The following is a 55371-nucleotide window of genomic DNA, read 5'->3' on the forward strand; positions in this document are numbered from 1 at the left end:
GCTTCCTCGGGCTCACGATCGACGAGGAGTACGGCGGCTCGGGCGGCGACCATCTGGCGTACTGCCTGGTCACCAATGCCTTCACCTGCCTTCCGGGGCTACTACTTCGTGGTGCCGATGTTGAGGTAGTCGTACTGACCGCTGAAGGCAGCCGTGGAGACCAGGTTGGTGGCCGTGGGCGAGCGGTACAGAAGGACCTTGAAGTAGGTGAGCGGAACGATGACCGCCTGCTCCATGACCTTCTTGTCCACCTCGGTGTAGGCCGTGTTGCGGGCCGCCTCGTCGGTGTTCGCGATGGCGTCGTCGAGCAGCTTGTTGATCGCCGGGTCGTTCAGCTCGGACAGGTTCGTGTTACCGGACTGGCCGATGGCCTTGCCGTGCACGATCTGCTGGAGGTAGCCGTAGCCGGTCGGCCAGTCGGAACCCCACTGCATCATGATGAGGCCGATGCCCTCCTTCTTCGTGAACGTCGGGACGCCCGCGTAGTCGGAGAAGTACTTGCTCGACGGGTACTGCTTGATGCTCGCGTTGATGCCGACCTTCTTGAGGGACTCGACGATCGCCGTTGCCGAGTCGACCTCGTTCTGCCGGTCGCTGCGGGCGGAGATGACGGTCTTGAAGCCCTTCTCCTGGCCGCAGGCCTTCAGGTGCTCCTTGGCCTTGGCCACGTCACCCTTGTTGCCGGGGGTGGCGTAGGTGTCGGCCTTCACGTAGCCCTTGATGTCGGTCGGCAGCACGGTGCTGGCGAGGTCACCGCGGACCGGGCCGCCCATCGCGGTCTGCACGGAGACCTTGTCGATGGCGTACTGCACGGCCTTGCGGCACTCGACGTTGTTGAACGGCGCGACCTTGGTGTTGATCGCCGTGTAGACGAGACGGCCACCGGCGGTGTTGTCGGTGCTCGCCTTCAGGTCGGGCTTGCCGAGCAGCTGAGCCTGGGTCTGCGTGTCGACGCCGCGGCCCGCCAGGTCGACGTGGGTGGCACCCGACAGCAGGTCCTTGTCGATCGTCGCCTGGTTGACCTTCAGGTTCAGGACGATCTTGTCGGGGTACTGCTTGCGCAGCGGGTCGGTCTTGGCGTCCCAGTTCGGGTTGCGGACCAGGGTGACCTGCTTGCCCTCCTGGTAGCTCTCGAACTTGTACGAGCCCGAGGACACGATGGACTTGGTGTAGTCCACGCCCTTGTCCTTGGCCTTCGGCACCGGGGCGGTCTGCGGGGCGCTGACCAGGTAGTCGAAGTCCGCGAAGGGCTTGTTGAGCTTGAAGACGACCGTGGTGTCGTCCGGGGTCTCGATGGAGGCGAGGCCCTTGTCGCTCTTGTCCTTGTACGGGCCCTTGTACTTGGCCGGGTCGAGCAGCATCTGCTGGAAGTAGTTCGGCCCGAGGGACAGCGTGTCACGCGCGAAGTTGGAGCGCTCGACGGCGTACTTGACGTCCTTCGAGGTCACCACGGTGCCGTCGTCGTACTTGACGCCCGCGCGGATCTTGTACGTCCAGGTCTTGCCGCCGTCGCTCGGCACGCCCTTGGCCGCGGCCAGGTCGGGGACGAGTTCGTTGCCCGCCTCGCCCGGAGCGGGCTTGAACGTCATCAGCGGGCGGGCGTAGAGCCGGCTGAAGTTGTAGATGAAGGCGTAGTACGTGTTGCCCGGGTCGAAGGACTCCGGGGCGTCGGCCATCGCGTAGGTGACCGTGCCGCCCTTCTTGTCGGAGACGTTGACCATCTCCTTGGTGGCGGCATTGGCCCCGGCGGCCTTGCCTCCGCCGCCGTTCTTGTCCTCGGCCTTACTGCAGCCGGCGAGCACTATGCTCGCGCTGCTGATGACCGCGATTGCGGCCACTGCTGACCTTCGCATGATGGTCGGTTCCCCTTCGTTGTCGGAAACTTGGTTGGGACTCAGCCCGCGCGGCCGTCAGCGGCTGCGTGGGTCGAGCGCGTCCCGGAGGCCGTCACCGAGCAGGTTGAACGCCAGCACGGTGACGAAGATGGCAAGGCCGGGCACGACCATGTACTGCGGGTCGACCTCGAAGAAGTCCTTTGCCTGGTCGAGCATTCCGCCCCAGGAGGCCTGGGGCGGCTGGATCCCGACGCCGAGGAAGCTGAGCGACGCCTCGAAGATGATGTTGGTCGGGATGAGCAGCGTCGAGTAGACGATGATTGGCGCGACGAGGTTCGGCAGCAGTTCCCTGAAGAGGATGTACGGGCCACGGGCCCCCATCCCGCGCGCAGCGTCCACGAACTCCCGCTCACGCAGCGCCAGCGCCTGCCCTCGGACGATCCGGCCCATGTACGGCCAGTTGAAGAAGCCGATGACGAAGATCAGCACGAGGATGTGGAGGGGCAGTCCCTCAAGGCCGAAGGCGCCGCCCTGCAGCGTGGCGGAGATGGCGATGGCGAACAGCAGCAGCGGGAACGCGAGGAAGGTGTCCATCAGGCGGCTGATGATCGTGTCGACCCGTCCGCCGTAGTACCCGGCGACGACGCCCAGGATGGTCCCGATGGCGTTGGACAGGATCGTGGCACCGAAGGCCACCACCAGGGACACCCAGGAACCCTCGAGGATGCGGGCGAGGATGTCACGGCCGAACTTCGGCTCGACGCCCAGGGGGTGATCCCAGCTCATTCCGCCGAAATCGCCCTTGGGGAGGCTGGTGTTGGGGTCGATGAGGTCCTGGTGGAACTGGTTCGGGTCGAGCCCTAGCATCGCCTGCAGTGGTCTGGAAAGGGCGGCGATCAGGATGAGCAGCACCACGACAATGCCGCCGACGACGGCCACCTTGTCGCGCTTGAAGCGCGTCCAGGCGATCTGCCCGAGCGAACGGCCCTCGATCTGCTGGGCCTTGACGCCCCGCAGCACAGCCTCGGGCGCAACATCGGTCTGCGATCCAGTGGTCTCTATGGGTGCGGTCATCGTCCCTCGTGCTTGCCCGTGCCGGCGGTTGCCGACGGTGCGTTGGCGGCCCCGCCCCGGGTCGACGGTGCGGTCGGTGGTGCTGCCTGAATTACCGGTGATTCGGGTGGTTTTGACGGGTGGCATTGAGACCATCGACCTCAACTGCACACATGTCCGACGCCCCCACGCTTGCGGGGAGTCTTCAACGCTCTCGCGATCACCTGCCAGACCTGACGGGGAATGGATGCGCAACCGTGATGTGGCCAGCCTCGTTCCGTTATGCGGACAACGGGATCGACTGAGCGGTTCGAACGCCTCGGGCATCGGTTCAACGCCACCCCTGGCGACCGGGAACGGCGGTCGGTTACTCCCGTTCAGCGGCCGTGCGGCGGAGGGTAGCCGTAGCCGCCCCCTGGCTCCGCCGGGGAGAGGCCCACGACCGGTGCGCCGCCGTGGGCGTCACGGTCGTAGAACGGACGGGCGTTGGCCCGCAGCCACATCGTCACCGGGTCGTAGTCGTCGGACATCGCGACGGTGGACACCGGCAGCCCGTCCGGAACCGCGGCGATCGACTGCTGCATCATGGCGCGCACCGCGTCCACGGACTGCCTGCCGGTGTCGTACAGATCGAGCCCGATGGCGAGATACGGAGCGCCGAGCGCGGGCTGCACCCAGGCGCGGCGCAGCGAGCGGACCGCGGCGGTGCGGTGAGCGTTCTGCGAGAGCAGGCCGTAGAAGTGCGGGATCTCGATGGCCGGTTCGGACATCCGCAGGGGTCCGGCAGGCATCCGGTCGAGGCCGGTGGCGATCCGGCGCAGATCGAGCCAGGGGATGCCGACGCCGCCGCCGGGGGCGTGCGGGTTGAGCCAGATCCCCCAGCGGTCGGGGAACAGGGCGCGGGCGACGTCCGGACCGCTGACCACTTCGTGGGCACGGTTCCAGCCGGAGACGGAGAGCTCCTGGGCGGAGGTGACGCAAGGGGCGTAGCCGACGCCGTCGACTTCCATATTCCCGTACTGGGCGTCGGGCGAGCCCGCTTGTCCGTGCCAGAGCAGCATCCAGAGCCGGCCGCTCGCCGGGTCGGCGATCGCCTGCAGCAGCGCCTCGTACGCGTCGTAGCGTCCGGGAGTCACCTGGCGCAGCATGTGCTCGACCTGCCCGGCCGCCGCGGTGCCTGACGCACTCACCCTGGGTTCCGCCCCTCTTCGATCCACCCGGCACGCATGCGGCGGGTCCGACCTGGCCATCAAACCAGCTTAATCGGGAGTTCTGACGCCGACTTGACGACTACACGTGCTGTCGTTGATAGAAGGGCCGCACCCGCTCCAGCATCCACATACCGACGGGGTCCTGCGCCACATCCAGCAGTACGAGATTGACCGGCCAGCCCACCTGGGCCCGGCCCAGCGCCCGGCTGAGCGCATCCATCGGGGCATTGCGCTCGGCGGTCTCCCAGGAGGAGACCTGGACGCCGATGAACAGCGTCGGCGACTCGCCCTCAATGGACGCGAGCGCGCGGCGGGCGGTGAGGACGACACCAGAGCTCTCGAACTCACCGGCCGCGGCGGCGAGGAAGTCCACCGGCTCCTCCTGCCAGTCGGGCTCGAAGAGCCGCACCCGGCCGCCGGTCGCCGGACCCTCGAGGGGCGGGCGTCCCACCCGGCACAGTTCGGCGACGGCGGGCGGCGGCAGCGGGGCGCCGACCGTGCCGCCCGGGTTCACGGCGATGCCGAGCTGCGGGGGCAGTCCGCGGGCGAATTCGCGGGCGGGGGCGACGGTGAAGGACATATGGCTGCCGACGCAGTGCAGGAACTGCTGCTCGGAGCTGAAGACCGGGACGTACGCCGCCCCGTCGACCTCCATGGTGGGCAGATCGAGGTCGGGGCTGTCCGGGCCGCCGCCGTTGGGCAGCGGCACCCAGATCTGGCTGCGGCCGAGCACCTCGACGAGGCGGCCGCCTGCGGAGGGGTTGCCGAGGGATGCGGCGAGCACCTCTTCGAGCTCGTTCGCCGGCCAGCCGCCGTACGGATGCGGATGCGGATGCTCCGGTGTCTGCATGTGCTGTCCTTCTCCCCCTGCGTTCCCACGGTTGCGCGCACGACCCTAACGCCGTGGGGGCCCGCCCGGGCGGCCGGGGGCGGGGCATTCGGCCCCGCTTGTCCTCAATCGCCGGACGAGCTTGATCTCGACTCCTCGAAGCCGACCAGGTCAAGCGCCCCAGCCGAGTCCCGGTCCAGCAGCACCGCCGACGCGCAGCCCGCCGGCACCCGCCCGGCCTCCGCGTCGCCGACCAGACGGCCCACCGCCCGCCGGTGCCGGGCGAATGCGTACCCCGACACTCCGCGGCCGCGCTCGCGCTGGCCCTCCCTGGCCACCGCCGGCGTGACGTCAAGAAGCACCAGATGCAGGCCGCGGCCGCGGCGGCGCGTCTCGCGGGCCAGCCAGCGCCGCACCCAGGCCTGCGTGCCGCAGTCGTGTACGACGACGCTCCCGCCGGAGCGCAAGGCGCGCCGCAGTCCGGCGTAGTGCGCGATCCGGACCAGCGGGCGGTAGACGGCGTACGGCAGGAGCTTCGGCATCCGCGCGTCCCATCGGTCCCGGGCGTCCTGCGAGTCGATGCCGCGGGCGCGCGCCGCGCGCCGGATCAACGTGGACTTTCCGCTGCCGGGCAGGCCGGAGACGACCACTACGTCACCGTCGGCGAAGACCAGACTGCGCGGGCTGCGCCCCGAGCGGTCTCTCAGGTCATGCAGCACGGGCGCGGGCGCCTTGGCCAGTCGCCGAGCAGCCGCGCCCGGCGGGGCGGGCACCCCCGCGGTCGTCGCGTACGCCTCGGACCGCTGCAACGTCATCACCCTCCCCCATGTCGGGTTACGCACCCTTGCCCATGAAGTGTAAAGAAACGGTAATGCGGCACAACCATATTGCAGCCAAGGGCCTGTCGCCCCACTCCGCCACGATGCGTGCAATGATGTCGGCGCAAACTGCATACCGGCCGCTTGAATCCACGCGGGAGAGTCCTGGCCACGGTGTGCGCCGGGCGCCGAAGGAGCAAGTCCCTCCCTTGAATCTCTCAGGCCCCGTACCGCGTGTGATGAGGCAGATCTGAAAAGCGAGCCGCTGTCGAGTGGCTCCACCCAAGGTGCAAGTCACGACCACCAATACGTGCGGTCGCGACGAACCTCTCAGGTTCCGATGACAGATGGGGAGGATCGTCCTCATCGGCCATGCCCTGGGAGCCACATCTATGAGCAACGCCCCCCGTCTGACCGCCCTCGATGCCCTGCACCGTTCGCTGGGCGCGACCATGACCGACTTCGCGGGCTGGGACATGCCGCTGCGGTATGGCAGTGAGCGCGACGAGCACAACGCCGTCCGCACCCGGGCCGGCCTCTTCGACCTCTCCCACATGGGCGAGATCACCGTCACCGGGCCGCAGGCCGCCGATCTCCTCGACTACGCACTGGTCGGCAACATCGGCGGCGTCGCCGTCGGCCGCGCCCGCTACACCATGATCTGCCAGGAGGACGGCGGGATCCTCGACGACCTGATCGTCTACCGCCTCGGCGAGACCGAGGCCCCCGAATACCTCGTCGTCGCCAACGCGGGCAACGCCCAGGTGGTGCTGGACGCGCTGACCTCCCGCGCCGACGGCTTCGCCGCCGAGGTGCGCGACGACCGTGACGCGTATGCCCTGATCGCCGTCCAGGGTCCGAAGTCCCCGGGCATTGTGAAGTCGCTGACCGACGCCGACCTGGACGGGCTGAAGTACTACGCGGGCCTGCCCGGCACGGTCGCCGGCGTCCCGGCGCTGATCGCCCGCACCGGTTACACCGGCGAGGACGGCTTCGAGCTCTTCGTCGAGCCTCAGCACGCCGAGAAGCTCTGGCAGGCGCTGACCGAGGCCGGAGCGCCGGCCGGTCTGATCCCCTGCGGCCTCTCCTGCCGCGACACGCTGCGCCTGGAGGCGGGCATGCCGCTGTACGGGCACGAGCTGACGACCGCGCTGACCCCCTTCGACGCGGGCCTGGGCCGGGTCGTGAAGTTCGAGAAGACGGCCAACGGTGGGCGCTTCGTCGGCCGCGATGCCCTTGAGGCCGCCGCCGAGCGCGCGGCGACCAACCCGCCGCGGCGGCTCGTCGGCCTGATCGCCGAGGGCCGCCGGGTCCCCCGCGCCGGGTACCAGGTGGTCGCAGACGGTCAGGTGATCGGCGAGGTCACCTCGGGCGCCCCGTCGCCGACGCTGGGCAAGCCGATCGCCATCGCCTACGTGGACGCCGCGCACGCCGCTCCCGGCACCGAGGGCGTCGGCGTCGACATCCGCGGCTCCCACGAGCCGTACGAGGTCGTCGCGCTGCCGTTCTACAAGCGCCAGAAGTGATCCTCGGCACCACACCGGGCCCGTTCACCAGCACTCCCCCGCGTACAGGAGAATTCAGGTCATGAGCAACCCCCAGCAGCTGCGCTACAGCAAGGAGCACGAGTGGCTGTCGCCCGCCGATGACGGCGTGTCGACGGTCGGCATCACGGAGCACGCGGCCAACGCGCTCGGCGATGTGGTGTTCGTACAGCTCCCGGAGGTCGGTGACACGGTGACCGCGGGCGAGACCTGCGGCGAGCTGGAGTCGACCAAATCGGTCAGCGACCTGTACTCCCCGGTCAGCGGTGAGGTCGTCGAGGCCAACCAGGATGTCGTCGACGACCCGTCGCTGGTGAACTCCGCTCCCTTCGAGGGCGGCTGGCTCTTCAAGGTGCGCGTCGTGGAGGAGCAGAAGGACCTGCTCTCCGCCGACGAGTACACCGAGTTCTCCGGCTCCTAAGGACGTATGGCATGTCTGTTCTCAACACCCCTCTCCATGAGCTGGACCCCGACGTCGCCGCCGCTGTCGACGCCGAGCTCCACCGTCAGCAGTCCACCCTCGAGATGATCGCGTCGGAGAACTTCGCTCCGGTCGCGGTCATGGAGGCGCAGGGCTCCGTTCTCACCAACAAGTACGCCGAGGGCTACCCGGGCCGCCGCTACTACGGCGGCTGCGAGCACGTCGATGTCATCGAGCAGATCGCCATCGACCGCATCAAGGAGCTCTTCGGCGCCGAGCACGCCAACGTCCAGCCGCACTCGGGCGCCCAGGCGAACGCGGCCGCGATGTTCGCCCTGCTCAAGCCGGGCGACACGATCATGGGTCTGAACCTCGCCCACGGCGGGCACCTGACCCACGGCATGAAGATCAACTTCTCCGGCAAGCTCTACAACGTGGTCGCGTACCACGTCGACGACGCCACCGGTCAGGTCGACATGGCCGAGGTCGAGCGACTCGCCAAGGAGTCGAAGCCGAAGCTGATCGTGGCCGGCTGGTCCGCGTACCCGCGTCACCTGGACTTCGCGGCCTTCCGCCGGATCGCCGACGAGGTCGGCGCGTATCTGATGGTCGACATGGCCCACTTCGCGGGTCTCGTCGCCGCCGGACTGCACCCCAACCCGGTGCCGCACGCCCATGTCGTCACCACCACCACGCACAAGACCCTCGGCGGCCCGCGCGGCGGTGTGATCCTGTCCACACAGGAGCTCGCCAAGAAGATCAACTCGGCGGTCTTCCCGGGCCAGCAGGGCGGTCCGCTGGAGCACGTCATCGCGGCGAAGGCGGTCTCCTTCAAGGTCGCGGCGTCCGAGGAGTTCCAGGAGCGCCAGCAGCGCACCCTCGACGGCGCCCGGATCCTCGCCGCGCGTCTCGTCCGGGACGATGTGACCGAGCACGGCGTCTCCGTCCTTTCGGGCGGCACCGATGTGCACCTGGTCCTGGTCGACCTGCGCAACTCCGAGCTGGACGGCCAGCAGGCCGAGGACCGCCTCCACGAGGTGGGCATCACCGTCAACCGGAACGCAATTCCGAACGACCCGCGGCCGCCGATGGTCACCTCGGGTCTGCGGATCGGCACCCCGGCGCTGGCGACCCGCGGTTTCCAGGACGAGGACTTCCGCGAGGTCGCGGACATCATCGCCGAGGCACTGAAGCCGTCGTACGACGCTCAGGCGCTGAGCGCCCGGGTCTCGGCGCTGGCCGCGAAGCACCCGCTTTACCCCGGCCTGAAGTAGTTCCGTACACTTTTGTACGAAACGCTTTTGTACGGACCCAGGGGGCACCGCGCGCACTGGACAGTGCGCGCGGTGCCCCGCACCGTGTACCAGCTCGCTTCTGCACCACCCCGGCAGACAACGGCGTCTACCAACCCTCTAGGAGTTCTCCGTGGCCATCTCGGTCTTCGACCTGTTCTCGATCGGCATCGGCCCGTCCAGCTCCCACACAGTCGGCCCGATGCGCGCCGCCGCCATGTTCGCCCGGCGGCTCAAGAACGAGGGCATGCTGGCCCACACCGCCGCCATACGCGCAGAGCTCTTCGGCTCCCTGGGCGCGACCGGCCACGGCCACGGCACCCCCAAGGCCGTCCTGCTCGGCCTGGAGGGCAATTCCCCCCGCACTGTCGACGTCGAGACCGCGGACGCGCAGGTCGGGCGCATCCGTACCAGCGGCCGGATCAGTCTGCTCGGCGTCCACGAGATCGGCTTCGACTTCGACAAGGATCTGGTGCTGCACCGCCGCAAGACCCTGCCGTACCACGCCAACGGAATGACGATCTTCGCGTACGACGCCGAGGGTGCGACGGTTCTGGAAAAGACGTACTACTCGGTGGGCGGCGGCTTCGTCGTTGACGAGGACGCCGTCGGCGAGGACCGGATCAAGCTCGACGACACCGTGCTGAAGTACCCCTTCCGCACCGGTGACGAGCTGCTGCGGCTCGCCCAGGAGACCGGCCTGTCCATCTCGGCGCTGATGCTGGAGAACGAGAAGGCATGGCGCTCCGAGGAGGAGATCCGCGAGGGCCTGCTGGAGATCTGGCGGGTCATGCAGGCCTGTGTCTCGCGCGGCATGTCCCGCGAAGGCATCCTGCCCGGCGGTCTCAAGGTCCGCCGCCGCGCGGCCAACTCGGCCCGCCAGCTGCGCGCCGAGGGCGACCCTCTGGCCCGCTCCATGGAGTGGATCACGCTGTACGCGATGGCCGTGAACGAGGAGAACGCCGCGGGCGGCCGCGTTGTCACCGCACCCACCAACGGCGCCGCGGGCATCATCCCGGCCGTGCTGCACTACTACATGAACTTCGTGCCCGGCGCCGACGAGGACGGCGTGGTCCGTTTCCTGCTGGCCGCCGGCGCGATCGGCATGCTCTTCAAGGAGAACGCCTCCATCTCCGGCGCCGAGGTCGGCTGCCAGGGCGAGGTCGGCTCCGCCTGCTCGATGGCCGCGGGCGCACTCGCCGAGGTGCTGGGCGGCACCCCCGAGCAGGTCGAGAACGCCGCGGAGATCGGCATGGAGCACAACCTCGGCCTGACCTGCGACCCGGTCGGCGGCCTGGTCCAGATCCCGTGCATCGAGCGCAACGGCATGGCGGCGGTGAAGGCCGTGACGGCGGCGAGGATGGCGATGCGCGGCGACGGCAGCCACAAGGTCTCGCTGGACAAGGTCATCAAGACGATGAAGGACACCGGCGCGGACATGTCGGTGAAGTACAAGGAGACCGCGCGCGGCGGCCTCGCGGTGAACATCATCGAGTGCTGAGAAACCACGCCTGATCAGCAATTTCTCAGCTTTTCAGCTCTGTCAGGGGCTTACCCGTCCACACGGCGGTCGTCCCTGAAAAGTCCCCCTGACAGAGCTGAAAGTCCCTGAAGAGTCCCTGGGAAAGCGACTCCCCCGGGAAAGCGCACTGCCCGACCACAGAAGACGGCGCGTCATCGGCCTGCGGGGCGAGGAACTCTCGCAATCCTGGTCGGCCGAGCGGATACGCCCCGAACTGGGCTTCCATGTGCGGCGGTCGACGACTGAGCACTCTCGGCGCGGTGCCTACGGGCCTACACGATGGCCTTCACGGCCATGACCGTGGAGACGAAGATCACGACACCGCAGAACACTCGTCTGATGGTGCCGGCAGGCAGTTTCAACGACAGTCTCGACGACAGGAGCGCCGCACCCATCGTCGCCGCCGCGAAGGCCAGTGTGATGGTCCAGTCCAGGTGGGTTCCGGCCAGGTGGCTGGCGAATCCCACTGCCGAGTTGATCGCAATGACGACCAGCGATGTTCCCACAGCCAGCGGCATGGGAAGCTCCAGCGCCATGGTCAGCGCGGGCACGATGAGAAATCCGCCGCCGACACCCAGTATTCCGGTGAGCGTACCCACCGCGGCGCCCATGGACACACCACGGGGAACAGTGCGCCGTAGGTCCGCCCGCTGGAATTCGGACCGATCCGCCGCGGCCTCTCCGCTCTCCGAACCTTTCAGGACGAGCCCGGCCCCAAGCAGCAGTACCGCGGCGAACGTCAGCGTCAGCGCCACGTCACTCAACCGCTGGCCCAGTACGCTTCCCGCCAGCGCGAACGGGATTCCGCTGAGGGCCATCAGCACCGCGGCCGTCCAGTCGACCCCGCCGCGCAGCCGGGGGACGACCGAGGTGACGGACGCGGCGAACACGACGAGGAGGGCGGTGGCCATCGCCTCATGCAGGGGGAGGCCCACTCCGTAGGCGAGAGCAGGCACGGCGAGTATCGATCCGCCCGAGCCGACAGTCCCCAGGATCGCTCCGATGAGGACACCGGCGACGACGGTGATGGCCAGCGACGTCACCGGTCACTGTCCGCGAGAACACGGACGGCGTCACCGGAGGCCGGCCGGCGGGTCGTCGTCTGCCATGCGGCGAATCCGCCCTGCAGGTCCGTGACCTCCCGGTGGCCGTAGGCGCGTAGCAGGCTCGCAGCGACACTCGACCTCCACCCGCCGGCGCAGTACGCCACGACTCCACGGCCGGCCGGCACTTCGGCGTGGCGGCGGGACAACTCCGCCAGAGGAATATGGATGGAACCGGGTATAGCGCCTGCCTCCCGTTCTCCCGCGTTGCGCACGTCCAGCGCCGTCAGGTCGTCGCGGACCTGATCGAAGCTCTGGACCGAGAGACGATCCGCGGCCTGGATCAGGTCCCGCAGCTCGTCGGGGAATCCGTGAGTCGCGTCGACGTGTCCGATCACCGTGTCGTAACCGATCCGGGCCAGCCTCAGGACGGATTCCCGCGCACGCCCGTCGACCGTGATGACGACGATCTGGTCACCGTGCCGGAGCACCGTGCCCGCAGTCTCCGCGAAACGCCCGTCGAGACCGACGTTGACCGCTCCGCGCAGGTGCCCGGCCGCGAACGTCTCCGGATCGCGCGTGTCGAGGAGGCTGGCACCGCTGGCGAGAGCGTCGCGAAGTCGCGGACCGGTCAGTTCGTCGACGCTGATCTGCGGGTCGAGGACAGGGCGCATCCGGCGATTGAGCGTGACATCGACCGCGAAGTAGTCCGGAACCGCCGGTTGGCCGGAGGTGACGCGAGTGACGAACTCCTCTTCGGTCATCCGTTGCACCGACGGATTCGTCAGCCGCTCGTCACCGATCGTGGAGGTGGTCTCGGTGGACAGGTTCTTTCCGCACGAGGACCCGGCGCCGTGCGCGGGCATCACCCTCACCGCGTCGGGCAGCGCCATCAGGACGCGGTGGACCGATCGGTACTGGGCGCGGGCCAACTCGTACGCTTCGGCGCCTGCAACTACCGCGGCGGGGTCGGGGCGCCCGACGTCGCCGACGAACAAGGAGTCGCCGGTGAGCACCGCGTAGGGGTCGTCAGCCGGCGTCTCGCGGACAAGGATGCTGATCGACTCCCAGGTGTGGCCGGGTGTTTCCAGCACTTCCAGATCGACCTCACCGAGACTGATGTGGTCGCCGTGAGAAAGGCGCCGGATCGCGTAGTCGGTCTGCACCCGCGCACCGAAACCGATCCAGGCTCCGGTGGCGTCTGCCAGTTCGAGGTGACCGGAGACGAAATCGGCGTGTAGATGCGTGTTGATGACGCCGACGATCCGCAGGCCTGCTCGCCGGGCATCATCGAGGTAACCGGCGATGTCCCGCTGCGGATCGACGACGACCGCGTCGCCGGAGCGTTCATCTGCGATGAGATAAGAGGCGTGCGAAAGGCATGCGAGGTAGTACTGCTCGAGCAGCATGACAGTCAACTCCCTGTGATGGGCTGTCCGGAACGCGACCAGGCATCCGTGCCGCCCGCGACCGAGACAGCTGTGTATCCCGCGGCGATCAACATGGATGCGGCCCTGAGACTGCGCTTTCCTGACCTGCAGATGACGTAGACGAAATCAGCGGATTCGATGTCGGAGAGTCGTTCACTCAGGACGCTCAACGGGATGGAGACCGCGCCGGGCACATGTCCACCGGCGAACTCGTCGGGCTCACGAACATCAATGATGGTCGCACCACTGCGGTGGGCTTCAACAACGTCTGCCAGATCGGCCTCTGGCGCCGTCCAGGTGCTCATGGTGGATTCTCTCCATTCTTCTCATGGCCCCCGCCGGTGAATTCGATGACGGGCCGGAAGCTCGCAGCAAAGGGATTCTTCAAGAGATCGCCCCCGCTCTGGGTGAAATGGCGCGTGAAACGTCTTTCCCGATCGTCGCGGCGTCGCCGTCACCCGTGACATAAATCAACACATAGCGGACATCGATGGCCGTGACCTGCCGGAGCCTCCGGGACGATCAGGACTCCGCTACGGCTACGCGTTCAGCCCGACCGAGGTCGCAACGTGGTGGCCGGCCCACGGGAGACGGGTGGGCGCGTGGCGGTGGCAAGCACCGTCTTGCCGGCCCGACTGCATCACGCACAGGCCGACCATCAAGGGGTCCTCTCCATGGCCGCTATCGCCCAGTCGTGCATCTTCCCCGAGTGGTACAGCAACGGCTGCGCACCGGAGCGGTGGACGGTGTGCACCCGCGCGAGGAGGATGACGTGGTCGCCACCGTCGTAGATGCGCGCGATGTGGCAGTTCAGCCACGCGGCGACGCCCTCCAGCAGCGGGACGTCTTGGGAGCCGGGCTGCAACTCGACGCCGGCGAACCGATCCTCCTGGCGGCTGGCGAAGCGCTTGGCCAGCCATGCCTGGTCGTTGGCCAGCACGTTGACACCCATCGGTCCGCCGACCCGGAACGCGGGCAGACTGCTGGCGGAACGCGCGACGCACACCAGTAGCAACGGAGGATCGAGCGACACCGAGGCGAACGAACTGATCGTCAGCCCGACCGGCTTGCCGCCCGACGTCGTGGTGATGATGGTCACGCCGCTGGGAAAGGTACCAGCGGTTTTCCGCAGCGAATTCGGGTCGACCGGTTCCCCCCGGGTCCACTCACCGGTGAGGGCGTCGTCGAGTACTTCTGCCGCGGCGAAAACGGTACTGTTCACGAACGGTCGTCCTCTCGGGTAGAACAGGCATGGGTGAGCAGCATTCGGATTCGGGGGTCGGACAGGGGAAGCGATTCTTCGACCTGTGCGCGCAGAATCCGTCGCAGGTCTTGGAGCTGCTCGAGGAAGATTCGGCACGGTGGACATTCCTCGAGATGGCGCACGACCTGAGCGTTCCATCCCTCGTCGTCGATTTCGAGCAGGTCGTCGACGAGGGGAAGGAAGTCGATGCAGTCGATCGCAGCAGCGTTGGCCGCGTCGAAATTCTCACCGATCTTCACAACCAACTCCCTGATTCGTTGTCAGGGCATCCACGCCCGAACTGATAACACTCAATGTGAGCGCGGAGCTTCGCTCGGCCGCGGTGCAGCAGAATGCGCTGATTGCCCGGGTCGAGGTCGAGGAGGTCGCACACCTCCTCGGCACTGAAACCCTCCACATCACGCAGCAGCACCACGCTCCGCTGCCGCTGCGGCAGTTTGTCCAGGGCTTCGAGCACCTTGACCCGAAGCTCCGCGGTGACTGCGCGCTCTTCGGGTATGAAACGGGTGGACGGCGGCAGCGACCAGTGGCCCGCGTCTGGATGACCGGGCGGATGCAGGCGGCCGGCGAGCGGATCGCCCTCGTCCGTCGCCTCCTCGGTCTCGACGGTCCGGCGTCGGATCTCGCTTCCGAGCGCCTGACGCGCCTTGTTCCGCAGCACCGCGTAGATCCAGGTACGCAGAGACGAGCGGGCCTCGAACGTGTGCACCGCTTTGAGGGCGGCGATCCACGTCTCCTGCACCACGTCCTCCGCGAGAGCAGGCGGCACGATGGTCCGGGCGAAGCGGAGCATGCCCGGGTACAGCGACGCGATCTGCTCCGCGAGCAGCAGCCGTTCCCCGGCGAGCTCCGCGTCGTCCGACGACCTCGCAGTCATCTCGGCCTGCTCACCGATCATTGCCCGCATGCGGCCAACTCCCAGCGGAGCTGCGACTCCGAGGGGGACTGCACGGGTATGAAGGCGGCTTCGCGATAGCGACGGCTCGCACCCGAGCTGCTGGCATAGCCCTTGCCTCCGGCGGTCTTCGCCTCGAGAGTCGCTGTACCGGTGGCCACCTCGGCAGCGGCCAGCCGCATGGCCAGGAGCTCCGCACGGGTCGGCGGGACGAGTCCCCCGACACTGTGCGCCGCCTTCATCATCGCGGCGTTGACCAGCGCTATCTTGCCCGCCATGGATTCCACCTCGGTGGTGAACACCGAGTTGACGCCAACCAGGGACGCCCGCGCGTTGGCGAGACAAGTGCGGGCCAGCCCGAGGCACATCGCCGTCTGCAGCACCATGAACGTGGGCCGCACCGAGGTCAGGAAGGCGTCGAAGTCGCTCGTCAGCACCTGCTCGGCGCCGATCCGGACATCGGTCAGGGACAGGAACGACGAGGCGGTGCTGCCCAGCGCCAGGAGGGAGAACGACTTCCCGACCTTGATCCCCTCAGTGGCGAGCGGCAGCGCGAAAATGATCTTGTCGCCCTTGTCGGTGCGCGCTCCGGTGACGAGCAAGGCATCGGCGTAGAGGTTGGACGCCCACCGGATCGGCCCGTTCAGCAGGTAGCCGTCACCGTCTTCGGTCGCGGTGATCTCGAGCGTGCCGCAGCCCGCGAGATCACGGAACGACGATGCCATGCCGGTGATACCGGGTGTCTGACCGGAACGCAGCTGAGGGAGCAGGCTCTCCGCATACGGGGTGGCGGCGACGGTGAGGTACTCAATGGTCATCCGGTGGGCCCAGGTGGTGAACGCCGAGCTCATGCACCGTTCCGAGAGGCTCGAGATGACCGCGGCCATCGCTTCCAGCTCACCGTGGTGGTTGCGGGGGGCGCCCAGGTCCAGCAGCCCCTCTCCGGCCAGAGCGCTGAGCACCGGACGTGCGTCACGTTCACCGCGATCAAGTGCGTCGGCCTGGCCTGCGATCTCCTCGCAGAGCTGCTCGGAAAGCATGCCGAGGGAACGGTTCGCCTGCGCTATGGGCTGCACTTGCTGATCAGTAGTCATCTGGGTTCCTCCGGTCGTGGGTGGGGACTTCGCGTGGCGGACACTCGGCTGACGGCCGCGTTCACCAGTGGTAGTCGAGGAATTTTCCGTCCAGGGTGACGACGACCCGGTCACCCGCGGGGTCGGAGCGTCGCTCGACCTCGAGATTGAAATTGATGGCGCTCATGATTCCGTCACCGAACTTCTCGTGGATCAGTTCCTTGAGCGCCGGCCCGTACACCATCAAAGCTTCGTAAAAGCGGTAGATGGTCGGGTCCGTGGGAATTATCTGTTCGCCTGGTCCACGGTAGGGCTGCATCTGCAGCGCTTCCACGACCTCATTGTCCAAACCAAGCAGAGCCCCAACGGCCACCGCATCGCCCCTGGTCATCGGGTGTTGCCCGAGGAGTGCCGCGGTCGTCCACACGGCAGGCTTGCCGATCTGCTCCGCGATGTGCTCCCAGGTCACTCCCGCGCGGACACGCGCGACGGCAACGATTTTTGCGGCTTCTTCCTTGCTTACCATCGGGTCCATTGTGGTCCTCCCCGGAATATTCAGAGAAAAGATGAATTCGACCGTTCGGTCGGCCAGCGACGTTATACGTTACCGTCGAGTTGTTTCGGGCGTATGAACGCCCATTTCATCCAGGTAGTTGGTCGTTATAGTGGTCGATCCCACATGCTTATGCGGTTTCATTCGGCGACCCGCACGGTATTTCCCATCGCCATGAGAAGATTCCTACGAGAGGATTCAACAGCGTCCAATTTCCTGTATGGGGCCGTCGAATATCGACGGCCCCATACAGAAAGGCAGGGGTGCCCCGGTCAGCCGATGGTCAGTGTCGAACTCATCTGGACGGGGCGAGCGAACGTGTTGACCACCGGAGACCACACCATCGCGTTCTCCTTGATTTCCTGGAGTGTGGCCTCACTGGCGTCGCCCGCGAGCGTGATGGCGCAGCGAACGGCAGTGAATCCCGGCACCTTGCCCTCTGGGGTGTCTCCGACACCCCAGACCGCGGAGATGTCGATGTCGCCCTCCATGGCGACCTCGATCTTGCTCAGCGTGACGCCTCGGGACGTCGCGTTGGCGAGCAGCCCCACGGAGACGCAGGAACCGAGTGCAGCCAGTGCCATCTCGGAGGGGTTGGGTGCGGCGTCGTCACCGAGAAGGTGGCAGGGCTCCGACACGAGGACCGGCTCCAGGGTGCGGATCTGGGTGAAGTTGCGGAAACCCCCCTCGCAAGTCGTCGTGGCCTTGAGTGTCTTGTGTCCCACCGAAGGGTCCGCCTTGGCACTCTCCGACAGCCGCGCCAAGCCCTCCGTGTCGATCCCGGCGAGAGCATTGATGGTGTCAGACATCGTGGGTCCTTCCGTGTGGCCGACGAGCACGTCGGCGCGGGCAGCGCCTGGGGCGCGTTCCCGAATTTGGATGAGCACAGCGGTAGTTCTCGGTACCTGTCCTGCCGTTACACGGATCCGCGAAAAAAGTTTGCAGACTTTCCGATTTACATGCTTGACACATAAGAGGCACTTCAGAGAAACATTTCCGGCACGGATGGCGTCAGCCGGCCGGTGACGGCGGGCCGGCTCCCGGACCAGCCTTGGTGTACGGCGGTGCGGGCGCCGCAAGCCCGACACGGCTCGGCCGGACACCGACAATGCCTTCGGGCGCGGTGGCTCAGGCGTTGCGGGTCGCGGCGACGCCGGTATGCCGTTTTTCCATGGTGGCGATCAGCCAGAACGGACCCGCCACGAAAACCGTGCCGCCGACCAGGTTGCCGAGCGTCGCCCAGAGGAGGTTGCGCAGCAGCCCGTGGTCACCCATACCCCAGGAAAGGCTGGTGGCGACGTCCGGGAGGGCGCCGGACGGGTGGGCGAACTCGAGCAGAAGAGGAAAGCTGATGAACCCCACGTTGGCGATGACGTGCTGGGTCATGCCGATGACGAAGGCGAACGGGCCGTAGAAAGCGAATGACATACGGGCAATGTCCGTCCGCGCTTTGAAGAACATGAACATGGCCGTCTGCAGGAACCAGGTGCAGATTAGCGCGAGCAGGAACGTCGAGAAATTGGACGTCCCGCTCTTGGCCAAACCAACCGTGTATGCATGCGAAAGGAACGGAACCGACGTGTAGGGGCCACCGGCACCGGCAGCGATACCAACGAAGACGAATGCGCCAATGATGTTTCCGGTCCAGCCCAAGCACATGAAGCGAAGATACTGCAGCGGAGTCATGCGGCGTTCCAAGATCGCGACGAGGCCCGCCGCCATATCTGCGGTGATCAGCGACATGGAGGACACCAGGATGAGGACGAACGAGAATCCGAAGGCCAGGCCCATGAGCAAGTTCGCCAGACCCGGTGTCTGGATGCCTGTGCTCACCGACAGTGCGAGAAGCACTCCGAAAGCCACCATGGCACCGCCGACGAGCGATCGCAGAAAATGGGCGACCGGCGCCGGCACCTTCTCCATGGCAACATCCGCGGCACGGTGAAGCGCGACGCTCAAAGGGTGCGGCTCGAACGGGTCGAGGAGCGCCGGAGACCCATCACCCGAGCTGATGAGCCGGGCCTGCTTCTGAGTTGCAGCAACCGTGTTCGTCATGAGTCTCCTTTGGTCGACGCGACGAGCGATGTGGGTACTCGTTCCGCGCACGCGGATGATCTACGAGAAGCGACTAGCCATCGATTCGCACACGTAGTTCGCCCCGAACGGCTCGGCGTTACGCGTCAATCGGCGTCCAGATCGCCCGAGCCCAAGTCTTAACACCAGAGCAATGCCCGGCAATGCAAACGAAATTCGGCGCCCAGTGTCGGAAACAATTCGTTTACACGACGTCTTTCCGCTCCAACCTGAGGCGAGGTCAACGGCGACGAGATCACCACCATGGCTTCGGCGAAGCGAGTAGTACCGGTTAGTACTCCAGCCGTAGATCGTGATCTTCATGTCTGGGTTGCGGCTTGTCGTCGGTAATGGCTGGTCTGTGATCGTGCCTGGTGGCGGCGTCGCCAGTCGGACCAGCCAAGCCGGTGGGCCAGGCCGTGGAGAGGTCGGACGGCGACGGTGAGGAACAAGCGCTGGATCTCGTTGCAGGTCAACGGGATGAGGCCGTCCGGTGCAGGGTGGCGTGCGTGTTCGTCGGCGCGAACCACGGCGAGGAAGGCGTGGGCGAGCATTGCCAGGGTGACCCAACGGCTCCAGGAGGGGTAATGGCGGACCTGGTGCTCGTCGAGCCCGGCCAGCCGTTTCTCGGTCTGGAAGGTCTCTTCCACACGCCACCTGGAGCCGGCGACCTTGACCAGGGTGCTCAGCGGTACGGAATCGACGGAATGGCAGAGATAGTAGGCGAGTTCACCGGTGGTTCGGTTGCGGCGGATCAGCAGCTGGCGGTTGCCCGGCGCCGGATCGGCGAGATCGACGACGGCCCAGTCGTAGAAGCGGTGGCCCTTCGCGCCGCGTCCGGCGGACAGCTTCTGCCAGGCTCTCTCGGGCAGCTTGGCCGCCAGGGTGTCGGCGCGGAACTTGCCTGCCCCGGTGGTCACGTCGGTCGAACAGGCCACCGCGAGCACATAGCCCATGCCGCGTTCCTCCAGAGCGGACCGCAGTTTCGGGTTGCCGCCGTAAACCTCGTCGCCGGTCACCCAGCCGACCCGGTGTCCGGCGTCCAGGAACCGTTCGATCATCGCGGTGGCCAGCTGAGGCTTGGTCGCGAAGATCGTGTCCTCGCCGAGTCCCGCTGTCCGGCAGCGATCGGGGTCGGAGGTCCAGGAGCGCGGGATGTACAACTCCCGGTCCACCGCCGCGTGGCCGCGGGCGCCGGCGTAGACGAGATAGACGGCGACCTGCGAGTTCTCGATCCGCCCCGCGGTTCCGGTGTACTGGCGCTGGACCCCGACGGTGTGGACCCCCTTCTTCACGTCGCCGGTCTCATCCACGACCAGTACCGCAGCATCGTCGTGGAGATGCTCGACGACGTACTCACGGACATCGTCACGGACCGCATCCGCGTCCCAAGAGGCCCGGCACAACAGATGCTGCATGCCGTGCGGGTTCGCCTCCCCGGCCCACTCCGCGATCGTCCAGCAGTTCTTACGCGGTAAGTCCGACAGCAGTCCCAGCACCAACCGTCGGGCCCGAAGCCGGGGCTCAACCCGCGCGAACCGGCCCGCGATACGACCCATGACCGCCTCGAACGACTCCCGCCAACGGCCGGGATCTATGCTGTGGCCTGCGGCCACCGTCTCTTCGTAAGTCCACACAACTCACGATGATCAGCGGTGGCCGCCCCCGTTCCCGGACCGGCCCCCACCAGAAAGATCACCATCTACAGCTTGCCGCACACGGAGTGTGCGGAGTACTAGCGTGCGAACGGCTCGTTCGCTCCCTCACCCGTCAGCACCTTCCGCAGCACCTCGGCGAACTCCATCGGCTGCACGAGGAAGCCGCCGTGGTCGCCGGGGAACTCGACCGGCGGCGTGCCGAGCAGCTTGGCCAGCGCCGTGGAGGTCAGGTACGTGTCCAGGCCGCCCGAGGCGACTCCGATGCCGACGACGACACGGGTCCGGCCGGCCGTCAATGCGGCGACGTCGGGCAGGTAGCGGGTGGTGCCCCGCAGCTCATGGCCGAAGAAGCGGGCGCTGTTGGCGAGGTCCTGCAGCGAGGGCTCCTTTGGCGGCGGAGCGGGGGTACCGTCGTCGCCGTCATCGAATCCGGCGCTGGCCATGAACTTCTTCCACGCCGCCTCCACGCCCTCCCTGTGGAAGGTCTCGATCATGTCGTCGACCTCGGTGCGCCGCTCGGGGGCGTCGGAGAGCAGCTCTAGCAGGGGAGGCTCGTGAGCGACGAGCGTCCGCACCCGCCCGGGATGCCGCGCGACCAGCGCGAGCCCCGTCACCGCGCCGCCGCTGCTGCCGAACACGTCGGCGGACTCGGCTCCGAGGGTGTCCATGAGGGCGGCGACGTCGTCCGCCCGCAGCTCGGGGGTGGAGTCCTGCTCGGGGTCGTCGAGGGGGCTGCCCGAGATGCCCCGTGGGTCGTGGGTGACGACGGTATGGTCACTTGCGAGCGCGTCGGCCAGCGGTGCGAAGTCCGCGGCGGCCATCGGCGCTCCCATGACCAGCAGCAGCGGCCCCGCGCCGCGGACCTCGTAGTGCAGGCGCCCGCCCGGGACTTCGAGGGCGTGGGTGGTGGTCATAGCTGGTCGTCCTTACCTCGAGAGGCCGTCCGCGTTCGCGGCGACGGGGGTAGGACTCCGGCCGGCGAGGAAACTCATCGCCCGCCTGCTCAACTCCTGACCACCACACCGGCTCGACGCCTCGCCTACGGGCTCGACTGGACTCGCTGGCGACGACGCCACCAACACCGCCACCTCGCCCGCACCAGCCACTACCACCGCCGACCAGCAACATGATCACGATCTACAGCTGGAGTATTAGCCTCACGGCGGTGCGGGGCGCAAGCAGGGGTCGATGGGAGCGTCTTGGGATCAGACAGGCGCAAAGGAAGCGAAACAGACGCGTTCCAGCAGGGAGACGGAGAAAGCGCTCTTTATGTACGGCGGCACCGACGCCAAGGACCGCCGAGCTTCCGAATGGGGCATCGAGTGATGTACAGGCTCTCGGTGCTCAACCAGAGGGTGGCAGAGCAAGAGCAGGCAGACTCCCGCTCCGACCAAGGTCGGGTCGGTAGCTGTGGGCCGTGGGATACGCGCAGGGCGGCGGCCTGACCGACGCCGGGAGAGCCGCGCGGGAGCGGATCCGGCTGGAGGCTTGCGGGTCCGGGAGCGGCATCTCGGGCAACATTGTCGCGGCCACGCTCATCGGGGGCATGTCTGGACGTGGTCACGCGGTGCTCGAAGTGTTCCGTACGCCGCCGACGCTGGACGACGCCCTGGCGGCCGAGGGCCGGTGAACTCCCGGGTGGGTCCCCGGCCCGGCCGAGGAGCCTCCCCCAGAGCCTTCGGCCTGGGAGGTGCCCCCCGGTGGTTCAGGCCTTGTTCAGCCCTTGTTGAGCGAGCCCCAGAACTCCTCGAACGTCAACTGACCGTCGCCGTTCGTGTCCTTGGTCTTGATCACTGCCTCGGCGACCGTCTCGGTGACATTGAAGTCCCCCAGCTGCGCCATCACGCTCTTGTACTCCGCCGCCGTGATCAGGCCGTCGCCGTTCACGTCGTACCGCTCGAACGCCCGGCGCGCCTCTTCGATGTCCGCCACTGCTTCCGCCCCTTCTTGGTGCATTACTGACGGAGGTCAGATTAACGGCCTGGTGGAGACTTAGGACGAGGAGGTACGCGGGATGAGCGAAGCTTTGGCGAGGATTCTGGCAGCCGCGGCGGCCGGGGAGTTCCCGCCACCGGACGGTTCCACAACCGTGATCGGGCAGCCGAACGCGCGCGACGCGGGCGTGGTGGCGTTCACCGCGCACTCGGTGATCTTCACGGACGAGGATCCCGAGTGGGTACGGGCGGAGCTCGCCGCGACCGATTCCGACCGGCTTGCCGCCGCGATGAACCCGGCGTTCCTGGCCGCCATGCTGGCCCGCACCGGCCGCTCGATGAACACCATCGACATGCTGACGGTCGCCGGGGCGCTGCCGGGCAGGCCCGATCTCGAGCTGCGCGAGATCGAGGACCCGGACCACCCGCGGGTGGCGCGGGCCCTGAAGTTCCGTGACGGCGTACGGGTCTGGGCCGCCGACGGCGGAGTGGTGGTGCTCGGCCGGGGCGTGGCCGGCCGCTGGGAGACCGCGATCGAGGTGGACGAGCGGGCGCGCGGCCTCGGCCTGGGCGTGGCGCTCGCGCTGGCGGCCCGCCATCTGGTGCCGGACTCCGTCGTGTGGGCCCAGCAGTCGCCGGGGAACGCCCGCAGCGTGCGGACTTTCCAGGCCGCGGGCTTCAAACCGGTGGGCTCCGAGGCGCTGTTCGTGGCGGGCTGAACAGGCGACAGAACGGGCTTCAACTACCTTTTCCGTAGGACGGAAGATCATCCCGCCCTACGGATATGCCCCGGGCTCGGACTGGCCGTCCGGACCGGGGCGCATGTGCACGCGCCTTACCGGAAGACACCCGTGTGGCCGAGCGAGTAGCGGCCGGGCTGCGGGTAGACCGCGAGTCCGTGCGGGCCGCTGCCCACCGCGATACGGGCCAGCTGCTTGCCGGTGGTGGTGTCGATCGCGTACACCTCGGAGTCGTAACGCCCGGACAGCCACAGCACCTTGCCGTCCGCCGAGACGCCGCCCATGTCGGGGCTGCCGCCGTCGGGCAGCCACCATTTCTTGGTGAGCTTGTTCTGCTTGAAGTCGAAGACCGAGATGGAGCCCTCGCCACGGTTGGGGACGTACATCTCCTTGGAGTCACGGCTGATGTAGAGGCCGTGGCAGCCCTTGCCGGTGGGCAGCAGCTGGGGCGTCAGGAAGCTGTCGCCGTCGAGCACCCACATGCCGTGCGCCATCATGTCGGCGATGTAGAAGGTCCTGCCGTCCGGGGAAAGCTTCACATCCTGCGGCATCGCGCCGTGGAAGGGCAGCTTCTGCCGGCCGATGACTTCCATCTTCTCCGTGTCGACCTTCAGCAGCTCGCCGGAGAACTCGCAGGAGACGACGAAGTACCTGCCGTCGGCGGAGAAGTCCGCGTGGTTGACGCCGTAGCAGGAGACCGGGGTCGTCTTGACCTGTTTCATGGTGTGCGGGTCACGGAAGACGAGTTCGCGGTCAAGGGAAGCCATCACGATGGCGTACTTGCCGTTGGGCGTGAAGTAGAGGTTGTACGGGTCGTGCACCTCGACCGCCTTGCCCGCGACTCCGGTGGCCGGGTCGATCGGGGTGAGCGTGTGGCCGCGGTTGTTGTTGACCCAGAGCGTCTTCATGTCCCAGGACGGGACGACGTGCTGCGGCTGGACACCGACCGGGATCGTCCTGATGACCTTGTACGAGGTGGGGTCGATGACCGAGACAGTGTTGGAGTTGGTGTTGGGGACGTACACCCGGGACGGGAAACCCTTGACCGCCGGCGAGAGCTTGCCCGGCCGGTTGGCGGAGTAGATGTCCTTCGGGTCGAGCACCGGCGGCATGCCGGGCAGTCCGGCCGGGGCGACAGCCTTGTTGGGCTTGGCGGCGGCCCTGGTGTGGCGCACCTCCGCCTCGTCGCCGTGTGAGCTGCAGCCCACGAACAGGACGAGCAGGGCGAGCAGCGCCCCGGCGAGCAGCGCGGTGGTTCTCTTGGTGAGGGGAATGATCGGGTGCATCAGGTCAGCAGCTCCGTGGTCGTCACCGCGCGCAGTCGGCGGCGGTCGAGGTCGTCGAGGAGGCCGGGCAGTGCGGCGACGGTGTCCGCATAGCCGAAGTGCAGGCTCACCACAGACCCGCGCTGGATCTGCCGGGTGACGTTGCGGGTGACGGCCGTGGCGCCGGGCGAGGTGAAGTCGAGGGAGTCGACGTCGTACGAGAGGACGTGCGGGTAGCCGGCCCGGTGGGCGAGTTTCGCGACGAGGGGGGTGGCGTACTGCGTACGGGAGGGTCGGAACCAGCTGCCGATGGAGCCGGTGAGCCGGCGCAGCCGCTCGGCGCAGTTGGTGATCTCGGCGTACGCCTCGGTCTCGGACATCGATGAGATGCCCAGATGGCGCTGGGTGTGGTTGCCGAGGTCGTGGCCGCCGTCGAGGATCCGGCGGGCGAGCTCGGGATGTTGGTCGAGCCAGTCGCCGACGACGAGCACAGTGATGCGGGCGCCGGCCCGCTCGGCCTCGGCAAGCACGGCCTTGGCGGTGGCCGGGTCGCCCTGGCCGTGGAAGGTGAGGGCCACGCTGTCGCGGTCGCGTGGGCCGTGCGCGATCTCGGCGGGCTGCCCGGGGAACCGGCGGGGGGCGGGTGCGGGACGGGGACCGCGGGACGGCGGGGCAGGCGCGGCGGGCGGCATCGGGGCGGGACCGCCGTCGGTACAGCCTGTGGCGAGGGCGCCCGCGGCGGCGGCCCCCACTCCTGCGCGCAGTGCGCTGCGGCGGTCGATCGAGCTCACGGGAAAGCACAGTAAGGGCGAATCAGACAAAAGATAACGATTGACCCGGGCCAGGTCGTCGTAAGCTGCCGTGGATACACCCCCACAATCCACGGCGCTCCACAGAAGCCCCCGCTCAGGGGGCTTCCGTGTGCCCGGGTCACGCTGCCCGGGTCACGCTGCCCGGGTCACGCTGCCCGGGTCACGCTGCCCGGGTCGCTGTATCCGGGTCGCTGGATCCGGGTGGGCGTCAGCGGTCGGAGACCCGCATCTCGAACCAGGTGGTCTTGCCGCGCGGCAGCAGATCCACGCCCCACCGGTCGGAGAGCTTGTCTACGAGGAAGAGCCCGCGGCCGCTGATGTCCATCTCCTGGACCGGCATCAGACAGGGCAGACCGCGCGAAGGATCGCGGACCTCGATCCTGATCCAGCCGCGGCGGCGCAGCATCCGCAGCCCGAAGACCCGCGCCCCGGTGTGCCGTACGGCGTTACCGACGAGCTCCGAGACCAGTAACACCGCGTGCTCGGCGGTCTGCGAGGGGAGGGCCCACTGGCGGAGCACCACGCACTGGGTCAGCCGGCGCGCGGTGGCGGCGGACTCGGGGCGGGAGGGCAGCTTGATTTCCTCGTCCGTGGGACTGCCGAACAACTCCAGTGCTCTGAGAGCCTGTTCGTCCTCGACGGCAGGCAACCATCGCGCCGCGGCAGCGCTGCCGCGCTGCTGCGGTTGTTCCACACCTTCGAGGCCCGCCATGCCCCCATCATGGCCGCAACGAGCGAATTCCGGGGCCGTTCCGGCGGAATGGGGCCCCCGAATCGGCTACTCCGGGATATCGGATGGCATATGAACCGTGGCCGCATGCAGGCTCTCACGCCCATCCTGAGCTGCCCTGATCGCCTTGCTTGCGAATGATCGAAGCGCAGCGGGCCGATGCGTCTTGAGGCTGCCATAAGACCCGGCTAAGCCGCACACAGAGTTGACACGGACAGCCCATGTGTCCAATTTACCTGAGTTCAGAGGAACTTGGCCTTGCCCGGGCCCTCTTCCACAAAGCTGCGCATCCCGCGCTCGCGGTCCTCTGTCGCGAACAGGCCCGCGAACCAGTTGCGTTCAATGGCGAGGCCCGTCTCGATGTCCGTCTCAAGACCCGCGTCGATGGACTCCTTGGCGGCGCGCAACGCCAGCGCGGGCCCCTGGGCGAGCCTCGCGGCCCACGCGCGGGCCTGCTCGTACACCTCGGCGGCCGGTACGACACGGTCCACCAGCCCCAGTTCGAGCGCCTCGTCCGCCTTCACCATGCGGCCGGTGAAAATCAGGTCCTTGGCCTTGGACGGGCCGATCAACCGCGACAGCCGCTGGGTGCCGCCGGCGCCGGGGATCAGACCCAGCAGGATCTCCGGCTGACCGAGCTTGGCGTTGTCCGCGGCGATCCGGAAGTCGGCGCAGAGCGCCAGTTCGCAGCCACCGCCGAGCGCATAGCCGGTGACGGCCGCGACGACTGGCTTGGGGATGCGGGCGACGGCGGTGAAGGACTCCTGGAGCGCCCGGGACCGCACGACCATCGCCGTGTGGTCCATCGCCTGCATCTCCTTGATGTCCGCGCCGGCCGCGAACACCTTCTCGCCGCCGTACAGGATCACGGCCCGTACGTCGTCCCGGCGGGCCGCCTCATCGGCGAGCTCGCGCAGCCGGTCCTGGACGGCGATGTCCAGCGCGTTCATCGGCGGGCGGTCGAGACGGATGGTGCCTACGCCTTCGGAGACCTCAAGGTTGACTGTCATGGACCGAGGTTAGCCCGCGTTAACGACCACGGACCCGGTGCTCTCCGTCACAGCACCAGGTCCGTTCTCGTCGTACAGGAGCTACTTGGTCCACTCGGCCCAGGACATGTTCCAGCCGTTCAGGCCGTTCTCCGGGGATATCTCCTTGTCCTTGGAGTTCTTCACGATCACCACGTCGCCGATGATCGAGCGGTCGAAGAACCAGGCCGCCGGAGTAGAGCTGTCACCGGCGCCGCGGGCGTCGCGCAGGCCCACGCAGCCGTGGCTGACATTCGCCGATCCGAAGGTCCCGGACGAGGCCCAGTAGTTGCCGTGGATGAAGGTGCCCGAGTTGGACAGGCGCATCGCGTGCGGCACGTCCTTGATGTCGTACTCACCGCCGAAGCCGACGGTGGCGCCGTTCATCCGGGTCACCTTGTACTTCTCGCTGATGACCATCCGGCCGTTGTACGTCGTGGTCGACGGCGCGCCCGCGGTGATCGGGACGTCCTTGATCTGCTTGCCGTCGCGTACGACCTTCATCCGGTGGGCCTTGGCGTCCACGGTGGAGACCTGGCTGCGGCCGATGGTGAACTTCACCGTCTTGGACTGCTTGCCGTACACGCCCGGGCGCCCCTCGACGCCGTCCAGGTTCAGCTTCACGGTCACCTTGGTGCCCGCGGCCCAGTACTTCTCGGGGCGGAAGTCGAGCCGGTCGTTGCCGAACCAGTGGCCCTCGACCGGCACCGACGGCTCGGCCGTCACCTTGATGGCCCTCTCGACGGCGCCGGGGTCGGTGATGCCACGGGTGAAGTTGATCGAGACCGGCATGCCGACGCCGACCGTCGAACCGTCCTCGGGGGTGTAGTGCCCGATGAAGGTGTTCTTCGGGACGAGCGTGGTGAAGCTGGTGTCCTTCGCCGACTCACGGCCGTCCGCGTCCTTGGCGACGGCGTGCACCTTGTACTTGGTGGAGCCGGCCAGATGCTGCAGCGGCTGCCAACTGGCGCCGTCCGCGGCGAGCTTGCCCTCGACCGGGGCGCCCTTGTCGTCCTGGACCGTGACCGTGGTCAGCTTGCCCTTGGCCGCGGTGACCTTCAGCGCGCCGCTGGTGGCGACCGCGCCGGCGCCGTCCTTGGGCGCTATGGTCACCACCGCCTGGGAGGCCGCGTTCCCGACCTTCCCGCCGTCCTTCTTGCCCTTGCCGCCGCTGTCCTTGTGGGAGTCCCCGCCCCCGCAGGCCGTGACCAGCACCAGCAATGCCCCCAGCACCAGAGCCCGCAGCGGGGCGCCCCCACGCCCGCGTCCCGCCCCGGCCGACGCCCCCGATATCGGCTGCCCGTTCAAAATGGTTTCTCCCCTCGCACGGCCTGGCCACGCCAAAGCCCGCACCCCCGCGCGCCTCACGCACGCACGGCGATAGATAATCACACCGTGGGTAGTTGATCCTGCCCACGAATGTCACCGTTCAGTCCCAACTTGTCCGGTGGGCTCATCTGAAACGGTGCGGGCCTTGCAGGTCAGCGGGGGTCAGCTCAGCGCGGAACCGGCCTTCCAGGTCTTCCAGTCCAGGTTCCAGCCGCCGAGGCCGTTGCTGGGGTCGACCTTCTTGTCACGCGAGTTGAAGACCTCGACCACATCGCCGATCAGCGTCCGGTCGAAGAACCAGCCGGCCGGGGTGTCCCCGCTGCCGCCCTTCACATCACGCAGTCCGACACAGCCGTGGGAGACGTTCGCCGAGCCGAACGTCTCCGGCGCGGCCCAGTAGTTGCCGTGCAGGAAGGTGCCAGAGGTGGTCAGCCGCAGCGCGTGCGGCACATCCTTGATGTCGTACTCGCCCTTGCCGTCCCGCTTCGTGAAGCCGACCGTCGCACCGTCCATCCGGGTCACGTCGAACATCTCCGTGACCACCATCTTTCCGTTGTACGTCGTCGACTTGGGCGCTCCCGCCGTGATCGGCACGGTCGCCAGAATCTCGCCGTCGCGCCGTACCTCCATGGTGTGCGCCGCCGCGTCGACGAGCGAGACCTGCGAACGGCCGATGGTGAAGGCGAGGGTCTTCTGCTGGATGCCGTACACCCCCGGCGCGGCCTCGACGTCGCGCAGCCGCAGCTCGACGGTGACCTTGGTGCCCGGCCTCCAGTAGTCGCGCGGACGGAAGTCGAGGCGCTCCTTGCCGAACCAGTGGCCCGCGATCTCGACCGGCGGATCCGAGCTGATGCGGATGGCGCGCTCGACGGACGCGCGGTTCTCGATCTCCCGGTTGAAGTCGAAGGAGACGATCATGCCGGTGCCGACGGTCGAGCGGTTCTCCGGCTTGAAGTAGCCGATGAAGCGACGCTCGGGGACCTGCGTGGTGAAGGTCGTGTGGCGCGCCGAGCGGCGGCCGTGCCCGTCCAGCGCGACCACGTCGACGCTGTACTTGGCGGCCAGGTCGAGGCGGGTGCCCGCGGCCGGCTTCCAGCTCAGGCCGTCCTCGGAGATCGCGCCGTGGACCTCGGTGGGCTGAGCGTCCTCGACCTGCGTCACCTTGACCCGCTCGAGCCGCCCGCTGGGCAGCCGCACCTCGAGGGGGCCTTCGGGGCCGACCCCCTTCGCGCCGTCCTCGGGGACAACTCGGATCGTGTCCTCGACCGACCGGGGCTTGCTGCCGATGTCCAGCTTCTCGCTGGTGCAGCCGGTCAGCCCGGCCATGAGTCCTGCCCATGTCAGGGCGACGGCCATGCCCTGCCCTGCCCGCTTCATTACGTGTCTCACGTACCGCCCAACGACCACCCCCCTCCAGGGGAAACGTGAGAGCAGGGCCATGTTGGGACAAGAGCAGCGCGGGCAGAACAGGTGGGAGGACCACGCGTGGGCTGCCGCGGCCGGGACGCCGTGAGCAGCCGCACTTCCCAGAGCCCTCCGGGCATGGGAAGTACCCCCAGCGGGGCCCGACGAGCCGCGGGAGGCCGGCAGGTGTCGAGCGCAGCCGAGCAGGAGACAGTGCAGGAGGGGGTGCGGGGCGACCTGCCCGGCACCCTTCCGGCGGCCGGGGCGGGCGGCCGCCACCGGGAGCCCGGAGCCCGCAGGCCATCGGTGTGGCCGGGGGCGCCGACGCCGCTCGGTGCCCGTTTCCGGGTCGGTCCGGACGGGGTGGCGGGGACCAACTTCGCGCTCTGGGCGGGCGGTGCGGAGGCGGTCGAGCTGTGTCTCTTCGACGACGGGGGCGATTCGGCCACGGAGACACGGCTGCCGCTGACCGAGCTGACGCATGAGATCTGGCACGGCTTCGTGCCCGGGATCGAGCCGGGTCAGCGGTACGGCTACCGGGTGCACGGCCGCTGGGACCCGTGGACGGGCGCCCGCTGGAATCCGGCGAAGCTGCTGCTCGATCCGTACGCACGCGCGGTGGACGGGGACTTCGACCTGCCAGCGGAGGTGTACGGACACGTACGGGACTGGCCGCAGCAGCATGTCGCGGACACCGTGCGCGACGACCGGGACTCGGCGCTCCATGTGCCCAAGGGCGTCGTCGTCCACGATGACGCCCCCGACGACGAATGGATGGACGACCGCAGGCCCAAGACGCCGTGGGCGGACTCGGTCATCTACGAACTGCATGTGCGTGGCTTCACCAAGCTCCATCCGGGGATCCCCGAAGAGCTGCGGGGCACCTACGCGGGGCTCGCGCACCCGGCGGCGATCGAGCATCTGGTGCGGCTCGGGGTGACGGCGGTCGAGCTGCTGCCGGTGCACCAGTACGCGCACGAGGACCATCTGCTGAAGCGGGGGCTGCGCAACTACTGGGGCTACAACTCCGTCGGTTACTTCGCGCCGCATGCCGGATACTCGGCGAGCGGGACGCGGGGGGAGCAGGTCGGCGAGTTCAAACGGATGGTGCGCGCACTGCACGCCGCAGGCATCGAGGTCATCCTCGATGTGGTCTACAACCACACCGCGGAAGCGGGTGAGCTGGGCCCGACGCTGTCGCTGCGCGGGATCGACAACCGCGGCTACTACCGCCTCCAGTCGGACGCCCGGACGTACGCCGACTACACCGGGTGCGGCAATACGTTGCATGTGGTGCAGCCACATGTGCTCCGGCTGATCACCGATTCGCTGCGCTACTGGGTGACCGAGATGGGCGTCGACGGCTTCCGCTTCGACCTGGCCGCGGCGCTGGCGCGCTCCATGCACGACGTCGACATGCTCTCCCCCTTCCTCGCGGTGATCGCCCAGGACCCGGTGCTGCGGCGGGTCAAGCTGATCGCCGAGCCGTGGGACGTCGGCAACGGCGGCTACCAGGTGGGCGCGTTCCCGCCGCTGTGGACGGAGTGGAACGACCGGTACCGCGACGCCGTACGGGACTTCTGGCGCGGCGCGCTGCCCGACGTACGAGATCTGGGATATCGGCTCTCCGGGTCCAGCGACCTGTACGCGTGGGGCGGGCGGCGGCCGTACGCCTCCATCAACTTCGTCACCGCGCACGACGGGTTCACCCTGCGGGACCTGGTCAGTTACGAGCAGAAGCACAACGAGGCCAACGGGGAGGGCAACCGGGACGGCACGAACGACAACCGGTCCTGGAACTGCGGCGCGGAGGGCGAGACCGACGATCCGCGCATCAACGCGCTGCGGCGTCGGCAGCTGCGGAATCTGCTGACCACCCTGCTGGTGTCCACGGGTGTGCCGATGTTGGTCGCGGGCGACGAGATGGGCCGTACGCAGGGCGGCAGCAACAACGCCTACTGCCAGGACAACGAGGTCAGCTGGCTGGACTGGTCGCTGCTCGAGGCACCGGGATCGCGGGGCCTGCTGGAGCTGACCACCCGACTGCTGGCCCTGCGCAACACCCACCCGGTGCTGCGCCGCCGCGCGTTCTTCTCGGGCCGAGCCCGGGCGGCGGACGGACTGCGCGACCTCGCCTGGTTCACCCCGCACGGCACGGAGATGACGGAACGGGACTGGTACGCCCCGGCGTCGACGCTGGCGCTCTATCTCTCGGGCCGCGACATACCGGGACGTGACGCGCGTGGAGCGGAGGTGACGGACGACAGCTTCCTGACTGTCCTGCACGGGGCGGACCGGCCGACGAGCTTCCAGCTGCCGGGCCCGCCGTGGGCGCAGTCGTACGAGCTGGTGGTCGACACCTCGCGGGAGGACCAGGAGACGGCGCCGGGGACGGTGCACGCGGGCGGGGAGACGGTGACGGTGCCGGCGAGGTCGATGCTGCTGCTGCGGGTCACGGGGTAGAGCTGTCAGCGGCGGGCTCGGTGCTGCGGCTGCGGTGCAGCCAAAATCGGATGAGCGCTGTCAGTGGTCAACCGTAGGCTCACGCCTGATGCCCGAAACACATGCAGCTGCCAAGGACCGGTCCGCCGTACGTTCGCTGTTACGGCTGTGGCCGTATGTACGCCCCGTCCGAACTCGCTTGTTCAGTGCGGCATTTGTCGCCATCGTGGGCTCGTGTCTGGGCCTGGTCATCCCGCTCGTACTGAAGTGGATCGTCGACGGTCCGGTCGCCGAGCGGGACCCCGGCGGGGTCTGGCTCGGGGCGCTGGCCCTGCTGTTGCTGGGGTTCGCGGAGGCGTTGCTCTTCGGGCTCCGGCGGTGGCTGGTGGCCCGGCCGCTGGCGGGGGTGGAGGCGGCGATGCGGGCCGACCTCTACCGGCATCTGCAGCGGCTGCCGGTGGCCTTCCACGACCGGTGGGCGTCGGGCCAGTTGCTCTCGCGCGGCACGACGGATCTGATGCTCCTGCGGATGTTCCTGGCGTTCCCGCTGACCTTTCTGCTGGTCAACGGGGTGACGATTCTGGTCGGGTATGTGATTCTGCTGGGCCAGCAGTGGACGCTGGGTCTGGTGCTGCTCGCGCCGATCGTGCCGCTGGTGATTCTCTGCTCGCTGTTCGAGTCGCGGTACGCGGTCGTCGCGCGGCGGGCGCAGGACCAGGTCGGCGATCTGACGACGGTCGTCGAGGAGAGCGTGCTCGGCATCCGCATCGTCAAGGGCTTCGGACGCCACCGCAGCCAGGCGCTCGCCTTCCGCGAACTGTCGGAGCGGCTGCGCGGCACGGAGCTGGGCAAGGCGCGGCTGCTGGCGGGGATCTGGGCGCTGATCACGACGATCCCCGAGGTGGCGATCGGCGCGGCTCTGGTGCTCGGCACGGTCCAGGTCGCGGACGGCGGCCTGTCGACGGGCACGCTGGTGGCGTTCTTGGCGACGGCGCTGGCGCTGCGGTGGCCGGTGGAGTCGATCGGCTTTCTGCTGGCGATGAGTCAGGAGGCGGCGACGGCAACGGAACGGTACTTCGAGGTGATGGACGCGGCACCGGAGTCGGACGGGGTGCTTGTGGCCGAGGCGGCGGCCGGGGGTGAGGACGGGCTGCGGTTCGAGGCCGTCGAATTCCGCTACCCGGACGCGCCCACCGGCACACCGCCCGTGCTCGCCCGCATCGATCTGCGCGTGCGGCCCGGCGAGACCATGGCCCTCGTCGGCGGGACCGGCTCCGGGAAGACGACGCTCACCGCGCTCGTACCGCGGCTGCACGAAGTGAGTGCCGGGCGGATCACGCTGGACGGGGAGGACATCGCCGCGATGCCGCGGGAGCGGCTGCGACAGCTGGTGTCGGTGGCGTTCGAGGAGCCGACGCTCTTCTCGGCGAGCGTCGGCGAGAACGTCCTGATGGGCGCGGAGGGCGCGGGCGAGGGGGAGTTGGGCCGGGCCCTGGACATCGCGCAGGCCGGTTTCGTGCGTGCCCTGCCGTACGGCGCGGACACCCAGGTCGGCGAACAGGGCCTCAGCCTGTCCGGCGGCCAGCGCCAACGCCTCGCCCTGGCCCGGGCGGTGGTCGGCCGCCCGCGCTTCCTGGTACTCGACGACCCGCTGTCGGCGCTGGACGTCCACACGGAGGCCCTGGTGGAGGCGGCCCTGCGGAGGGTGCTGGAAGGCACGACGGCTCTGGTGGTGGCGCACCGCCCGTCGACGGTGATGCTGGCGGACCGGGTGGCGCTGCTGTCGGGCGGCCGGATCGCGGCGGTGGGCACCCATCGGGAACTGCTGCGTACGAATACGGAGTACGCCTGGCTGATGTCGGGGTCGGAGCCGCCGGACGGTGAGTGGGCGCGCGAGGCCGGACCCGAGGTGGGGGCCGGTGGGTCGACAGGCGCCGGGGCCGCCCGGGCTGCGTGGGCGGCAGCGGCGGCCGCCACCGAGGAGACCACCGCCGGGCGAGCGCACGGCCCGGACGGGGCCGACGGGGCGCTCGCTGGCCGGGGGCCCGGGGACGTGCCTTCCCATGGTGCGGCCCAACCACCCCCCGCCTCCTCGTCCGGCCACGCTGAAGGGAGTCCCCGATGACCACGACCACCACCTCGGCCGCCCCCGGTGGCGTCCAGGGCGGGGACGACCCCTTCGACCGGGATGCCCTGCCCGCGCCCCAAGGAGCGACCGGTGCGCTGCTGCGGTCTCTCCTCGCGGCCCGACGCGCACGCGTCGTCCGGGCCGCGCTCCTCCTGCTGCTCCAGCAGGCCGCCGTCCAGGCGGGGCCTCTCCTCGTCGCGTACGCCATCGACCGCGGCGCACCCGCCTTCCGGCGGCACGACTACGGTCCGCTCATCGCCGTCGCCGGCGGGTACGCCGTGTGCGCGCTCGGCGCCGGCCTGCTCCAGTACTCCTTCATCCGCACCTCCGCCCGCGTCAACCAGGACGTCCTCCTCGACCTGCGCGGCCGGATCTTCCGCCACGCCCAGGCCCTGAGCGTCGACTTCCACGAGCGCTACACCTCCGGCCGGTTGATCTCCCGCTCGACCACCGACGTGGAGTCCCTGCGGGAGCTGCTCAGCGAAGGGCTCCAGGAGCTGATCACGGTCGTCCTCGCCTTCGTCTACATCTCGGCCATGCTGCTCTGGCTGGACCTCCGAATCGGCGCACTCGCCGTGCTCTCGTTCGTACCGCTGTATCTGCTCGTACGCCGCTACCAGCGGCGCGCCAAGGCCGTCTACAGCATCCGCTCCACGGCGATCGCCGCCGTCATCGTGAAGTTCGCGGAGACGATGAACGGAATCCGGCCGGTGCGGGCCTTTCGCAGGGAGCACGCCAACAACGCGGAGTTCCGGGTCCTCAACCACCGGCATGAGCGCAGCAACGGCGACGTGCTGCTGGAGATGGCCCGCTATGTCGTCGGCTCGCGGCTCGTCGCCAATGTCGCCGTCGCGGGGATCGTGCTGTGGGGCGCGTACCGCGTCGCCTCCGGCACCCTCGCGCTCGGCGTGCTGGCCGCCGCCGTGCTGTATCTGCGGCGGCTGTACGACCCGATCGACCGGCTCGGTATGTTCCTCAACTCCTACCAGTCCGCGGCCGCCTCGCTCGAGAAGATCGCTGGTCTGCTGGCCCAGACGCCGTCCGTCCCGGAGGCGCGGGACCCCAAGGAGCTGCCCGCCCCGCACGGCGACCACCCGGGCCGCGAGGTCGTCTTCGAGGGCGTCCGCTTCGCCTACCGCACCGGCGGCGAGGTGCTGCCCCGCTTCGACCTGACTATCCCGGCCGGCCAGACGATCGCCGTCGTCGGCTCGACCGGCGCGGGCAAGTCCACGCTGGCCAAGCTGCTGGCCCGCTTCTACGACCCCACCGAGGGCCGGGTCCTCCTCGACGGCGTCGAGTTGCGCGAACTGGCCACGCCCGAACTGCGGCGCGGGGTCGTGATGGTGACGCAGGAGGCGTTCCTGTTCTCCGGGACGGTCGCGGAGAACATCGCGATCGGAAGGCCGGACGCTTCGCGTGCCGAGATCGAGCGTGCCGCGAAAGCGATCGGCGCGCACGATTTCATCAGCGGCCTGCCGGACGGCTACGACACCGACGTACGCAAACGGGGCGGCCGCATCTCGGCCGGCCAGCGCCAACTGGTCGCATTCGCTCGGGCCCTGCTCGCCGACCCGGCAGTGCTGATCCTCGACGAGGCGACGAGCTCGCTCGACATCCCGGGCGAACGGGCGGTGCAGCGTGCGATGGACACGGTGCTGCACGGGCGTACGGCTGTCGTGATCGCGCACCGGTTGTCGACGGTGGAGATCGCGGACCGGGTGCTGGTGATGGAACACGGGCAGATCGTGGAGGACGGGTCGCCGTCCGAACTCATCGGTGGGGAAGGGCGGTTCGCGGATCTGCACCGCGCGTGGCGGGACAGCCTGGTCTGACGTTTTCCAAACTGCCGGATCCGGGGCGGCCGCTCAGCCAAGGGCGCGGTCGAGGTTGAACGCGGCGCTGATCAGCGAGAGGTGGGTGAACGCCTGTGGGAAGTTGCCGAGCTGTTCGCCGGTCAGTCCGATTTCCTCGGCGTACAGGCCGACGTGGTTGGCGTAGGTAAGCATCTTCTCGAAGGCCAGCCGGGCCTCCTCCATCCGTCCGGCGCGGGCCAGCGCCTCGACGTACCAGAAGGAGCAGATCGAGAATGTGCCCTCGGCCCCCCGGAGGCCGTCCGGGCTGGCTTCGGAGTCGTAGCGGTAGACCAACGAGTCAGAGACCAGGTCGGCGGTGAGCGCGTCCAGGGTCGAGAGCCATTTGGGGTCGGTGGGTGAGATGAATTTGGCCATCGGCATCATCAGCACAGAGGCGTCGAGTACGTCGGCGTCGAGGTGCTGAACGAACGCCCCTCGTTCAGGGCTCCAGCCGCGTTGCATGATCTGCCGGTAGATCTCATCACGGCTCTGCCGCCACCGGCGGAGGTCCGCGGGCAGGCCGCGCCGGTTCGCCATCCGGATGGCCCGTTCTATCGCCACCCAGGACATCAGCCGCGAATACAGAAAGTTCCTGCGTCCCCCGCGCGTTTCCCACACGCCGTCGTCGGGCTGGTCCCAGTGGTCGCAGAGCCAGTCCACCAGTACACCGATCTCCTCCCACCGATCGCTGCTGATGGGTTGTCCCCACTTGTCGTACAGATACACGGAGTCGATGAGCGCTCCGTAGATGTCCAGCTGGAGCTGGCCGGTGGCGGCATTTCCCACCCGCACCGGGGCGGACCCCAGGTAGCCCTCGAGGTAGGGCAGCTCACGCTCGGGCAGCTCGCTGCGCCCGTCGATTCCGTACATGATCTGCAGCGGACCCGCGGGGCCGCTGCCACGCATGATGCCCCGCTCGGACAGGAAGCGCATGAACGCCTCGGCCTCTGAGGTGAAGCCCAGCCTGAGCATGGCGTAGACACAGAAGGCGGCGTCACGGACCCACACGAACCGGTAGTCCCAGTTGCGCTCGCCGCCGACCTGCTCGGGCAGGCTGGTCGTCGGGGCAGCCACGATCGCACCGGTCGGCGCGTAGGTGAGCAGCTTCAGCACGAGCGCGGAGCGGTGCACCATCTCCCGCCACCGTCCGTGGTAGCGCGAGCGGGCCAGCCAGTCGCGCCAGAACCTGACTGTCGTCTCGAACTGGTCCTCCGCCTCGGCCTCGGGACAGGCTCGCGGGATGACGTCATCACTGACCTGGTCAAGGGCGAACACCGCGGACTCGCCTTCGAGGAGCTTGAAGCGCGATCGCACGTCCAGGCCGTCGCATTCCAGTGGCGCGGTGGCGGTCAGCGCCAACGACAGGCTCTCGGACCGGAACCTTGCGATGTTGCCGTTGCCCTGCAGCTGCGCGGAATGCGGTTCGGCCCCGTAGCCGAAGCGGGGAGCCACCCGCGCCGTGAACGGAAGCGATCCCCGAACGCAGATCACCCGCCGGATCAGCCGGTGCCGGGCCGCCGCGCCCGAGTCGTCGTTGACCGGCATGAAGTCCTGGATCTCGGCCACCCCGTCGGAGGCGAAGAACCGCGTGATGAGAACGTTGGTGTCGGGAAAGTAGAACTGCCGCGTTCGCGTCGGCACGTCGGCGGCCAGCTCGAACGATCCGCCCCGGTTCGTGTCCAGAATGGAGGCGAAGACGCTCGGCGAGTCAAAGCGCGGGCAGCAGTACCAATCGATGGTGCCATTGGTGCCCACGAGCGCCGCAGTGTGAAGATCGCCGATAAGGCCGTGCTCGGCGATCGGCAGATAGGGCGAGAAGCCCTCTCGTCCGAATCCGGCGTTCCCCATACCGGCCTCCCTGCGACCGCAAAGCGCACAGTGCCTTGCCTGCACGTGATAGGGATCCTGCGCACAAACGGTCCCCGGAAATTTCTGATCAACCCATTACGCGTTTCTCAGAAGCCGCCGGGGACCTGACCGGTGCCCGACAGGTACTCCACAAGGGAGTCCTGTCGTGGTTGACCGGTCCTGTTTACAACGATTACTCCGTTTTGCGGGCGCGGTCAAGGGGGTCAGCGGACTACCCAGCGGCGGCCGGCTGCGGGGGAAGCTCGAAGCGCAGCAGTGCCCCGGCCTGGTGCGTGCGCAGCTCCGTCTCCACCCCGATGTGCCGGACCTCGCCGCCGTCGTCGATGACGGCCTCGGTCAGTTCGTCGATGATGTCGGGGACCTCGCGCAGCGGCTCCCCGCACAGCGGACAGGTCTTTCCCGAGCGCGCGAGCAGCCCGTCCTGGTCGCAGACGACGCCTGGGACGACCGCCTCCTCGTCCGCCGCCAGCGTCCGGATCGCGGCCAGCGACGCCGCCCACAGCGTCTCGTCGAGCCCGACGGCGCTGGGCAGCCGGGCAGCTTTGGCTTCGAGGATCTCGCCGACGAGCCGTCGTTGCTCCTGGTGTGCGTGGTCCAGGGCGAGCTCCTGCACCTTCTGCCTGATGTCCGCGGGTGTTGCGGTCTCGCGGTCGATGGTGAAGCTGCCGACGAGCCGGTCCCGCAGTTCGCGGGGGAGAAATTCGATGAAGACCGGTACTTCATAGGGGTGGCCGCCGACGACGAGCAGGTCGAAGCTCCCGGTCCCGAACAGCTGCTTCAGCTCGCCGATGAGCCGCCGGTAGTGCCGTTTGCTCAGCTCGTCGGCCTTGTTGCGGACCCGGTCCTCGGCGAGCCCCGCGGCGTAGTTGGGCTTGCGCAGCGTACGGTCGCGGATCGCCTCCAGCTCCCGGGCCTCGTCCAGGTAGTGCTCCCATACCTGGCCGGTCCCCTTGTCCACGATGACCGCGCAGGTGCGGTAGTACTCGTCGAGCACGCCCAGCATCGGACGGACGTACGGATCGGCGTTCACCACGATGCGTTCACGGGTTCTTCGCGGCAGCCACAATTCCTCGTAGACGCCGTTGCCGCTGCAGGAGAAGACGGCGACAGCGCCCGGTCTGTGGGGCTCCTCCTCGATCGATTTCTCGATCTTCGCGATGTCCTCGCGGAGCGAGAGACGTGCGGCGTGCTCAAGTGAGCGGTCCTCCGCGAGCGGCCGGATGAGGTCCAGCAGGCTCGCCACCCGGGTCATGAACGCGCGTCGGCCCGTCCTGCCCGGTTCCGCGGGGACGTAGAGAGAGACAAACGGAAGTCCGTTCCCGTCCAGCCGGAGAATTCGATCGACCTGTTCTTGCGTAATCATCGCCGCTCCCTCGCCGCTCCTGGCCGCTCCGTGAGCCTCGCTCCGCCCCGTTCCAGGTAACGCGGTGGGCGCGGGAGCGGCAACCGCAGCGTGACTCAGTACGGTCACCCCGGGGCTGCCCGCGCCGGGCAGGTCAGGCACTCATGCCTTTGGGGAGCGCGAACTCATGGGGCCGAGTCGCGCGCCGCCAGACCAGGGTGGCCAGCGCCATGACGAAGATCAGCCCGGCCAGGATGACGAGCTCGATTCCCTGGGGATTCCACTTGAACGACCGCTCGGCCTCGGCGGTGACGATGAGAACCTTGCGGACTCCCGCGATCAGGCCCACGACGAGGAAGGGTTCCGCGTCCAGTGTCCGGTTCCTGATGGTGAGGCGGACCGTGTGGAGAAGCTCGGCCACGATGAACAGCACAAGGCTGTTGTCCAGCGTGGAGAGCATGATCGTCGCCTCGTCATAGGGCCCTTTCAGGGCGTCGACGAGGTCGCTCGACACCCACCAGCAAAACGCCCCAGGAGCGTTCACGCTCGAGTTCAGCCGCCGACCGGGCGGAACGGCAGATGGGCGGCGAGCAGGCACCCCGATCAGCGGGCGCACGGCCACGCTCCTGCGCATGGTCGCCGCGGCGGCACCGCACATCTCCCACGCGTGGATCCTTGCCGAGTCGGGCCGCAAGCACACGCTGGGCGTGCCACTGGCAACGGCCGACGGCGAGTTGCGCGCCGTGGCCGACCCTTCAGCTCCTCCGACTCGGCGGACCACGTACAGGCGACGTACACGGTCAATGCCTCGTCCGAGGTCGCCAACGGCACCTGGAAGCTGCGCGTCCAGGACAAGGCGGCGCAGGACGTCGGCTACATCAACAGCTTCAAGCTCACCTTCTGAGCCCTGTCGCAAGCCTTGTCGCAAGCCTTGTCGCAAGCAGCAAAAAGGGCGGCGTGGTGGCGCACCGCACCACCACGCCGCCCTCCCTTCCTCAGCGCATCAGCACTCCCGCACCCTCCCCCGTCGCCTCCGTAGGCAGCGCCACCAGACCCAGGTCCGCGCCGGCCGCGAGCAGCGGGTGGGTCGGCAGAATGCGGACCGTGTAGCCGAACGGGCCCGTGCGGTCCAGGCAGAGCGGCCCCTCGTAGACCCAGCGGCCCTCCAGGTCCGGGCCGCCCGCCGGCTTCAGCGGGGAGGTCTGGGCGTCGGCGATCGCGTCGTCGGAGTCGACGCGGCCGGCCACCGCCTGCACCTCCACGTCGTCCGGCTGTAGTTCGCCGAGGGCGACCCGCACCCGCAGGGCGAGCGTGGCGCCCAGCTCCGCCGTGCCCTCGGCCGCGGCCTCCGCCGCGGCCTCGAGGGACTCCACATGGTCGACGGCCACCTGGGGCCAGGCCCCCCGCACCCGCGCCTTCCAGGCCGCCAGTTCTCGTGCCGCGTCCGCGTCCATTGCCCGGTGGGCGCGGGCGGCGGGGGCGTACAACCGCTCCACGTACTCCCGCACCATGCGGCCCGCGAGCACCTTGGGGCCGAGCGTGGTCAGCGTGCGGCGGACCATCTCGATCCAGCGCTGCGGCAGCCCGCCGGCGCCCCGGTCGTAGAAGCGGGGCGCCACCCGGTTCTCGATCAGCTCGTACAGCGCGCCCGCCTCCAGCTCGTCACGGCGGTCCTCGTCGGTCGCCGAGCCGTCGGCCGTCGGAATCGCCCAGCCGAAGTCCGGATCGAACCACTCGTCCCACCAGCCGTCCAGTACGGACAGATTGAGGCAGCCGTTGAGCGCGGCCTTCATCCCGCTCGTCCCGCACGCCTCCAGTGGGCGGAGAGGGTTGTTGAGCCAGACGTCGCAGCCGGGATACAGCTTCTGCGCCATCGCCATGCCGTAGTCCGGCAGGAAGACGATCCGGTGCCGCACCCGCGGATCGTCCGCGAACCGCACCAGTTCCTGTACGAGACGCTTGCCGCCGTCGTCCGCCGGGTGCGCCTTGCCCGCGACGACGATCTGGACCGGCCTGGTCGGATGCAGCAGCAGCTCCATCAGCCGGTCGCGGTCCCGCAGCATCAGGGTGAGCCGCTTGTACGAGGGGACCCGGCGGGCGAAGCCGATGGTGAGCACGTCGGGGTCCAGCACCCCGTCGATCCAGCCCAGTTCCGCGGCGCCCGCACCGCGCTGCCGCCAGGAGGCCCGCAGCCGCTCCCGTACCTCCATGACCAGCTGTTCGCGCAGCTCGCGGCGGAGCTCCCAGATGTCGTCGTCCGGGATGTCGGCGACGGAGTCCCAGCGTTCGGAGCCGCCGACGGACAGGGCGTCCTCGGCGCGGCTCGTGCCGATCTGGCGCGCGCCGAGCCGGAACACCTCGGGGGCCACCCAGGTCGGCGCGTGCACACCGTTGGTGACGGAGGTGATGGGCACCTCGTCGGCGTCGAAGCCGGGCCACAGCCCGGCGAACATGCCGCGGCTGACGGCACCGTGCAGGGTGGAGACTCCGTTGGCGCGCTGGGCGAGCCGCAGCCCCATCACCGCCATGTTGAACAGGTTGGCCTCGCCGCCCGGATAGGTCTCCATGCCGAGCTGGAGCACCTTCTCGACCGGCACTCCGGGCAGTTCCCCGCGGTCCCCGAAGTGCCGGGCGACGAGCTCGCGGTCGAAACGGTCGATCCCGGCGGGGACCGGGGTGTGGGTGGTGAACACGGTACCGGCGCGCACGGCCTCCAGCGCGGAGTCGAAGTCCAGAGACTGGCCGCCGCTTTCGGGGGGTTCCCCCAGTTCGCGGATGCGCTCCAGGCCGAGGAAGCCGGCATGTCCCTCGTTGGTGTGGAACACCTCGGGGGCCTGATGGCCGGTCAGCCGGCAGTACGTTCGCACCGCCCGTACGCCCCCGATCCCCAGCAGCATCTCCTGAAGCAGCCGGTGCTCGCTGCCGCCGCCGTACAGCCGGTCGGTGACGTCGCGCTCGCCGGGACCGTTCTCCTCGACGTCCGAGTCGAGCATCAGCAGTGGTACGCGGCCGACCTGCGCCACCCAGATGTGGGCGTGCAGGGAGCGCCCGCCGGGGAGCGCGAGAGATACCCGGGCGGGTGTCCCTTCGGGCTCCCGCAGCAGGCTGACCGGCAGTTCGTTGGGGTCGAGGAGGGGGTAGTGCTCCTGCTGCCAGCCGTCGCGGGACAGCGACTGGCGGAAGTAGCCGTGGCGGTAGAGCAGCCCGACGCCGATCAGCGGTACACCGAGGTCGCTCGCGGCCTTGAGGTGGTCGCCGGCGAGGATGCCGAGGCCGCCGGAGTACTGGGGAAGTGCGGCGGTGACGCCGAACTCGGGCGAGAAGTAGGCGACCGCCGCCGGGAATTCGGGCCCGCTGGGGCCGCTGCCCGCGGCGGTGCCGCTGTGTGCCTGGTACCACCTGCGCCCGTACAGGTAGTCGTCCAGGTCATCGGCGACGGCTGCCAGTCTGCGCAGAAAGCGGCGGTCCTGGGCCAGCTCTGCCAGCCGGGCGGCGGACGCGGACCCGAGCAGCCGCACGGGATCACCTCCTGCCGCCTGCCACCCCTCGGGGTCGACAGACTGGAAGAGGTCACGGGTCTCGGTGTGCCAGGACCAGCGCAGATTGCGCGCGAGGTCGCTGAGCGGTCGGAGCGGTTCGGGGAGGACGGGGCGGACGGTGAATCGACGAATGGCCTTCACGGGTCCCACCTTCGCAGGGGAGGTACACATCCGAGGGGACGCACGACGGTGTGCGCCTTTCCGTCACCCCCAGACGGTAGTGCCGGCCCCGCCTCCGCAACCACGGCGCACGGCCGTCCGGCCGATGCCCGCCGGGGCATTCGGCGTGGCGTACGCGCCGCCGGACCGCAGGGAGAACCCTGGTTGACGGTCTGCGGGTCGAACGCCCCGGTGGCCGCGTACCGGGCGGCGATCTCGGCCAGTTCCCACGAGGGATCACCTCGTGGATGCCGGTGAAGCCGCCGGGGGCCCGTGCCGCATCCCCGGGGGACGGCTCCCGGACCCCCAGCGGAGACCCGATCGCGCCCCGCGAAGTCCTTGTGCACCCGCCTACGCCCTAGTAGTTAACAATCCACCGGATTGCCCACCCGAACCCTGTGGGAAGGCTCATTCGGTACGCAGGCACCTCCGCACCCCTCTCAACATTCTTTCCGCCCACCCGAGTGAACGCGGACAGGAGCGGCCATGCCCGGAGCACGCCAGCCGTCGACCGAGCGGCTACAAAGAAGCACCCGTATCCCTAAAACGGCACAACCCGCACAATCCGCCCTGCCCGCACAGCCCTCAGGTGATCTCATGATCGGTCGCATCCCCGTCCTGGACGTCCGCCCCCAAGTCGACTGCGGAAGAAGGCCCGCAAAAGCCGTGACCGGTGAGACCTTCCCGGTCACCGCCACCGTCTTTCGCGAGGGCCATGACGCGGTCGCCGCCAATGTCGCCCTGCGCGACCCGAGCGGACGCCCCGGACCCTGGACCCCCATGCGCGAACTCGCGCCCGGCACCGACCGGTGGGGCGCCGATGTCACTCCGGACTCCGAAGGGCGCTGGACGTACGCCGTCGAGGCCTGGAGCGACCCGGTCGCCACCTGGCGCCACCACGCACAGATCAAGATCCCCGCCGGGATCGACACCGCGCTGGTCCTCGCCGAGGGCGCCGCGCTGTACGAGCGCGCCGCCGCCGGGGTGCCCAAGCGCGACGGCCGGGAGGCCGTGCTCGCCGCCGTCGACGCGCTGCGTGATGAGGCGCGGCCCGCCGCCGCCCGGCTCGCCGCGGCCCTCGCCCCCGACGCCAGAGCCGCGCTCACCCGCCACCCATTGCGCGAACTAGTCACCGCCTCACGCCCGTTGCCCCTCATCGTCGAGCGCCGGCGCGCGCTCTTCGGCTCCTGGTACGAGCTGTTCCCGCGCTCCGAGGGCTCCGTCGTCACCGAGGGCAAGCCGCCCGTATCCGGCACCTTCCGCACCGCCGCCGAGCGGCTGCCCGCCGTCGCCGCGATGGGATTCGACGTCGTCTATCTGCCGCCCGTCCACCCCATCGGCACCACCCACCGCAAGGGCCCCAACAACACCCTCTCCCCCGGCGCCCACGATGTCGGCGTCCCCTGGGCCATCGGCTCGGCCGACGGCGGCCACGACGCGCTCCACCCCGACCTCGGCACGTTCGACGACTTCGACCACTTCGTCGAGACGGCGCGCGCCCTGCGCATGGAGGTCGCCCTGGACTTCGCGCTCCAGTGCTCGCCCGACCACCCCTGGGTGGAGAAGCACCCCGAGTGGTTCCACCACCGCGCCGACGGCTCCATCGCCTACGCCGAGAACCCGCCCAAGAAGTACCAGGACATCTACCCCGTCGCCTTCGACCAGGACTTGCGCGGACTGGTCAACGAGACCGTGCGCATCCTGCGCTTCTGGATGGACCACGGCGTACGGATCTTCCGCGTCGACAACCCGCACACCAAGCCCGTCATCTTCTGGGAGAAGGTGATCACGGACATCAACCGCACGGACCCGGACGTGGTCTTCCTGGCCGAGGCGTTCACCCGCCCGGCGATGATGCACACCCTCGCCGCCATCGGCTTCCAGCAGTCGTACACGTACTTCACCTGGCGCAACACCAAGCAGGAGCTGACCGAGTACCTCACCGAGCTCTCCGGCGACACCGCCTCGTACATGCGCCCCAACTTCTTTGTGAACACCCCGGACATCCTGCACGCCTACCTCCAGCACGGCGGCCGGCCGGCGTTCGAGGTGCGGGCGGTGCTCGCCGCGACGCTGTCGCCCTCCTGGGGTGTGTACGCGGGCTACGAACTGTGCGAAAACGCCCCCGTGCGAGACGGAAGCGAGGAGTATCTGGACTCGGAAAAGTACCAACTACGGCCGCGTGACTGGGAGTCGGCGGAACGGGAGGGTCGCACCATCACGCCCCTGATCACCGCCCTCAACCGGATCCGGCGCCGCCACCCCGCGCTGCAGCAGCTGCGCGACATCCACTTCCACCACGCCGACAACGACGCGGTGATCGCCTACTCGAAATCCGCCGAGGGCCCTTCGGGACCGAACACCGTCCTCGTCGTCGCCAACCTCGACCCCCACCACACCCAGGAGGCCACGGTCTCGTTGGACATGCCGCACCTCGGCCTCGACTGGCACGAGAGCGCACCGGTGCGCGACGAGCTCACCGGCGAGACCTATCACTGGGGCAGGGCCAACTATGTGCGCCTCGAGCCGGGCATCACGCCCGCGCACATCGTCGTTCTGCGACCGTCCCCGCCGATCGGAGGGTCACCCACATCATGATCGTCAATGAACCCGTCCACGACCTTTTCGAGGACACCCCCGCCAAGGACCGCGACCCCGACTGGTTCAAGCGGGCCGTGTTCTACGAAGTCCTGGTGCGATCCTTCCAGGACAGCAACGGCGACGGCATCGGCGACCTCAAGGGCATCACAGCCAAGCTGGACTATCTGCAGTGGCTGGGCGTCGACTGCCTCTGGCTGCCACCATTCTTCAAGTCCCCTCTGCGGGACGGTGGTTACGACGTCTCCGACTACACCGCGGTCCTCCCCGACTTCGGCGACCTGGCCGACTTCGTGGAGTTCGTGGACGCCGCGCACCAGCGCGGCATGCGCGTCATCATCGACTTCGTCATGAACCACACCAGCGATCAGCACCCGTGGTTCCAGGAGTCCCGAAGCGACCCCGAGGGACCCTACGGCGACTACTACGTCTGGGCCGACGACGACAAGCAGTACCAGGACGCCCGGATCATCTTCGTCGACACCGAGACCTCCAACTGGACCTTCGACCCGGTGCGCAAGCAGTACTACTGGCACCGCTTCTTCTCCCACCAGCCGGATCTCAACTACGAGAACCCGGCGGTGCAGGAAGAGATCATCTCGGCCCTGCGCTTCTGGCTGGACCTCGGCATCGACGGCTTCCGTCTGGACGCCGTGCCGTACCTGTACCAGGAGGAGGGCACCAACTGCGAGAACCTCCCCGCCACCCACACCTTCCTCAAGCACGTACGCAAGGTGATCGACGCGCACTACCCGGACACCGTGCTCCTCGCCGAGGCCAACCAGTGGCCGGAGGACGTCGTCGACTACTTCGGCGACTTCCCGGCGGGCGGCGACGAGTGCCACATGGCGTTCCACTTCCCGGTGATGCCGCGGATCTTCATGGCCGTGCGGCGCGAATCGCGCTATCCGGTCTCCGAAATCCTCTCCAAGACACCGGCCATCCCGAAGAACTGCCAGTGGGGCATCTTCCTGCGCAACCACGACGAGCTCACGCTCGAGATGGTCACGGACGAAGAGCGCGACTACATGTACGCGGAGTACGCCAAGGACCCGCGGATGCGCGCCAATATCGGGATCCGCCGCCGGCTCGCGTCGCTGCTGGACAACGACCGCAATCAGATCGAGCTGTTCACGGCGCTGCTGCTGTCGCTGCCCGGATCGCCGATTCTGTATTACGGCGACGAGATCGGGATGGGCGACAACATCTGGCTGGGCGACCGGGACGCCGTACGGACCCCGATGCAGTGGACCCCCGACCGGAACGCCGGATTCTCCTCCTGCGACCCAGGCCGACTCTATCTGCCCACCATCATGGATCCGGTCTACGGCTACCAGGTCACCAATGTCGAGGCGTCGATGGCCTCGCCGTCCTCGCTGCTGCACTGGACCCGGCGGATGATCGAGATCCGTAAGCAGAACCGCGCCTTCGGGCTCGGCTCGTACACCGAACTGCCGTCGTCGAACCCGGCGGTGCTCGCCTTCACCCGCGAGTACAAGGACGATCTCGTGCTCTGCGTGCACAACTTCTCTCGGTTCGCGCAGCCCACCGAGCTCGATCTGCGGGCGTTCAGCGGACGGCATCCGGTGGAGCTGATCGGCGGGGTGCGGTTCCCGTCCATCGGCCAGTGGCCCTACCTGCTCACTCTGGCGGGCCACGGCTTCTACTGGTTCCGGATCAGAAAGGACACCGCGGCCGGCTGACCCCCAGGTAATGAGACGTACCTCCGCGGGGCGGTTTCCGCCGCCCCGCACCGGGCACTCTCCCCTTCATCCCCGCGCGCCGCCGGACAGCCACAGCTGCAATCCGGGACACTCTGCGCATTCTAGGTGTACCCGGGGAAAGGACGCGATGCCATGTCGGAGGCTGCATCCACGCGGACTCCCGTCGCACTTCTCCCGTCGCTCGCCCCTCTGCTGCACGCCTGGTTGCCCCACCAGCGATGGTTCTCGGGCAAGGGCCACCCGGTCACCGGCTTCTCGCTCGTCTCGGCGACCGAGCTGCTGCCGCTGGACGGCGGGCCAGGTCCCGGGCTGCTGCATATGCTCGTACGGGTGAAGCAGCCGGGTCTCTTGGCCCCCTCCTCACAGGACTGCTACCAACTTCTCCTCGGCGTACGCGAGACACTGCCGCCGCATCTCGCGCCCGCACTGATCGGCCATCTGGCCCAGGGCCCGCTGGCCGGGCGAACGGTCTACGAAGGCCTGCACGATCCGCGGCTCGCGGAGCTGATCCTGGAGCGACTGCGCACGCCGGGCGCTCTCGGGACTCTCCGCTTCGACCGGTTCGACCGTGCCCCCGCCATCCCCGCCGATCTCGCCGCGCGCCCGCTGGACGTCGAGCAGTCCAACTCCTCGCTGGTGTACGGCGATGCGTACATCCTCAAGCTCTTCCGCCGCGTTCACCCGGGCCCCAACCCCGATCTGGAGCTGCCGCTCGCGCTGGCCCGCGCCGGGTGCGACCGGGTGCCGGTGCCGGTCGCCTGGTACGAGGCCATCTCGCCCGAGCCGTACACCCTCGGCGTGCTGCAGCCGTTCCTGCGCGGCTCGCAGGACGGCTGGCTGCTCGCGCTGGACTCGCTGGCCGCCGGGGAGGCCTTCACCGACGAGGCCCACGCTCTCGGCCGTGTCACGGCCGAGGTGCACACGGCACTCGCGGGCGAGCTGCCCACCGTGATGCTGCGCCGGCAGCAGGCCGAGCACCTGGCAGACGCGATGGCCCAGCGTCTTGAAGCGGCCGCGCAGGCGGTGCCCGCTCTGCTGCCGTACGTGCCAAAGCTGCGGGCCGCCTTCGACGAGCTGGCCGCGCTGGGCAGTCACGGCCGCGCCTGGCGGGCCCAGCGCGTCCACGGCGATCTCCATCTGGGGCAGACCCTGCGCGGCGGCGGCCCGCACGGCGACGGCCACTGGTCGGTCATCGACTTCGAGGGCGAGCCCGCCCGGCCGCTCGGTGAACGCCGCAGGCCGCAGCCCCCGGTGCGCGATGTCGCCGGGATGCTCCGCTCATTCGACTACGCGGCCCGCACTCACCGACCCTGGAACCCCGACTGGGCGGAGCGCTGCCGTACGGCGTACTGCGACGGCTATGCCGAGGCCGGCGGCGACGATCCACGCGCCGAGCCCGAACTGCTGCGCGCCTACGAGACGGACAAGGCCGTGTACGAGGTCGTCTACGAGGCCCGGCACCGCCCCGACTGGCTTCCGGTGCCGATGGCAGCGATCGACCGCCTGGCCGCAACCACCTGATCCCCCACTGCCCGAGGAGGCCGACCCCCGTGAGCGCCCGACCCCCGTCCCGTAATTCCTCCGACCCCGACGTGCCCAAACAGGTGGCCGACGCCGCGCCCCTGGGGAAGAAGACGGCAGCGCCGAAGCCGCGTGCCGGCGGCAGCCATGGCGTACGGGCGGCGCGGCCGCTCGCGGAAGGTGACCGGGAGCGGCTGCTGGCCGGCGCCCATCACGATCCACACGCGCTGCTCGGCGCGCACGAATTGCGGGGCGGTGTGGAGCTGCGTGTACTGCGTCCGTTCGCGCAGTCGGTGACCGTGCTCGCCAAGGGGCTGCGGGCCGAGCTGCACGAGGACGGCGGCGGTTTCTTCTCGGGTGTGCTGCCGCTGCGCGCCGCCCCGGAGTACCAGCTGCTGGTCGCGTACGACGACGGTACCGACACCGGGACCGAGATCGAGATCGAGGTGCAGGATCCGTACCGCTTCCTGCCCTCGCTCGGCGAGCTCGATCTGCATCTGATCGGCGAGGGGCGGCACGAGGAGCTGTGGCGGGTGCTGGGCGCGCACCCGATGGCTCACCAGAGCGTCACCGGAACCCGGTTCACCCTGTGGGCACCCAATGCCCGCGGGGTGCGGGTCATCGGCGACTTCAACCACTGGGACGGCACCGGCCATCCAATGCGCTCGCTCGGCTCGACGGGCGTCTGGGAGCTGTTCGTTCCCGGCGTCGGCGAGGACGCGCTCTACAAGTTCGACATCACCCGTCCGGACGGTTCGCACACCCTGCGGGCAGACCCGATGGCGCGGCGCGCCGAGGTGCCGCCCGCCAACGCCTCGATCGTGACGGAGTCGCACCATGTGTGGCATGACGAGGAGTGGATGGCGCACCGCGGCGACCGGCCGATCCACGAGGCGCCCTTCTCCGTCTACGAGCTGCATCTCCCCTCCTGGCGCCCGGGCCTGACCTACCGCCAGCTCGCCGTCCAACTCCCCGCGTATGTAAAGGATCTGGGCTTCACGCACGTGGAGTTGATGCCGGTCGCCGAGCACCCCTTCGGCGGATCGTGGGGCTATCAGGTCACCGGCTTCTACGCCCCGACCTCCCGGATGGGCACCCCTGACGACTTCCGCCATCTCGTCGACGCCCTGCACCGGGCGGGCATCGGCGTGATTGTCGACTGGGTGCCGGCGCACTTCCCGAAGGACGACTGGGCGCTCGCGGAGTTCGACGGCCGCCCGCTGTACGAGCACGAGGACCCGGCGCGTGCCGCGCACCCCGACTGGGGCACCCTCGAGTTCGACTACGGCCGCAAAGAGGTGCGCAACTTCCTGGTCGCCAACGCGACGTACTGGTGCGAGGAGTTCCACATCGACGGGCTGCGGGTGGACGCCGTCGCCTCGATGCTTTACCTCGACTACTCCCGCGAGCAGGGCGAATGGACGCCGAATGCCCACGGCGGCCGGGAGAACCTGGACGCGGTCGGCTTCCTGCAGGAGATGAACGCGACCGTCTACCGGCGCTGCCCCGGCGTCGTGACGATCGCCGAAGAGTCCACGGCCTGGGACGGTGTCACACGCGCCACCCACCATGTCGGCCCGGGCGGCTTCGGCGGCCTCGGCTTCGGCCTGAAGTGGAACATGGGCTGGATGCACGACTCGCTGGGCTATGTCTCGCACGAGCCGGTGCACCGCAAGTTCCACCACAACGAGATGACGTTCTCGATGGTGTACGCGTACAGCGAGAACTACGTGCTGCCGATCTCGCACGACGAGGTGGTGCACGGCAAGCAGTCGCTGGTGAGCAAGATGCCCGGCGACTGGTGGCAGCAGCGCGCCAACCACCGCGCCTATCTGGGCTTCATGTGGGCCCACCCCGGCAAGCAACTCCTCTTCATGGGCCAGGAATTCGCGCAGGGCGCGGAGTGGTCGGAGGGCCACGGCCCGGACTGGTGGCTGCTCGACCCGTCGTACGCGGCCGAGGCGGACCACCGCGGGGTGCGGCATCTGGTGCGCGATCTGAACACCGTGTACGGCGCCACCCCCGCGCTCTGGCAGCGGGACACCGACCCTGGGGGCTTCGCCTGGGTGGACGGCGACGCCGCCGAGGACAATGTCTTCGCGTTCCTGCGCTACGACGCCTCGGGTTCGCCGCTGCTCGCCGTGTGCCACTTCTCGCCGGTGGTGAGGCACGAGTACCGGCTCGGTGTACCGGACGCGGTCCAGGCGTGGACGGAGACACTCAACACGGACGGGGCGCGGTACGGCGGCAGCGATGTGCTCAACCCTGACCCGCTGAAACCGGAATCAGTGCCGTCGCACGGCCGCCCGGCGAGCATTCAGCTGACGCTGCCGCCGCTGGCGACGTTGTGGCTACGGCCGGCGTAAGCTGCCGCGCCCGGACGGGCTTGCCGTGCTTTGCCCTCAGTCGCCGGGCAGGCTCGGCCGAGCCCGTCCGGCGATTGAGGAAACCACCCCCAGATGCTGGGTGGCACGGGTGAGCGCCACATAGAGGTCGTTCGTCCCGTGTGGCGAGCCGGAGCGGATCAGCTCCGGCTCGACGACGATCACCGTGTCGAACTCCAGGCCCTTCGCCTGCCGCGGGTCAATCAGCACGACAGGCCGGGTGAGATCCGGTTCGGCCCCTTGGCCGGCACCGGGCAGCTCGGCCGCGAGGGCGGCGTGGAGCCCGCCCGGGGCGATCACCGCGAGCCGTCCCTCGTGGGGCGCCCCGGCCACCCGCTCGGCAACGGTACGGGCCACTTCGTCCGGGGACACGGCCGCCTCCCACGGCTTCACGCCCGTCGAGCGCACCGAGCGCGGCGGCTCGAAGGCCGGGTCCTCGCTCCGCCGCACGTCCGCCGCGAGCTCCATGATCTCGGCGGGCGTACGGTAGTTGACCTCGAGGCGGGTGTGCTGCCAGCGGTCGCCGACGTAGGGCTCGAGAATCCGCTGCCACGAGCCGCAGCCCGCCGCGTCGCCGGTCTGGGCAGGGTCGCCGACCAGGGTCATGGAGCGGGTGGGGCAGCGGCGCATCAGCAGCCGCCACGCCATCGCCGAGAGCTCCTGCGCCTCGTCGACGATGATGTGCCCGAAGGCCCAGGTCCGGTCGGCGGCAGCGCGTTCGGCGGCGCTGCGGTGGTCGGCTTCCTCCTGGCGCTCCGCCATCCGCTCGGCGTCGATGATGTCGTGCGCGGCGAGCACTTCGGACTCCTGGTCCTCGAACTCGTACGTCTTCGAGCCTTCGGAGAGCTCCAGCACGCCCTGCGCGTAGGCGATCCGCTCCTGCCGCTCGGCCTCTTCGGTGGCCCGCTCGGCGCTGTTGTCGACGCCGAGGAGCTCGGCGGCCTCGTCGAGCAGCGGCACATCGGCGGGTGTCCAGGGACCGGCGGTGCGCCGGACCAACTCGGCTTCCTTATCGGCGAGTTGCGCCTCGGGCGCGGCGAGGAAGTCCGCGACGAGCTGCTCCGGTGTGAGCGGGGGCCACAGCTCGTCGATCGCCGCGTGCACCTCGGCACTGGTGGCGATCTCCTTGCCGAGCTGGGCGATGTCGTCGACGCCGAGGAGGTTCGGCCCTCCGAAGGGATCCGCGCCGAGCCGGTCGGTGAGCTGGGCGGTCAGCGCGTCGATGATCCGGAAGGCGAAGTGCGGCCGGGCGAGATTGTGCGGCAGCCCGGTGGCACGGGCACGGTCGCGGGCGTCGTACGCCATCTCACGGTCGAGCCGCAGGATTCCGTACTCCTCATGGTCGATCTCCAGCGCGGGTCCGGGCAGGGTGTCCTGGCCCTCGTGGTCCGACTCGGGCACGGACTCGGGCAGCGCCTGCCGGTCGCGTACGACACGGGCCAGCACATCGGCCATCTCTGCGCGGCCCTTCACCTCGGCGGCCTCGGGGGTGTCGGTGCCGGTGGCCCGTACACCGGGGCAGAGCTCGGCCATCGTCGACAGCAGCACGCCCGTCTCACCGAGCGAAGGCAGCACCTGGCCGATGTAGCCGAGGAACGCCGGGTTGGGCCCCACAATCAGCACGGCGCGCCTGGCCAGCTGCTCGCGGTGCGCGTAGAGCAGGTACGCCGCCCGGTGCAGCGCCACCGCGGTCTTCCCGGTGCCGGGCCCGCCCTCGACGACGAGGACACCGTGCCGCGGCGCACGGATGATGCGGTCCTGCTCGGCCTGGATGGTCTGCACGATGTCGGCCATCCGCCCGGTGCGCGCGGCCCCGAGCGCGGCGAGCAGCACGGCGTCCGCGTCATGCTCCTCGTACCCGGTGCGGGTGGTGTCGGCGAGGTCGAGGATCTCGTCGTGGAGGGCGGTGACGGTCCGCCCCTTGGTGGTGATGTGCCGCCGCCGGCGCAGCCCCATTGGCTCATGCCCGGTGGCAAGGTAAAAGGGCCGGGCGACGGGCGCGCGCCAGTCGATGAGCAGCGGGGTGCGGTCGGTATCACCCTCCCGCATTCCGATACGCCCGATGTGATGGTGCACGCCGTCTTTGAGATCGATACGTCCGAAACACAGCCCGGAGTCCACTGCATTCAGCCCGGAGAGCAGCCCGGACTGCTCGGCGACGAGCACATCCCGCTCGACCCGGGTCTGCCGACCGGTGCTGACCTGGCCGATCGTCGTCTTGACCGCGGCTTCGGCCTGCTCGCGGAGTGCATCGAGGCGCTCGTAGAGCAGGGAGACGAATTGCTGCTCATTGTGCAATTCCTCGGTTGACAATTCAGCTCCTGACGCGATATGGTGTCACCAATGAACTCCTCCATGCGCTTAGTTGTGCATGGACGTGAAACACTCAATATTCGCAGACGAATACCCCGGCCGTCAATTCGGCACCGGGGTATTTTTTGTGCGCCGAGAAGATCCGGTGCGCGAGCGACTGACGGTCTGCGGCGCACGGCCGGAGCTGCGGCCGGCGGGCCAGCGCCATGCGCTCTACGGCACGGACGGTTTCGCGACCGCGTGGGTCTGAGACGTCGAACCGGGCCTCATTCACGACCTGGCTACCGGCCGCTGCCATGCCCTGCCCGCTCTCTACACCGCGCCGACTCCTGCGTGGGACCCGCGTCGTACGCGAGGGTGCTTGATCAAGATCGACGCTAGGCTTGGCGGCAACGTCACGCTGGAGTGTTTGATGCGCAAATGCCTTCCGGTCTTCACCATTGTGTTGGCTACGGCAGCACTGATCGCATTGTCGGGTTGCGACAGCACCCCGCTCGAAACCAACACCGCAGCCGCCCGCGCCGCTACGCCGACGGCCGAGGAGTTCTCCGGCCAGGTCGACGTGGGCGGCGGTCGGAAAATCTATCTACGCTGCAAAGGAAGCGGAAGCCCCACGGTCATTCTGGAATCCGGGCTCCACGACTCGTCCGACACCTGGAACGTGACCGATACACAACCGCCCGTGCCGAAGTCCCCAGCGGTCTTCCCAGGTGTCGCAACGTTCACCCGTGTTTGCGAATACGACCGGCCCGGAACCATCCGGTATACGAAGCCCCCCACACTCACCGAGCGCAGCACGCCCGTGACGGGCCCGCGTTCCCTGACGAACATGGTCCGTGACCTCAACAAGGTGCTGACAGCGGCGAAAGTCCCCGGCCCGTACCTACTCGTCGGCCACTCCTTCGGAGGAATGGTCACGCGGTTGTACGCTCAGATCCATCCGAAGCAGACAGCCGGACTTGTCTTCGTCGACGCCTTCGGAACGAACATGAAGCCGTTCTTCGGCAAGGACTGGACTTCCTACCTGGAGTTACTCAACCATCCCGGTACAGCCCTCGATACAAAACGCGGATTCGAGACCATTGACGTCGACGGTGCAATCGAAGCAGTTACCAGAGCGAGACCCATGCCGGAAATACCCCTCGCCGTTGTCAGTAAGACGAAGCCCTTCGCCTTTCCGCCCGGAAGCCCGAAGTCTCTCCTGACAACTCTTGAGCGGGCCTGGCCGAAAGTTCAGCAGGCACTGGTGGATCTGGAGCCGCAGACCCCCCATTTCCTGGCCACGGGAAGCGATCACTACGTGCAGATCCGTGATCCTGACCTGACGATCAGCGCAATCAGGCTTGTCGTCGGCCGCGTCAATAGCGGGTCACCGTCTACGTAGGTGGGCGGACCCAACGGTGACCGTGGAGGCCGTATGGAGGGCGCGGATCTGGTGCTTGGGTTCTGCCACGGTGACCAGAGTGGGGGCGCTGTTCGATGCGCGCTATCGAATTACCGGGGCACTCGGCCGCCGAGCCTTCGGTAGCAGATGAGAGCGGCGGCGAGGCCGGCGAAGGCGAGAGAGTGCTCGGCCTTGCGTTCGTAGCGGCGGTGCAGGCGGCAGCACCCGGACGGCGGTATCCCGCCCACCAAGGGCTCCAGCCCCACTAGACCCGGACTTCGCAGGTCGTCGTTTCAGGTCTGGGGCCAGCGGGTTCGCGTGATGTCTGTTTCGAGGAGATCGAGGAGGTGGAGTTGGAC

43 protein-coding genes, 2 pseudogenes and 1 riboswitch are annotated in these 55371 nt (G+C 68.6%); of the genes and pseudogenes, 16 read left to right on the plus strand and 29 right to left on the minus strand.

Features of this window, described 5'->3' with window-relative positions:
- A pseudogene (locus ACWDO5_RS15540) lies at positions 1-74 on the plus strand (acyl-CoA dehydrogenase family protein); the annotation flags it as partial.
- A 27-nt stretch (positions 75-101) separates the two neighbouring features.
- Here the strand turns inward: ACWDO5_RS15540 and ACWDO5_RS15545 are convergent.
- The 5 genes from ACWDO5_RS15545 to ACWDO5_RS15565 form a co-directional block, all read right to left on the minus strand.
- The gene (locus tag ACWDO5_RS15545; protein ID WP_450530800.1) at positions 102-1853 is read right to left on the minus strand and encodes an ABC transporter substrate-binding protein; all 1752 of its coding nucleotides are present in this window, start codon (positions 1851-1853) and stop codon (positions 102-104) included.
- A 57-nt stretch (positions 1854-1910) separates the two neighbouring features.
- Positions 1911-2909, minus strand: coding sequence for an ABC transporter permease (locus ACWDO5_RS15550; RefSeq protein ID WP_450530801.1), 999 nt, complete (start codon positions 2907-2909; stop codon positions 1911-1913).
- A gap of 356 nt (positions 2910-3265) precedes the next feature.
- Positions 3266-4078: an enhanced serine sensitivity protein SseB C-terminal domain-containing protein gene (locus ACWDO5_RS15555; protein ID WP_450530802.1), complete on the minus strand. Its 813-nt coding sequence runs from the start codon at positions 4076-4078 to the stop codon at positions 3266-3268.
- Positions 4079-4178: 100 nt separating this feature from the next.
- Positions 4179-4949: an enhanced serine sensitivity protein SseB gene (locus ACWDO5_RS15560; RefSeq protein WP_450530803.1), complete on the minus strand. Its 771-nt coding sequence runs from the start codon at positions 4947-4949 to the stop codon at positions 4179-4181.
- Between the two features lie 104 nt (positions 4950-5053).
- Positions 5054-5743: an AAA family ATPase gene (locus tag ACWDO5_RS15565; RefSeq protein WP_450530804.1), complete on the minus strand. Its 690-nt coding sequence runs from the start codon at positions 5741-5743 to the stop codon at positions 5054-5056.
- 148 nt (positions 5744-5891) lie between these two features.
- Positions 5892-5989, plus strand: a riboswitch (glycine riboswitch).
- 149 nt (positions 5990-6138) lie between these two features.
- Here ACWDO5_RS15565 and gcvT point away from each other — a divergent pair.
- The 4 genes from gcvT to ACWDO5_RS15585 all read left to right on the plus strand — a co-directional run bounded on the left by gcvT (position 6139) and on the right by ACWDO5_RS15585 (position 10504).
- The gene (gcvT, locus tag ACWDO5_RS15570) at positions 6139-7272 is read left to right on the plus strand and encodes a glycine cleavage system aminomethyltransferase GcvT (protein ID WP_450530805.1); all 1134 of its coding nucleotides are present in this window, start codon (positions 6139-6141) and stop codon (positions 7270-7272) included.
- Between the two features lie 61 nt (positions 7273-7333).
- Complete coding sequence (gcvH, locus tag ACWDO5_RS15575; RefSeq protein ID WP_450530806.1) at positions 7334-7711, plus strand: glycine cleavage system protein GcvH; 378 nt, start codon at positions 7334-7336, stop codon at positions 7709-7711.
- An 11-nt stretch (positions 7712-7722) separates the two neighbouring features.
- Positions 7723-8985 carry a serine hydroxymethyltransferase gene (gene glyA, locus ACWDO5_RS15580; protein ID WP_450530807.1) on the plus strand — a complete coding sequence of 421 codons (1263 nt, stop codon included), beginning with the start codon at positions 7723-7725 and terminating at the stop codon, positions 8983-8985.
- 151 nt (positions 8986-9136) lie between these two features.
- The gene (locus ACWDO5_RS15585; RefSeq protein WP_450530808.1) at positions 9137-10504 is read left to right on the plus strand and encodes an L-serine ammonia-lyase; all 1368 of its coding nucleotides are present in this window, start codon (positions 9137-9139) and stop codon (positions 10502-10504) included.
- Positions 10505-10797: 293 nt separating this feature from the next.
- Here ACWDO5_RS15585 and ACWDO5_RS15590 read toward each other — a convergent pair whose 3' ends face one another.
- The 12 genes from ACWDO5_RS15590 to ACWDO5_RS15645 form a co-directional block, all read right to left on the minus strand.
- The gene (locus ACWDO5_RS15590) at positions 10798-11568 is read right to left on the minus strand and encodes a sulfite exporter TauE/SafE family protein (RefSeq protein ID WP_450530809.1); all 771 of its coding nucleotides are present in this window, start codon (positions 11566-11568) and stop codon (positions 10798-10800) included.
- A complete protein-coding gene (locus ACWDO5_RS15595) occupies positions 11565-12977 on the minus strand; it encodes a rhodanese-like domain-containing protein (protein ID WP_450530810.1) in 1413 nt (470 codons plus the stop codon). The genes ACWDO5_RS15590 and ACWDO5_RS15595 overlap by 4 nt, the downstream gene beginning before the upstream one ends.
- Positions 12978-12982: 5 nt before the next feature.
- Positions 12983-13303 carry a rhodanese-like domain-containing protein gene (locus tag ACWDO5_RS15600; RefSeq protein ID WP_450530811.1) on the minus strand — a complete coding sequence of 107 codons (321 nt, stop codon included), beginning with the start codon at positions 13301-13303 and terminating at the stop codon, positions 12983-12985.
- Between the two features lie 353 nt (positions 13304-13656).
- The gene (locus ACWDO5_RS15605; protein WP_450530812.1) at positions 13657-14220 is read right to left on the minus strand and encodes a flavin reductase family protein; all 564 of its coding nucleotides are present in this window, start codon (positions 14218-14220) and stop codon (positions 13657-13659) included.
- Entirely contained in the window at positions 14217-14501 is a 285-nt protein-coding gene (locus ACWDO5_RS15610; protein ID WP_450530813.1) for a hypothetical protein, read from the minus strand. The genes ACWDO5_RS15605 and ACWDO5_RS15610 overlap by 4 nt, the downstream gene beginning before the upstream one ends.
- On the minus strand, positions 14498-15169 hold the full coding sequence (locus ACWDO5_RS15615; protein WP_450530814.1) for an RNA polymerase sigma factor: 672 nt from the start codon (positions 15167-15169) through the stop codon (positions 14498-14500). Before ACWDO5_RS15615 ends, ACWDO5_RS15610 begins: the two co-directional genes overlap by 4 nt.
- A complete protein-coding gene (locus ACWDO5_RS15620) occupies positions 15157-16251 on the minus strand; it encodes a hypothetical protein (protein WP_450530815.1) in 1095 nt (364 codons plus the stop codon). The genes ACWDO5_RS15615 and ACWDO5_RS15620 overlap by 13 nt, the downstream gene beginning before the upstream one ends.
- A 61-nt stretch (positions 16252-16312) precedes the next feature.
- Positions 16313-16756 carry a cyanase gene (cynS, locus tag ACWDO5_RS15625; protein ID WP_450530816.1) on the minus strand — a complete coding sequence of 148 codons (444 nt, stop codon included), beginning with the start codon at positions 16754-16756 and terminating at the stop codon, positions 16313-16315.
- A gap of 299 nt (positions 16757-17055) precedes the next feature.
- Entirely contained in the window at positions 17056-17592 is a 537-nt protein-coding gene (locus ACWDO5_RS15630) for an OsmC family protein (RefSeq protein WP_450530817.1), read from the minus strand.
- A gap of 319 nt (positions 17593-17911) precedes the next feature.
- Entirely contained in the window at positions 17912-18838 is a 927-nt protein-coding gene (locus tag ACWDO5_RS15635; protein WP_450530818.1) for a formate/nitrite transporter family protein, read from the minus strand.
- 338 nt (positions 18839-19176) lie between these two features.
- Complete coding sequence (locus ACWDO5_RS15640) at positions 19177-20415, minus strand: IS701 family transposase (protein ID WP_450530841.1); 1239 nt, start codon at positions 20413-20415, stop codon at positions 19177-19179.
- A 176-nt stretch (positions 20416-20591) separates the two neighbouring features.
- Complete coding sequence (locus tag ACWDO5_RS15645; protein ID WP_450530819.1) at positions 20592-21428, minus strand: alpha/beta fold hydrolase; 837 nt, start codon at positions 21426-21428, stop codon at positions 20592-20594.
- 503 nt (positions 21429-21931) lie between these two features.
- Here ACWDO5_RS15645 and ACWDO5_RS15650 point away from each other — a divergent pair.
- Positions 21932-22175: pseudogene (locus ACWDO5_RS15650) on the plus strand (hypothetical protein); the annotation flags it as partial.
- A 55-nt stretch (positions 22176-22230) separates the two neighbouring features.
- On the opposite strand, the gene ACWDO5_RS15655 reads toward ACWDO5_RS15650, so the two are convergent.
- Complete coding sequence (locus tag ACWDO5_RS15655) at positions 22231-22446, minus strand: EF-hand domain-containing protein (protein WP_450530820.1); 216 nt, start codon at positions 22444-22446, stop codon at positions 22231-22233.
- A gap of 82 nt (positions 22447-22528) precedes the next feature.
- Between ACWDO5_RS15655 and ACWDO5_RS15660 the strand changes: the two genes are divergently transcribed.
- Entirely contained in the window at positions 22529-23167 is a 639-nt protein-coding gene (locus tag ACWDO5_RS15660; RefSeq protein ID WP_450530821.1) for a GNAT family N-acetyltransferase, read from the plus strand.
- A 116-nt stretch (positions 23168-23283) separates the two neighbouring features.
- Here the strand turns inward: ACWDO5_RS15660 and ACWDO5_RS15665 are convergent, their stop codons facing one another.
- The 6 genes from ACWDO5_RS15665 to ACWDO5_RS15690 all read right to left on the minus strand — a co-directional run bounded on the left by ACWDO5_RS15665 (position 23284) and on the right by ACWDO5_RS15690 (position 29741).
- Positions 23284-24474, minus strand: coding sequence for a YVTN family beta-propeller repeat protein (locus ACWDO5_RS15665; RefSeq protein ID WP_450530822.1), 1191 nt, complete (start codon positions 24472-24474; stop codon positions 23284-23286).
- On the minus strand, positions 24474-25244 hold the full coding sequence (locus ACWDO5_RS15670; RefSeq protein ID WP_450530823.1) for a polysaccharide deacetylase family protein: 771 nt from the start codon (positions 25242-25244) through the stop codon (positions 24474-24476). The genes ACWDO5_RS15665 and ACWDO5_RS15670 overlap by 1 nt, the downstream gene beginning before the upstream one ends.
- Positions 25245-25473: 229 nt before the next feature.
- Entirely contained in the window at positions 25474-25977 is a 504-nt protein-coding gene (locus ACWDO5_RS15675; RefSeq protein ID WP_450530824.1) for an ATP-binding protein, read from the minus strand.
- A 260-nt stretch (positions 25978-26237) separates the two neighbouring features.
- Positions 26238-27005 carry an enoyl-CoA hydratase/isomerase family protein gene (locus tag ACWDO5_RS15680; RefSeq protein ID WP_450530825.1) on the minus strand — a complete coding sequence of 256 codons (768 nt, stop codon included), beginning with the start codon at positions 27003-27005 and terminating at the stop codon, positions 26238-26240.
- Between the two features lie 81 nt (positions 27006-27086).
- A complete protein-coding gene (locus ACWDO5_RS15685) occupies positions 27087-28331 on the minus strand; it encodes a L,D-transpeptidase (protein WP_450530826.1) in 1245 nt (414 codons plus the stop codon).
- Between the two features lie 183 nt (positions 28332-28514).
- The gene (locus ACWDO5_RS15690; RefSeq protein WP_450530827.1) at positions 28515-29741 is read right to left on the minus strand and encodes an Ig-like domain-containing protein; all 1227 of its coding nucleotides are present in this window, start codon (positions 29739-29741) and stop codon (positions 28515-28517) included.
- Between the two features lie 201 nt (positions 29742-29942).
- Between ACWDO5_RS15690 and glgX the strand changes: the two genes are divergently transcribed.
- The 3 genes from glgX (at position 29943) to ACWDO5_RS15705 (ending at position 36158) form a co-directional block, all read left to right on the plus strand.
- Positions 29943-32219, plus strand: a complete 2277-nt coding sequence (gene glgX, locus ACWDO5_RS15695) for a glycogen debranching protein GlgX (protein ID WP_450530828.1) — start codon at positions 29943-29945, stop codon at positions 32217-32219.
- 88 nt (positions 32220-32307) lie between these two features.
- Positions 32308-34323, plus strand: a complete 2016-nt coding sequence (locus tag ACWDO5_RS15700; RefSeq protein WP_450530829.1) for an ABC transporter ATP-binding protein — start codon at positions 32308-32310, stop codon at positions 34321-34323.
- Positions 34320-36158, plus strand: coding sequence for an ABC transporter ATP-binding protein (locus ACWDO5_RS15705; RefSeq protein ID WP_450530830.1), 1839 nt, complete (start codon positions 34320-34322; stop codon positions 36156-36158). Before ACWDO5_RS15700 ends, ACWDO5_RS15705 begins: the two co-directional genes overlap by 4 nt.
- Positions 36159-36191: 33 nt before the next feature.
- On the opposite strand, the gene ACWDO5_RS15710 is transcribed toward ACWDO5_RS15705, so the two are convergent.
- From ACWDO5_RS15710 to ACWDO5_RS15720, 3 genes are all read right to left on the minus strand, one after another.
- Positions 36192-38027, minus strand: coding sequence for a glycoside hydrolase family 15 protein (locus ACWDO5_RS15710; RefSeq protein WP_450530831.1), 1836 nt, complete (start codon positions 38025-38027; stop codon positions 36192-36194).
- 232 nt (positions 38028-38259) lie between these two features.
- Positions 38260-39411, minus strand: coding sequence for a baeRF10 domain-containing protein (locus ACWDO5_RS15715; RefSeq protein ID WP_450530832.1), 1152 nt, complete (start codon positions 39409-39411; stop codon positions 38260-38262).
- A gap of 133 nt (positions 39412-39544) precedes the next feature.
- The gene (locus tag ACWDO5_RS15720) at positions 39545-39904 is read right to left on the minus strand and encodes a phosphate-starvation-inducible PsiE family protein (protein WP_450530833.1); all 360 of its coding nucleotides are present in this window, start codon (positions 39902-39904) and stop codon (positions 39545-39547) included.
- A gap of 153 nt (positions 39905-40057) precedes the next feature.
- Between ACWDO5_RS15720 and ACWDO5_RS15725 the strand changes: the two genes are divergently transcribed.
- Complete coding sequence (locus ACWDO5_RS15725) at positions 40058-40294, plus strand: proprotein convertase P-domain-containing protein (RefSeq protein ID WP_450530834.1); 237 nt, start codon at positions 40058-40060, stop codon at positions 40292-40294.
- Between the two features lie 91 nt (positions 40295-40385).
- Here the strand turns inward: ACWDO5_RS15725 and glgP are convergent, their stop codons facing one another.
- Entirely contained in the window at positions 40386-43070 is a 2685-nt protein-coding gene (glgP, locus tag ACWDO5_RS15730; protein WP_450530835.1) for an alpha-glucan family phosphorylase, read from the minus strand.
- 615 nt (positions 43071-43685) lie between these two features.
- Here glgP and ACWDO5_RS15735 point away from each other — a divergent pair.
- The 4 genes from ACWDO5_RS15735 to glgB all read left to right on the plus strand — a co-directional run bounded on the left by ACWDO5_RS15735 (position 43686) and on the right by glgB (position 51297).
- Entirely contained in the window at positions 43686-45686 is a 2001-nt protein-coding gene (locus tag ACWDO5_RS15735) for an alpha-1,4-glucan--maltose-1-phosphate maltosyltransferase (protein WP_450530836.1), read from the plus strand.
- Positions 45683-47389, plus strand: coding sequence for a maltose alpha-D-glucosyltransferase (gene treS / locus ACWDO5_RS15740; protein ID WP_450530837.1), 1707 nt, complete (start codon positions 45683-45685; stop codon positions 47387-47389). Before ACWDO5_RS15735 ends, treS begins: the two co-directional genes overlap by 4 nt.
- Positions 47390-47542: 153 nt before the next feature.
- Positions 47543-48931: a maltokinase N-terminal cap-like domain-containing protein gene (locus ACWDO5_RS15745; RefSeq protein ID WP_450530838.1), complete on the plus strand. Its 1389-nt coding sequence runs from the start codon at positions 47543-47545 to the stop codon at positions 48929-48931.
- Between the two features lie 101 nt (positions 48932-49032).
- On the plus strand, positions 49033-51297 hold the full coding sequence (gene glgB, locus ACWDO5_RS15750; protein ID WP_450530842.1) for a 1,4-alpha-glucan branching enzyme: 2265 nt from the start codon (positions 49033-49035) through the stop codon (positions 51295-51297).
- Positions 51298-51333: 36 nt separating this feature from the next.
- Here the strand turns inward: glgB and ACWDO5_RS15755 are convergent, their stop codons facing one another.
- A complete protein-coding gene (locus tag ACWDO5_RS15755; protein ID WP_450530839.1) occupies positions 51334-53628 on the minus strand; it encodes a HelD family protein in 2295 nt (764 codons plus the stop codon).
- A 361-nt stretch (positions 53629-53989) separates the two neighbouring features.
- On the opposite strand from ACWDO5_RS15755, the gene ACWDO5_RS15760 reads away from it, so the two are divergent.
- The gene (locus ACWDO5_RS15760) at positions 53990-55012 is read left to right on the plus strand and encodes an alpha/beta fold hydrolase (protein WP_450530840.1); all 1023 of its coding nucleotides are present in this window, start codon (positions 53990-53992) and stop codon (positions 55010-55012) included.
- Positions 55013-55371: the final 359 nt, after the last annotated feature.

This window comes from Streptomyces sp. NPDC000880 (assembly GCF_053599675.1).

What these genes read in the sequence shown, in the direction of transcription:
- treS (WP_450530837.1), top strand. Translation starts at nt 45,683, where the DNA reads ATGATCGTCAATGAACCCGTCCACGACCTTTTCGAGGACACCCCCGCC.
- ACWDO5_RS15600 (WP_450530811.1), bottom strand. Translation starts at nt 13,303, where the DNA reads ATGAGCACCTGGACGGCGCCAGAGGCCGATCTGGCAGACGTTGTTGAA.
- ACWDO5_RS15735 (WP_450530836.1), top strand. Translation starts at nt 43,686, where the DNA reads ATGATCGGTCGCATCCCCGTCCTGGACGTCCGCCCCCAAGTCGACTGC.
- ACWDO5_RS15560 (WP_450530803.1), bottom strand. Translation starts at nt 4,949, where the DNA reads ATGCAGACACCGGAGCATCCGCATCCGCATCCGTACGGCGGCTGGCCG.
- ACWDO5_RS15675 (WP_450530824.1), bottom strand. Translation starts at nt 25,977, where the DNA reads ATGGCGGGCCTCGAAGGTGTGGAACAACCGCAGCAGCGCGGCAGCGCT.
- ACWDO5_RS15615 (WP_450530814.1), bottom strand. Translation starts at nt 15,169, where the DNA reads ATGCGGGCAATGATCGGTGAGCAGGCCGAGATGACTGCGAGGTCGTCG.
- ACWDO5_RS15620 (WP_450530815.1), bottom strand. Translation starts at nt 16,251, where the DNA reads ATGACTACTGATCAGCAAGTGCAGCCCATAGCGCAGGCGAACCGTTCC.
- ACWDO5_RS15680 (WP_450530825.1), bottom strand. Translation starts at nt 27,005, where the DNA reads ATGACAGTCAACCTTGAGGTCTCCGAAGGCGTAGGCACCATCCGTCTC.
- ACWDO5_RS15705 (WP_450530830.1), top strand. Translation starts at nt 34,320, where the DNA reads ATGACCACGACCACCACCTCGGCCGCCCCCGGTGGCGTCCAGGGCGGG.
- ACWDO5_RS15550 (WP_450530801.1), bottom strand. Translation starts at nt 2,909, where the DNA reads ATGACCGCACCCATAGAGACCACTGGATCGCAGACCGATGTTGCGCCC.
- ACWDO5_RS15635 (WP_450530818.1), bottom strand. Translation starts at nt 18,838, where the DNA reads ATGACGAACACGGTTGCTGCAACTCAGAAGCAGGCCCGGCTCATCAGC.
- ACWDO5_RS15565 (WP_450530804.1), bottom strand. Translation starts at nt 5,743, where the DNA reads ATGACGTTGCAGCGGTCCGAGGCGTACGCGACGACCGCGGGGGTGCCC.
- ACWDO5_RS15710 (WP_450530831.1), bottom strand. Translation starts at nt 38,027, where the DNA reads ATGGGGAACGCCGGATTCGGACGAGAGGGCTTCTCGCCCTATCTGCCG.
- gcvT (WP_450530805.1), top strand. Translation starts at nt 6,139, where the DNA reads ATGAGCAACGCCCCCCGTCTGACCGCCCTCGATGCCCTGCACCGTTCG.
- glyA (WP_450530807.1), top strand. Translation starts at nt 7,723, where the DNA reads ATGTCTGTTCTCAACACCCCTCTCCATGAGCTGGACCCCGACGTCGCC.
- cynS (WP_450530816.1), bottom strand. Translation starts at nt 16,756, where the DNA reads ATGGTAAGCAAGGAAGAAGCCGCAAAAATCGTTGCCGTCGCGCGTGTC.
- ACWDO5_RS15640 (WP_450530841.1), bottom strand. Translation starts at nt 20,415, where the DNA reads ATGGGTCGTATCGCGGGCCGGTTCGCGCGGGTTGAGCCCCGGCTTCGG.
- ACWDO5_RS15630 (WP_450530817.1), bottom strand. Translation starts at nt 17,592, where the DNA reads ATGTCTGACACCATCAATGCTCTCGCCGGGATCGACACGGAGGGCTTG.
- gcvH (WP_450530806.1), top strand. Translation starts at nt 7,334, where the DNA reads ATGAGCAACCCCCAGCAGCTGCGCTACAGCAAGGAGCACGAGTGGCTG.
- ACWDO5_RS15595 (WP_450530810.1), bottom strand. Translation starts at nt 12,977, where the DNA reads ATGCTGCTCGAGCAGTACTACCTCGCATGCCTTTCGCACGCCTCTTAT.
- ACWDO5_RS15545 (WP_450530800.1), bottom strand. Translation starts at nt 1,853, where the DNA reads ATGCGAAGGTCAGCAGTGGCCGCAATCGCGGTCATCAGCAGCGCGAGC.
- ACWDO5_RS15700 (WP_450530829.1), top strand. Translation starts at nt 32,308, where the DNA reads ATGCCCGAAACACATGCAGCTGCCAAGGACCGGTCCGCCGTACGTTCG.
- ACWDO5_RS15665 (WP_450530822.1), bottom strand. Translation starts at nt 24,474, where the DNA reads ATGCACCCGATCATTCCCCTCACCAAGAGAACCACCGCGCTGCTCGCC.
- ACWDO5_RS15660 (WP_450530821.1), top strand. Translation starts at nt 22,529, where the DNA reads ATGAGCGAAGCTTTGGCGAGGATTCTGGCAGCCGCGGCGGCCGGGGAG.
- ACWDO5_RS15715 (WP_450530832.1), bottom strand. Translation starts at nt 39,411, where the DNA reads ATGATTACGCAAGAACAGGTCGATCGAATTCTCCGGCTGGACGGGAAC.
- ACWDO5_RS15645 (WP_450530819.1), bottom strand. Translation starts at nt 21,428, where the DNA reads ATGACCACCACCCACGCCCTCGAAGTCCCGGGCGGGCGCCTGCACTAC.
- ACWDO5_RS15745 (WP_450530838.1), top strand. Translation starts at nt 47,543, where the DNA reads ATGTCGGAGGCTGCATCCACGCGGACTCCCGTCGCACTTCTCCCGTCG.